This window comes from Leptolyngbya sp. CALU 1928, from assembly GCF_056784215.1.
Map to the genome: position 1 here is coordinate 1,672,475 of NZ_JBXBCE010000001.1, position 57,671 is coordinate 1,730,145.

The window sequence follows — 57,671 nt, forward strand, 5'->3', positions numbered from 1 at the left end:
GGCTTCAATAATCTGTCCATCGCTGAGGCGTAGCAAAAATTTGACGGTGCCATCGGGCGCAACGGAACGGAAGTGAATCTGCGATCGCCCAATTTCCACCGCTTGCATATCCGCCCGCCATTGTTTCGGGAAAACGGTGATATCGGCTAGCGATCGCGCCCCTTTTTCATAAATCCATTGGTGGAGTTGCTTGCCTCGGTAGCTCGGCTGCCCCTGTGCTTGCACCCAAGCAGTCAGGTCGGCTAACGATTGACCGAGTAGAGGCGCAGACACTTGAGTGGATGGAGAAAGCGTGGAAGGTGAAGACATGGAAGATGGCGATCGCATAGCGGCAATCTCCATCTTAAGGCGTTTGCTTAAATATCTGCCTCGCCTTCAAACAGGGTTTTTAACGGGAGGGCATTCAAGTGATGGACTTCTGACAGGTAGCGAGACAAGACATCACTTTGACCGTGGGTGACGTAGACGGTTTTTGCGCCCGTTTGCAGCACCGTATTCACCAACCCATTCCAGTCTGCGTGATCAGACAAGACAAAGCCGCGTTCATAGCCCCGACGACGACGGGCACCCCGCACCGCCATCCAGCCAGAGGCAAATGCGGTTTGAGGCTGCTGAAAACGCTTCATCCAGGTAGAGCGATAACCAGAGGGCGGCGCTAGAACAAGATCGCCCTTAAATTTGTAGTCACGCGGCATTTCTGATACCGGAATCGTGGGCACCATTTCCACGCCCACCTGTCGATAGATTTCAGTTAGCACATGAACGGCTCCATGCACATAGACGGGCTGATCGGTGAATTTTCGCAGTTCTGCCAAAACTCGCTGAGCTTTGCCAAAGGAGTAGCAAAACAAGAGGGTCGGGCGATCTCGATCGCCCTTCCACCACTCATAGACTTGACGACAGGTTTCTTCCCCCGTATTCCAGCGATAAATCGGTAATCCAAAGGTGGCTTCGGTGATGAAGGTATCGCAGGGAACCACTACAAACCCCGCACAGGTCGGATCAGCGCAGCGTTTGTAGTCGCCCGATATGACCCAGACTTCATCGCCACACTCTACCCGAATTTGAGCCGAGCCGAGAACATGTCCGGCAGCATGGAACGAAACCCAGACGTTGCCGAGCTTGACGCGATCGCCATACTCCACCCCTTGCAGATGGGTTTGCCCCCCTAACCGCTTCTTCAAAATGCCCTCGGAAATTTTGGTAGCAAAATATTGACCGGAACCCGAACGAGCATGATCAGAATGGGCATGGGTAATCAGCGCCGTGTCTACCGGTTTCCAGGGATCAATGAAAAAATCGCCCTGTTCGCAGTAGAGTCCTTCGGGTAAAACAGTAATCAGGGACATAGGAGAAACGGTCGGGAATCAGGGGAGCAGGGGCAGGAGGAGGGTGACGAAGTAGAAGACGAGGGGCGCGGTGAAAACATAACTATCGGCGCGATCGAGAATGCCGCCGTGTCCTGGAATCAGTTGTCCTGAGTCTTTAACTCCAGCATCTCGTTTCATCATGGATTCGGTTAGGTCGCCCAATAAGCTAGCGATGCCGATTAACAAGCCAAGGGCGGCTCCGGTGATGGGCCAGCCTGACCAGCCCAGATACCAGGAACCCACGATCGCAACTGCCACACTGCCAGCCACGCCAAAGACTGCGCCCTCCACCGTTTTTTTGGGGCTAATGTCGGATAAACGAGTGCGTCCAAAGGCTTTGCCAAAAATGTAAGCGCCAATGTCGGCTGCCCAGATGCAGATGAAGGCAAGTAAGGTGCAGGTTAACCCTTGAGGCAGGGCATGTAGGTTTGTCCAATCGTTGATCCAAAAGCCATCGAGGGGCAGATTGCTTGCCTCAATTTGTCCAAGCGATCGCAATCGTACCCAATAGCTGGGCAAATAGCCGCCATAAAACAAGCCCATGATCGAAGCGGAAATATCGGCGATCGTGGCAAACTTGGGCTGAAATAGCAGATAGAAACAAATAAAGGTGCCTGCTACTGGAAATACAGCATCGGCGTAGGCTGACGAAAGATTAGAAATAACCAGCAGCGCTTGACTGACTACCAGCGTTGTTTTCGCCGCCGGAGCAAACCCTTTCGCGCGAGCAAGCTGAAAATATTCAAGCTGCCCCAAGTAGATGATGATGCCAAACCCCAGGGTGAAGTACCAACCTCCCAGCAAAACCATTCCAAGCGCAATCACAATTGCGATCGCTCCACTCACAATACGAGACCAGGGCATAGAAATTGTTGGAGGTGAAGAAGACCCAGACACAGGTTTTAGCAAAGATTAAGTAAAAGTTAAAAAAGCCTTTGCAACACTTTAACCGATTTAGTTTTACGCGGCATACTCCTTCACTATATGTGAAGCGAGAGGTCTAGACTTCTCGCTTCATAGTCCAGCTAATACACTTGAACACGATGAAACTTGAGCAGGAATGCTGAGACTATATTAAGCAAACACGATCGCCCTAACTAACACTGGTTCTCGACAAATCCATGGTTGGTTCAACATCACCTCAAACTTCGGAACTTCACTGAGCCGCGAGATCGCCTCTTTTCTTCTATATTTCCAACCTTGGATTTGAATCCAGCACAGGTGCTACAAGCGGGCGCAAGTGAATAACTAATGCCATCGCAGTTGGAGGGTTCGTTCAATTTGTATCGCGAGAAGTGCGATCGCCCAATTTCAACGATGAAAATGAGATCGTGCCTCGATACTTCCACTGGCGTTAAGCAATTGATGACTGTGGAAAATGCTAACTACTAGCTATTCTTGTATCCTAAGAGCATGACGACTAGGGGCGGTAATGACAATCACTGTTCAGGCGGTTTATGAGCATGGCATCCTTCGATTAGCACAGCCTATTTCGCTAGCAGAAGGAACACAGGTTGAAGTCGTTGTGATGACTCACGAATCTAAGCCTGAAAACGCGACACCTGCAAAAATTCTCAGTGCGATCGCGGCTTTACCGCTAGAAGGAAACGGTAATGAGTTTTCTGGAGCTGATCACGATAGCATTCTTTATCCTCAGCAGAACGCAGAATGATTTTTGTAGATACCAGTGCGTGGTTTGCTGCTGTCGTTCCTTCAGACGCTGACCATCATGCAGCATCGTTGTGGGTTTCTCGAAATACACAAATTCTTTTGACAACAGACTATGTGATTGATGAAACACTGACCCTTGTGAGAACTCGCCGGGAAGCGCAAAGGGCAATTTCTTTAGGAGAAGCGTTCTTTTCTAACGGGCTTGCAACCATTTACTATTTGACTGAAGAAGATGTGGCGTTGCTGATTTAAGAGATGAATTTCGTAGGGACGTTTTGCGAAGCGCCCCTACAGTAAGGGGCAACATTTTCAAATCATCCCCAGATTCAGCAACACCGAAGATGTCTGGCAAACATGGCAAACGTTTCACCAGTTTGCCGATAAAAACTGGAGTTTCACAGACTGCGTCAGTTAAAGTTGTGATCGAAAAACTTAAACTCGCCCAAGCATTCTCGTTTGATCGCCATTTTCGTCAATTTGGTTCTGTTGGTGTTGGGCCATAAGTGAAATTGTTGGAAAGATAAAGCGATCGTTTTAACGATCTCTGATCGGTTTGATTATCGAAAGCGAGATCGCTACAAGGGCGATCGCCAGTTGGCTCACTTACTACTGAAACCGTCAATCTGCGACATTTAAGGTATTCCTTCCGCAATAGGAATCGATAGATAAGAACGGTTATCACAATCGCATAGGTTTTTCAATTGGAACAGCACAAACTTTTCTTAGAATGGGGATATGCTCTATTCGTATCAATGCCCACTGCACGGGCGATCGCCCAGCGGTACGCTTAACAATTGATGCAGTCTTGTGCGAATGTCGTTTTCATACATCCCTATTCGCGGTCACTCTCTCAGAGAATTTTTATGCTTGAATCCTATCGTAATCATGTCGCTGATCGCGCTGCTCTGGGTATTCCACCCTTGCCATTGAGCGCTCAACAAATGTCTGAACTGGGTGAATTATTGAAAAATCCGCCCGTGGGTGAAGAAGCCTTTTTAGTGGAACTGCTGCGCGATCGCGTGCCGCCCGGTGTGGATCAAGCGGCTTATGTGAAAGCTGGTTTTTTGACCGCGATCGCCAAAGGTGAGATCACCAGTCCGTTGGTTTCCCCCAAAGCCGCCGTGGAGCTCTTGGGCACCATGATGGGGGGCTACAACGTCCACGCCCTGATTGATTTACTCAAGTCACCGGATACAGAGCTTGCAGCGACCGCCGTTGCCGCCCTCAGCAAAACCATGCTCGTCTACGATGCCTTCTATGACATCCAAGAACTGGCTAGCAGCAACGCTAATGCTAAGCAAGTGATGAACTCTTGGGCAAATGCTGACTGGTTCACCAGTCGCCCCAAACTGCCTGAAGCAATCACTGTCACCGTCTTTAAGGTTCCCGGAGAAACCAACACCGACGATCTTTCCCCCGCGCCCCACGCCACCAGCCGCCCCGATATTCCCCTCCACGCTTTGGTGATGCTGGAAACACGGCAGCCCGGTTCCCTGGAAACCATTGCAGAACTGAAGAAAAAAGGACATCCCGTTGCCTATGTGGGCGATGTGGTCGGTACGGGTTCTTCTCGCAAATCTGCGATCAACTCTGTGCTGTGGTACATCGGCAACGACATTCCCTGCGTCCCCAACAAGCGTACCGGCGGCTATATTCTTGGCAGCAAGATCGCGCCCATTTTCTTCAACACAGCCGAAGATTCCGGTGCCCTGCCGATCGAGTGCGATGTCACCCAATTAGAAACAGGCGACGTGATCACGATCTATCCCTACGAAGGCAAAATCACTAGCGAGTCCGGCGAGGTTCTCTCCACGTTCACCCTCAAGCCCGACACGATTTTGGATGAAGTGCGCGCTGGCGGACGGATTCCCTTGTTGATTGGGCGCACCCTGACGGATAAAACCCGTGCTGTATTAGGCTTGTCGCCCAGTCCGGTGTTTGCCCGTCCCACCGTGCCTACCGATACGGGTAAAGGCTTTACCTTGGCGCAAAAAATGGTCGGTAAAGCCTGTGGTCTTTTGGGTGTGCGTCCCGGCACCTATTGTGAACCGCTAATGACCACTGTGGGTTCTCAAGACACGACTGGGCCGATGACCCGTGACGAGCTAAAAGAACTGGCGTGTCTGGGTTTTGGCGCGGATTTGGTGATGCAAAGCTTCTGTCACACGGCTGCCTATCCCAAGCCTGTAGACATCAAAACTCATCATGATTTGCCCGACTTTATGCATGAGCGCGGCGGCGTTGCCCTGCGACCGGGCGATGGCATCATTCACTCTTGGTTGAACCGGATGTTGCTGCCGGATACGGTGGGCACAGGCGGCGACTCTCATACCCGCTTTCCCTTGGGAATTTCCTTCCCAGCGGGTTCTGGATTGGTAGCGTTTGCGGCGGCGTTGGGGGTAATGCCGCTGGATATGCCGGAATCGGTGCTGGTCAGGTTTAAGGGCACTCTGCAACCAGGTGTGACATTGCGGGATGTGGTGAACGCGATTCCCTATGCGGCGATGCAACGAGGATTGCTAACGAACTCGAAGGAGAACAAGCAGAATGTGTTCTCTGGGCGAATTATGGAAATGGAAGGGCTGCCCGATCTGAAGTTGGAGCAGGCGTTTGAACTGACGGATGCGACGGCAGAGCGATCGTGTGCAGGGTCTACCATCAAGCTGAGTGTGGAAACGGTGGCAGAGTATTTGCGATCGAACGTGGCGCTACTCAAAAACATGGTGGCGCGAGGATACGGCGATGCTAGAACCATTCTGCGGCGGGTTGCTCAGATGGAACAATGGCTGGCGAATCCCAGCTTGATGGAGGCTGATCCCGATACAGAATATGCCGAAATCATTGAGGTGGATCTGGATCAAATCAAGGAGCCGATCGTCGCGGCTCCCAATGACCCGGACAACATCAAACTGATGACCGAGTGCGCGGGTGATCCGATCCATGAAGTATTCATTGGGTCTTGCATGACCAATATTGGACACTATCGCGCCGCTGCCAAGGTGCTGGAAGGAGCAGGAACCGTGAAGGTGCGCCTGTGGATTTGCCCCCCGACTCGCATGGATGAGCAGCAATTGCGAGAGGAAGGCTATTACGGTATTTTCGCGGCTTCCGGGGCGCGGACTGAAATGCCGGGATGTTCGCTTTGTATGGGCAATCAGGCACGAGTTGCTGACAATACGACGGTGTTTTCCACGTCAACGCGCAACTTTAACAACCGCATGGGTAAGGGCGCTCAGGTGTATCTCGGTTCCGCAGAACTGGCGGCGGTGTGTGCGCTGCTAGGCAAGATTCCCACGGTGGAAGAGTACCTGGAGATTGTGACGAAGAAGATCGATCCATTCGCGGCGGATCTGTATCGCTATCTCAACTTTAATGAAATCTCTGGCTTTGAGGATGAGGGGCGCGTACTCGGAAAGGAAGAGGAGGCAAAGCTGATGGCGGCGGCGGGCTAGCAGACTGTGGGGAACTATTCGTGGGGGGCGATCGCAAGCTTACTATTAACAAGCTACGATAAATTGGTTCATAGCGACCCGTTTATTCAGTTCATGAGAGCCAGGATTCAACAGCAAATTTTGTTTATTCACCACGAGGACTTGCCGCAGTTTAAGAAGGGTGGTTCCGTGGTGAGAAACAGCTATTTTTGGGCGCTGAAGGCGATCGCGGCTCACACGAAACGAAACGGCGATTGGGAGTATGATCCAGAGGTATGGCTGGCACTGCAACGGTTGTTGTTGTCCTTTGCCGAATCGGGCTACTTGGGGCTGCGCGAAACCCAGCTAGAGTTTGCGATCGATCAGGAGATTCCAGCCGTTTTGAAACTGGTGGCAACCTGGGAATAAGTGTCCCTAGCTCAATTGGCTGCGGAAGCGATTAGTGCTAATGGCAAGCAGGGCGATCGCAAAAATAGCCAGCGCTAAAGCATGGAGCCACAGATCCCCCAGACCTACCCCTTTGAGCAAGATGCCGCGAACGATCGCGATGTAGTGGCTTAAAGGGTTAACCACGGAAAGGTATTGAAAGAACTTAGGCATCGTTTCAATCGGGGCGATCGCGCCGGACAGTTGCACCATCGGCAGATTGATGAAAAATGTCGTCAGCACCACCTGCTGCTGCGACTGACAAACTGTTGCCAGCATAATTCCGATGCCAATGCCAACAAACACATACAGCCCTGACAGCGCCATAAACAGAAAAAAATCGCCTCGAAACGGCACCCCAAAAATCACGCGTCCAATGGATAGCGCCAACAGCACATCCCCCATCAACAGCACAAACAGCGGCACCACTTTTGCTAGCAAAATCTCCCACGATTTCGCCGGAGTCATCAGCAGTTGTTCCAGCGTCCCGGTATCTTTTTCGCGCACCACCGTAATCGAAGAAACAATCGTGCCAATCAGCGTGATCACCAATCCCATGACTCCCGGCACAAAGAACCAACTGCTCGTCAATCCTTGATTGTAGAGAAAAATCACCTGGGTATTGATGGGCGGATTTATTGCAGTCTGCAACTGCTGTAAGCCATACTGCCGCACAATTTGACTGATATAGCCGCTGGCAATTCCCGCTGTATTGGCATCCACCCCATCAATAAACACTTGCACCTGCGCTGGTTTCTCGCTTGCCAAATAGCGACTAAATTCAGGCGGAATCACGATGCCAGCATTCAGTTTTCCGGCTTCTACTTGCTTTGCCAAATCGGTTTCATTAAAGGAAATCGTTTTAACATCAAATATTTGATTTTCTGTAAGGGCTGAAACTAACTCTCGACTGTCCGCCGTTTGAGCATAATCCACTACGCCCAACTTGAGATGATGCACATCTGGATTCAGCGCAAACCCATAAATTAAAAGCTGAAGCGTTGGCGGAATAATCAGTAAAATAATCAACTGTTTATTGCGAAGAATTTGGCTAATTTCTTTTCGCACTAATGCCCAAAATCGACTGCCAAAAAATTGATGAAGCATTGCTATTATCCTCCAAGCTACATTCGACTCAGCGCTTTTCGTGCCACATTAAACAGCAGTAGTCCAATCGCCCCAATCATGACTAAACTGAACCATACGCCTGACCACCCCACTCCACGCACATAAGCATCGCGGGTAATTTCAATAAAATATCGAGCGGGAATGACATTAGAAACCAGCGATAGGGGAAAGGGAATATTGCTGAGTGGATAGATGAAACCCGACAGCAAGAGAGCCGTTAAAAAACCGACTAAAGCAACACCTTGAACGGCAGAATTTTGATTGTCGGTGCGCGCGCCTAACATGGTGCCAAACATGACGCTGGTGCCGACGTAGAGCGGGGTGCCCACTAACAATGGGGTGGGATCTCCAGCAAAGTGGAGTTGAAAAATAATTGCTCCTAATCCCATGATTAAAGTCGCCATGGCTAACCCGACTGTTAGATATGCCAGGGATTTCCCCAAGACTAATTCCTCAGCACTCAAATCCGAGGCGTAGACTTGTAAAATGGTGCCTTTTTCCTTTTCGCGCACCATGGCGATCGCGGCGAGTAAGGATGGAAAAATCCATAGCACCACTGCATAGACTCCAGGCACAATGTAGAGTGATTCTTTGCGCCCTGGGTTAAACCAAAGTCGTGTTACAGGTGTGACTGAAGCAGTGCTAGGCACTAAATTTTCTGATTGCAAAAACGATTGTGTGGTGGCTTTGATGCTGTTTTTAACGACACGCGCATTGTTTGCGTCGGTGCCGTCTACCAGCACTTGCACGTCACTAATTTTGTTAGCTTGAATGCGGCGGCTAAAGTCAGGTGGAATGATCACCACTGCCCTAGCGAGGCTGCGATCGAGTGCTTTTTCAGCATCGCCCTGCCAATTGACCGGAATGAACTGATTGGTTGCAAATAGACTTTCTGTATAGCGCTGACTCAAGTTGCTGCGATCAAAGTCTTGCACCACCAATGGAATATCTTTTGCTTCCAGCCGAATGGCAAACCCAAAAATCAGCAGGGTCATCAACGGCAACACAAATGCCAGCGCTAAAGTTAAGCGATCGCGCCGAAACTGCGCCAGTTCTTTAATACATTGAGAAACAATTCGCTTCATTGAAGTAGGAAAGTTCGGAGCTTTGAAGTTTAAGATGATTGGTAACGCTTATCGTTAAGTTCAACGGCGGCAGGCAACTTTTACATCAACGCCCGGATCTTGATACCGTCCGCTGCAATAGGGTTGTTCGCTTATGCCGCTTACTTCGCTATGCTGGGTTCAGCAACTAAATCTTGTGCCCAAACAACTGATTTCTCAATCTTCCCAAACTCTGCAAATCCTCTAGCTGCTTTGAGAGTAGTGCTTAAGTCAACACACGATCGTGCAGGATACATCCCTTCTTGCCCCCCAACTATAAGGGGTTCGCCGTTATCTGACTTTGATGGATCAACTAGATAATGAAAATTTTCATTGTCAAATGTGACGTAAACAAAATATCTATTGTTGCCGCCTCCAACAGCCATGTGCGTTTCATTCTCAGCTTCTAAAGTGACCAATGTTTTACGATGACCATCCAGTCCTCTAATAGCTGCTTCTATTTCTTCCCAATTCTTTGCTTCTTTCAACAATCCATTGTTGTGATTGCTTTCCCAATTTTCAATCGAAAATTTTGATATAAACATAAAAACCTTACTTCAGAGAAATAATTTGACGACCGCTGGGACTGATAATCTCTATTTCTTCTAGGTCAAGCTGTCTAGCCATTCCTTTCACACCTCCATTTTGACCACAAGCTCGACACAGATCTCGATCAACAATTAAACGCGCTCGACCTCCCTTGCATCCTAAATCAAAAGCTTGTTGAAAAGCATCTGCCTCAGCATGAGTACGGCTAATTGGGTTCACTGTAAGTGTAATCTTTCTATGGGTGGGATTGTTACTAGAGTTGACTCCAAAAAACGACTCGTCCCCAATTTCTAACTTGGCAACCGTAGCACGATCACTCTCGCTACCAGCCGAAGGAAGCTCAAGCATTTGCCTGTATTCTGCTAATTCCCGGAAAATATCTTTCAACCCGCTGTTTCCTCTACCCACTGTTACCGCCAAGGCTACCAGATTAGAGGATTGCAACCAGCTTGCATAGCAGAGCGATCGCGTATGGAACGCTCACAAGAAATTAGATTTTCGACAAGCACAAATACTCGACAAGCAAATCTAATCTTTTACCTTGAAGGTGTGATCGCGTCACACCAAGAGTTTGTACATAAATTGCTAACTCAAAACTCAAAACTCAATTTGCTGCATGGGCGGTTCCTTGCTCGGTGCGCTGTACCACACTGATAAAGGCATCTTCCAGGGAAAAGGGTACGGGACGAAACGATCGCAGATGAATGTTGGCGTTTGCCAGGATAGTTTGCACCGTGGGGATGTCGATATCGGGATGATCGAGCACGACATGGAGGCGATCGCCAAAAATTGCCACGCGCCATCCGTCTAGATGTTCTTTGAGCAGATCAGAAGCTTTTTGATTGCGATCAACCCGCAGTTCAATCAATTGTCCCGGCTGCGCCGCTTTGATTTCACTCGGCGATCCTTGCATCACCACTTCTCCCGCCACCATAAAGCCCATGCGATTACATTGCTCTGCTTCCTCCAAGTAGTGAGTCGTGACCAAAATCGCCGTTCCCTGCCGCGCAAAATCATTGATCAATCGCCAAAATTGCCGCCGCGCTAAAGGGTCAACGCCTGAAGTCGGCTCATCTAGGAACAAAATTTCTGGCTCATGCATGACGGATGCGCCAAAGGCAACGCGCTGCTTCCAGCCACCCGGAAGCCGTCCTGTCAGCATTTTTTCCTGACCGACTAAGCCACAAGTTTCCAGCACCCAATCAATCTTTTGCCTGCGGGAACGGATGGGCACCGCATAAACGCCGCAGTAAAATTCCAGGTTTTCCAACACGGTCAAATCGTCATAGAGCGTGAATTTTTGGCTCATGTAGCCGATTCGTCGTCTCAGGTCGCCGCTTCGTAAATCTTGAGTTTGCCCCGCCAGGGATATATCGCCGCTAGTCGGTGGCAACAAGCCGCATAGAATTTTAATCGTGGTGGTTTTTCCGGCTCCATTGGCACCTAACAAGCCATAAATTTCACCATAGTGAATATCTAAATTCACTCCTTTAACCGCCTGGAAATTGCCAAAGCTTTTGCGAAGATTATTCGCTCCGATCGCGATATCTGCAAAGGAGTTTTGAGTTTTGTTAGCGTCAGCGGCGCTTTGCGCTTTTGAGTTTTGAGTTGAATTACGTCTATTCTCTACTCCCTGTTCCCGGACACCTGACTTCGGCAATGGGATAAACGGCGGATCTGATCCTTGCTGCCGCAGACGGGCGACAAAGACATTCTCCAGGGTGGCCTCGGTCGTTTGAATGCTATCGAGTCGGATTTGCTGTTGGGCTAGGGTGTGCTTGACTAGAGTTTCTGCCTGTTGAGGATTGGTAACCATAACATCCAGGCGATCGCCAAAGGTCTGAACATCGACAATGCCCGTTGAAGAGTTGACCAGCGGCATAAGCGCGGTTTCAGCCGCAGCAATATCTTTCGTGCGAACTTCCAAGCGTTGGAGTCCCAAATTATTTCGCAGTTGAGTCAGGGTGCCAATTTCGTGGATCTCGCCTTCATACATCAAGGCGATCCGATTACAGCGTTCGGCTTCATCTAGGTAAGGAGTGGCGACTACAATTGTCATTCCTTCACTTGCCAAGGCTGCCAGCACATCCCAAAACTCGCGTCGCGAAACGGGATCAACGCCCGTGGTCGGTTCATCCAGCAGCAAAATTTGTGGCTGAGGAATCAAGGCACAGCACAATGCTAGTTTTTGCTTCATGCCACCGGATAGCCTTCCTGCAAGGCGATCGCCAATATTTTCCAAGCCCATCAACGCCAGATATTTGGCGCGCCGCTGCTGAAAATCAGCTTCAGCCACTTGCCGTAACCCAGCGGTATATCGCAGGTTTTCATCAATGCTGAGGTCGAGATAGAGCGAAAACTGCTGCGTCAAATAGCCAATATTTAAACGAGCGTTGCGCGGCTTTTTGCCTAACACATCGATCGCGCCGCTAGAGGCTTCCATCACTCCACCCAAAATGTGAAAAGTGGTAGTTTTCCCGGCTCCATCGGGACCAATTAAACCAAAGATTTCCCCAGCAAATACCTCAAAACTAACGTTCCGAACGGCTGCAAGTTGACCATAGTTTTTTTGCAAATTCTCAACGCGAATTAGGGGGATTTCGGCAGAGTTTTGAGTGTTGAGACTTGAGTGTTGAGTGGAACTTTGGGTATAAGCCATAGGTTTAGATGCAAGATTTGAGTGATCTCAACAGACAACACTAGGGCTTGATGTCAATTTCAGCATCCGCTGGCATTCCGGGTTTAGCGTAGCCTTGAGACTGTTCGATGGCTAGCTTGATACCAAACACTTGGCGGACTCGATCCTTTTGAAAGTAGATGTTTTCGGGAGTGAAGGAGGCTTTGGGATCGATCGCGCTTACCTTGGCTTTTAGCGGTTGCTTCAGGTTGGAATCGAGAAACACCCGTGCGGGTTTGCCGGGATAAATTTTGCCCACATCTCCCTCGGTTACATACCCACGCAAGTAGACTGCTTGGGGATTGAGAACTGTTAGCAGGGTTTTACCTGTGGCAACAACGGCTCCTGGCTCCAACGGGCGGCTTTGGACTACGCCATCAATGGGGCTTCTCACCTTAAAAGAATCAAGTCGTTTTTGAAGCTGACTTTGGGCTGCTTGGGCGTTTTTCACTTTTGCTTCAGCCGCAATTAGCTTGGCAGAGGCTTGCTGCTGCTGCTGCTGGTAGGCACTCAGTTGACTACTGCGAATAGTCGGATTGAGCGCGGTAGATTGAGACTGGGCAAGACTTCCTTGGGAGGCGGCAAGCTGTTCTTTCGCGGCTTGAACGGCGGCAACACGGGCGGTGAGAGTGGCACGGGCGGTATCAAGATTTGCTTGGGCGGTGTCTGCGTTCGTTTGCGCTTGATCAAACTGCTGGCGGTCGATCGCACCCTGGGAAACCAAATCGGCGTAGCGATCGCGATCCACCTTCGCCAATTTCAATTGAGATTCTGCCTGCTTAATCCCTGCTTGAGCTTCTGCAACTTGGGCTTGGGCTTGGGCAACTTGCGCTTTCGCAGCGGCAACGGTGGAAGCAGACTGATTGACCCGTCCGCGAGAATCATTTTGTGCCTGTGTCACTGTCGCTTGAGATTCTTGAATGCGGCTCCCTGCAACCTCTATTTCTAGCTTTGCCTGGGCGGCATCTTGCTTAGCTGAAGCAACCTGAGCGATCGCGCCCTGAAGTTGGGCGTTGACTTCTTCATCCACAATTTCGGCAACGACCTGTCCGGCTTTCACGGGGTCGCCCTCTCGTACCAGAATTGCGGTGACTCTTCCGCCCGTTTTAGCCCCAATGTCTGTTTCGTCGGCTTCAATCCGTCCGCTGACTTGCAGCACGTTGGATGGCGGAGGCGGTACTAGAAATTTCCAACCTAAAAAGCTCGCTACGGCAACTCCAGCGATCGCCAGTAATATCTTGGGATTTGGCTTTCGTTTTACGCCGACCGCTGGCACTTCAGGAACAGAAGACGTTGACGTTGCCATAGTCGCCACCTTGGGAACAAAAGTAAATTGAAGTTATCCATATCATACTAGACCGTCTAGTATGATACAAGCGGAGAGAAGATATTTACCTCTGAATTCGGATAAATGAGCAATAGGTCTAAATTAGTTTCTTCTACTGCAATGGTTCTCCCAACAACTGATCTTCCTAGTTATACGCCGAAGCAAGAAGCCATTTTGCAGGGAGCCGTGCAGGTGTTTTTGCGGTGTGGCTATGCCGGAACCAGCATGGATCGGGTTGCAGCCGAGGCGGGTGTGTCTAAGCAAACGATCTATAGCCACTTTCAGGATAAAGAAGGTCTGTTTACCGCCTTAATGGAGCGGATGACCATTCGCCGATTTCAGGCACTATTTCACGCAGAGACCCTGTGCGGGGAGCCGGAAGCGTTGCTGCGTCGGTTTGCTGAAACATATTTAACCCAAATTGCCGATGATGAATATGTGGCGCTGTTGCAACTGATCATCGGCGAATCTGCCCGGTTTCCAGAACTTGCAAAGCTCTATGGACGCACCGTGATTCAACAGGGGCGACACTTGATGAGCGACTATTTTTGCCGCCATCCGGAGCTAGGGTTTACTGATCCCGAAGCGATCGCCCATATCTTTGTCGGCTCCTTAGTTTCCTACGTTGTGGCGCAAGAAATTTTTTACGGGAATGAAACCAGTCCTCTATCCCGCGATCGCCTGATCGAAAACCTACTCGACTTAGTGTTGCGTCGTTAAACAGCTCAAAGCGAATAGTCAATCGCTACTCGCTTTGAGGTAAAAATTATCGTTCAGCCAAGAGAGTGTAGATATCCCGTTTCACCTGGTCTAGTAAATCGCGGACTCGATTCATGCGCTCTACATCGCCACTCCGCGCCACTTGAGCCACCACCGCCGCCAACTCCGTCGCCGTATTTCGCAATTCCATAAATGCCTGAGACTTGCCTGCCGCAGCCTCTCTTGCAGGATTGGAACCGACATCTTGTTGGTCGCGTTCAGCTAAAAGCTGCCGCCCGCTGTCGGTGATGGTGTAAACGCGCTTGCCACCGTCTGGCTCACTGGTCAAAAAGCCGCCTTCTTCCAGCATTTGCAGCGTGGGATAGACCGAACCTGGACTGAGGCGACGAACCCCTCCATGGCGGGTTTCCATCTCTTTGATCAAGTCATAGCCGTGGCTTGGATGATCAGATAGCAGCTCCAGCAAAATGAACTTGATATCCCCCCGGCGAACGCGGCTATCATCTGGGCGATCGCCCAAAAAATCTTCATCTCGCTGCCGCCCATGATGCCTACCAAAGGGGCGATCGCGGAATTTGCCGTGGCAAAAGCGATGACTCACTGCCACTGGCTCAAACCCAATTTCTGCCCAGATCGGCATTGCCATATAGTTCCGAAAACTTCTCATTATTTATTCATCCAAAATTAACTAAACTTAGTATAGCGATATATCGCGATATATCGCAACAGGCGAAAACTTTAGCAGAATAGTGATTCATATCAACCGGCAAGGGGATAATGAACGCGCTTCCTATCCAAAAACGGACTCAGCAAAAAATATGGCGCATGATGTTCACGCGATCGCGACTCAATACGCGAGTCAATACAAAAACGCCCTGCTTAACGATGTCATCCCCTTTTGGCAAAATCATTCGATTGATCATGAATACGGTGGCTACTTCACCTGTCTCGATCTCGCAGGCAACGTTTACGACACCGACAAATTCATCTGGCTGCAAAATCGCCAACTGTGGATTTTTTCCACCCTTTATAATCAGCTAGAAAACCGGGCAGACTGGCTCAACATTGCCACTCACGGCGCTCAATTTTTGGCTCAACACGGCAGAGATACAGAAGGAAACTGGTACTTTGCCCTCGATCGCATCGGCAATCCTCTGATCCAGCCCTACAACATATTCTCTGATTGTTTCGCGGCGATGGCATTCAGCAAATATGCGCTAGCGTCAGGCGAAGACTGGGCAAAAGAAATCGCACTTCAGGCGTATAACAACGTGTTGCGCCGAAAGGACAATCCCAAAGGCAAATACACCAAAGCTTACCCCGGTACTCGCCCTATGAAAGCGCTGGCAGTGCCGATGATTTTAGCCAATCTATCCCTGGAAATGGAGTGGCTGCTACCCAATGATCAACTGGAACCGATTTTGGCTGCCACCGTGCAAGAAGTGATGACCGATTTTTTGGATCAAGAGAGTGGCTTGATGATGGAAAATGTTGCCCCCGATGGTTCCCTGGTAGATTGCTTTGAGGGACGGTTACTCAACCCTGGGCATGGCATTGAGGCGATGTGGTTCATCATGGATATCGCCCAACGCCGTAATGATAGGTCAACCATTCAGCAAGCCGTCGATGTCATCTTAAATATTCTCAACGTTGCTTGGGATGACGAGTACGGCGGACTCTATTACTTTATGGATTCTCAAGGGCATCCACCCCAACAGTTGGAATGGGATCAAAAACTTTGGTGGGTGCATTTAGAGGCACTGGTGGCGCTAGCGATGGGATATCGACTTACCCAAAACGAAGCCTGCTGGACGTGGTATCAAACCCTGCATGACTACACTTGGTCACACTTTGCTGACCTAGAGTACGGCGAGTGGTTTGGCTATCTCAATCGACGGGGAGAAGTGCTGCTGAATTTGAAAGGTGGTAAATGGAAGGGTTGCTTTCACGTCCCACGAGCGTTGTATTTGTGTTGGCAGCAATTTGAAACACTAAAAACAACTACTTGAATCAGCAATTATCAATCCAGAAATTACTTGTTTCTATGGCTTTGGAGTTGGGTTTCGACTACGCTCAACCCGCAGCCTTTAGTCAGACCTCAAGATATTTCCTATAAACACTACGCAAACACAACTCAAAACTCTGAACTCCGAACTCCATTAAAACGGGCTGATTTTGATGCCAAGAAAGCGATCGAGGAGTTGATTTCGCCAAATAAACCGCACAACCAGCGCCCAAATTAAAGCAACTAATCCAATTCCCAAATAGTGTATTAGTTCAAGCGGATAAAGTTCAAAAAAGTTACGCAGAAATGGGACTGAAAGAATCACTAAGTAAACCAATAAAACCAGACCTGCAAGAATCAGATAACGGCGATCGCGACTCAATGGCTCACCTCCAACCCAAGCAGAGCTAGGCGGCTTCAGGAATGGTAGCAGAAATAATCCGCCAAACACTTGCATAGTGATCATGGCGGTTTCTGCCACTTGTTGCGCTCTGGCGATCGCCTCAAAAGTGATCCGGCGACCGAGTTCCTCAAATGGAATTTGACCGCTAAGCCACTCTAGAACAGGGGTAATATTTTGCGCCAGAAAGTAGAGATAAACCAGAATACTCGCGAGAGAAAGAGTGAGCGTTGCAGGTATGAAAAAATGCAGAAACGAGTTGCCCTGGATGCCTCTGGGTTTATCTGGCTTTGCCCATAAGGTGACAAAGAATGGGGGAATTCCCACCGTGAGAAACGTGACGATCGTGCCTGTTTTAATTCCAAACGGAAACGATAGGGTAATCATGCCAATGGCAACGATCGCCAGAATGAACGAAAAAATCCGCACCATAAACAGCTTGCTGATATCGGCAACCCCGTTGCGAATTCGTTGTCCTTCTAAAAAGATTTTGGGCAGCGCACTAAACTTATCTTTAAGCAACACGATATCGGCAACCCCGCGAGTTGCCTGACTGCCGCTTTCCATGGCAATGCCCACATTCGCCTGCTTCAGCGACAGCACATCATTTACGCCATCGCCCATCATAGCGACGTAGTGATTGCGCGACTGAAGGCTCTTGACAAGATGAGCTTTTTGTTCCGGCGTAATCCGTCCAAAAATCGTGCCTTCGTCCGCCGTTTGAGTGAATAGAGCCTCATCCATGGCAGCCAACTCTTGACCCGATACGGCAATAATGTCATCGCTCAATCCAGCCTGCTTTGCCAATGCCGCCACGGTCGCCGGATTGTCACCCGAAATTACTTTGATCTGAATGCCTGCCTGCCGAAAGTCTGCCAGGGTTTGACGGGCATCCGGGCGCAATTCATCCCCAAAATAAAGAATACCCAAGGCTTGGAGATCGGGGGGCAACAGGGGATTTCCGATCGCATCTTGCTGAGTCGCCACGGTAGGACTATGGGCAAATAACAGCACACGCAATCCCTGATCCGCACCTTCTCGAATAGTGGCTTGCAGATCTGTTGAGAGCGAAATGACCGTGCTGAGAATCTCTGGGGCACCGAGGATATACAGACCCGGTTCGTCAGCAAAAGCGATCGCGCTCCATTTGTGGGCTGAGCCAAAGGGCACTTCAGTTTTCAGCGATCGCTTTTCTCTGGGAAGTGCAATGGCGATCGCCTCATTGGTTTTGTTACTGGCGGAGGCACTGGCAGCAAAATGACCCAAAAGGGTTTCCAGCTTAGGGCGATCAATATCAATCGGATAAACCGTTTGCAATTCAATCCGATTGGCAGTCAGGGTCCCCGTTTTATCCAGACACATCACATCCACATTGCTGATGGATTCCACCGCATTTGCCTGCTGCACCAAGGCGCTCTGTTGAGCAATTCGCACGGCTCCAAACGTATAGGCAAGGGTAATCATCAAATACAACCCGCTGGGCACCAGACCCACAATCACCGCAATATTTTGGATGCCGACGGTAATGGAAGTCACCCCCAAGGCAATTCGGAGGGCAGTGATCAAGCCCAAGACGATCGCCACGCCCAACAGCAGGCGAATAATCATATTGATGCGATGTTGCAGGGGAGTCAGCACTCGGCGAAACTTGCGGGCTTCTGCCGTCATTTTGCTCGCCAAACTATCGGCACCCACTTTTTCGGCTTCATAGCAAGCGGTGCCACTGACGCAAAAGCTGCCAGAAAAAACCGGATCACCTGCCTGCTTGGTAATCAAATCGGATTCGCCCGTCAGCAGCGATTCATCCACTTTGATTTCACCTTCACCAACCACAGAGCCATCGACAACAATTTGATCTCCCGGACGCACCACCAACACATCGCCCAGCACAATCTCAGCCGGATCAATCCCCCGTTCTTGTCCTTCACGAATCACACTGGCTTTGGGGCGAGTCAGCAGGGCAATTTTGTCGAGTTTTTGCTTAGCGCGGATCTCTTGAATCACGTTCACCACAACATTGAGCAAGATGACAAAGGCAAGCACCAGCACATCGCTGACCAGACCCAGAGCAATCAGAACCAAGCTGAGGAAAAAGTACACCCCATTAATGAAGGTAAACAAGTTGTCGCGAAAAATATCCCAGTAGGTGCGACTGGTTTGAACTGGAATGTCATTGCCTTTTCCAGCAGATCGCCGACTTGCCACTTCGCGATCGCTCAATCCTTGAAGCTGACTGGAGGTAGATTGCATGATTTCAAATCAAACGGGTGAACAACGCGCACTTGTTTTGAGATGCTAGAGCCAAACCTATGACCTTGGCAATGCTTGACCGATTCTCTCGCACTGTGCAATTGTTCTAGTCTCTGATGAGCGCAGGCAATGTAGGGTTAACTGCTGTAGTAGGACTACTGTAGAGCGATCGCCCGCTCATCTACGGTAGGGCGCTTGTCCCTGAAGGTAATTGACAACTGCGATTCCTAACCAACCCAGCAAGCTATAAACAAACATAGCAATCAATACATTGATATCAAAAATGAAATTGCCCCCGCCCTTTACAGGACTAATAAACAGGGTTGAAAAGGGTGCAATAAATGGATCAGATAAGTTGTAGATAAATTGAGCAAATTGATTGTCGGTGTTCGCGCCAGCCAGCCGCAGAAAAAATCGCATTCCCAACAAGATTTGTAAGGCTCCTACCAACAGCAAAATCGTATTGCGAACCCAGCCAAACTTGGCTTGCCGTTTGGCTGCTTTCAAGCGGCGTTCTTCCTGCTGGAGAAGGAAGGCTTCTTGATCTGGCATCGGGTCTTGCCGATGCTCAACGTTACGGTCGTAATCGTTTGGGTTGTTATTCATCGCCACTGCCTTAGATTGCTGTCAACTCGCTCAAGAATCATATTTCTTCTTTCCGACGATAGAAACACGAGTTGTTCTTGCTAGGGTAAAGCACGAAAATATGAAATCGATAGGAATAGAAAACTGACAGTTAGTGTGATTCCTCAAACTCTGGCAGGGTTCCAAGTTTACGAATTGCGACGCTGACATCCATGCCCAGATAGTCTTGAGCATCGCCAAACCAAGACCCTAACAGCGGGATAATCTGTCCTGGATGACGGGCGATCGCTACCCGAATTAGATCAAAACCTGCGGTAATCCGATTAGTCGGATCGTAGGTGCGCCAGCCAGCACCCGGCAGATACACTTGCAGCCACGCATGGGTTGCCCCAGAACCCGTCATGCCAACCTCTCCGCCATCCAATGCCGCATCGTAGAGGTAGCCGCTGACAAAACGACAGGCAAACCCTAGCCGGCGTAGCGCTTCAATCATTAACCAGGCATAATCTCGACAGGTGCCCGACTGTAGCCGCAGGGTTTCGCTAGGAGATTGGGTGCCCTCAGCCTCTCGTGCTTGATAGGATAAGGTGTTCCAAATGGTATCCATCATCCGTTGCAGCACATCAAGCGTGTTGTCTTGGTCACCCGCCACAAAGCTTTTTGTCCACGCGGCAAGGCGACCATCGGGATCTTCGGCATGGGGGCGCATAAACACCGCTAGATCGATCCACTCATCCGGCGTGTATTGCACGGGAACTTCGATCGCCCGGTCATCTAGAGAAAAGTCCGCGATCGTCTGAATGCCAAAATGCTCTCCCCGAACTCGACAGGTAACACTCAGTTCCTTCGCAGAATCGCTCAGTTTAATCACCGCCACATTGTTAGAGAGCGTATCCATCACCCAGTGGACTTTAGACGGGATATTAGTCTTCAAAGAATAGCCCAAAATCCGCCCACCAAAGCCTGCACTGGGTAAGAAGATGGCACGATGTTCACCAAATCTCACCGGATTACGATATCGATAAGTGGTGACATGCTCAAGGTCATAAATGACTGTCATTTTTGGATCACTTTATTCCTACGTGACTCAGTTTTTCTGCCTCCCGAAAAATCACGGGCGCATTCTGCAATCGCTTATAGTTTTTGTAACGATCATAGAGTTCACGGTTCGTGAAGAAGAATAGCGAAACCGCTTCCCAAAGAAAAACCCATCCGCTGATCGCCAATCCTTCCAGCAAAATAGATGGCAAATCTGCTTCCGAAACCCGACCCGAAAGAACTTTTGCAACCCATAAACATAAAAGACCCACTAGGACGAACCAAACCATTCGAGTGTTCGTTTTCCTTATGTCCTTGCTGAGGAAATAGCGTTTGGAGATAAAGCTGTTTTTGATGCCATTCCGAGATTCCTCTTCCATGGCTTCATTCCGCGTTCCTGCTGGCAGAGCGATACTAAGCTCGACATCATACTTAACAGGAATTTCGTTAGAACTCGTTTCCAAATAAAGTTGTAGATCGGGATCGAGATCTCGACGTTTAAAGGGAGCCGGGTCCCATTCATTGAAGATGTCGCTGTACTGATCGATCGCAACCTCAATCATATGAAGATTGGTCGCCTCATCAATTTTGTAAGTTTCGTTAAAGATGCGCTCTTTTTTGTTCATGGTTTTGCCTAGGAGCTTTCTAGTGAAGACACGCTAAGTTAGGGCAGTAAGCTGATAATCTTCTCGCTGAGCCTGCCCTTAAAAAGAGGTGGAGCCTAAGCAGCCATTACCTTCCGAATCGCCAGAGCAGAGACTAACAAAGAGATGCCGCTCATCAATAGGCTGATGCCGACGTATAAACCAATCAGCCAAATTGCACTGAAGGGAAACCGATTCAGCACCATAATGCCCAAGATTAGGGTAATGATTCCGTTGAGCGCCACCAACCACGACATGCTGTGACCCGCCTTGTTCGTAAACGCCATGATGATGGTGTAAATCCCTTCAACGACAAACAAAATGCCAAATGCAAAGGTCAATGCTAGTATTGCGGCTCCCAGGTTAAACAGAATATAAACCCCGGCAATGGCGTAAAAAATCCCCACAATTAAATTCAGCCAAAATCCTCGAACTGGTTTTGACATAAAAGACTGGACAATCATCACAATGCCGCTAACCAGAGCAATCCAGCCCATAAAAGAGGTAAAAAATGCTGAGGCAAATGCCGGAACGATGATGGATATCATGCCCAGAACAATCAAAGCAATGCTGAGGGCAATGACCCAACTCGTGGATTTCTTGATATCGATATCCGATTGAAAATCAGCAGTCATCGTTTGTACCTCGCTGGGTGAATGAAATTGTTGATATGAATCTACTACCTGAAAACAAAAAACTGGTTGAGATCAATGAAGGGGCTGCGAGGCGAATAGGTTTAGCCCCAGTTGTTCAGACAAAAACCGAGTCACAAGCTGACCTTTAACGCTGTTTCCGGCATCGTCTAGCGGGGGCGCAAAGGTTCCCAGCCCTCCTTTTCCAGGAGAAACCGTGACCATACCGCCACTGACTCCACTTTTGCCGGGAAGCCCCGTTTCATAGAGCCAGTCACCAGAATTTTCGTAGAGTCCGGCGGTAACCATGACCGCTAAAACATGCTGGCAGTGGATGGGATCAATAATCCGCTCTTGGGTCAGTGGGTTTACGCCGCCGTTTGCCAACGTTGCCGCCATGACTGCTAGATCCTGTGCAGTCACGTTGAGCGAACATTGTTTGGTGTAGATGTCGGTGGCTTCAACCGAGTCGAAAAAGATGCGATCGTAAGCCTGAAGTAACTTGGCAATGCCTTTGTTGTGTTGGTTGGTCGCGGCTTCAGATTGATAGACGGCTTCATTTAAGCTGAGGGTTCTACCCGCAAATCGAGACAGTTCAGTTTGAATGAACTGCCATTTATCCGCTGCGGTTTTGCCCGGTGCCAAACTGGTAGCCGCGATCGCCCCCGCATTCACCATCGGGTTACTGGTTCCCTCATCAACGCGCTCTAGGGCAATCACCGAATTAAACGGTAGCCCAGTGCTATTCACCCCCAGTTTGGCGCGTGCCTCGTCTTCGCCAATGACCTGACAAATCAAAGCAAATACAAAGGGCTTAGAGACACTCTGGATCGAGAACTCATAATCGATATCTCCCGCCCCATGAATCGAGCCATCCACCCCAACGACACACACACCAAATAACTCAGGGGGCATCTGAGCCAGCGCCGGAATGTAGTCTGCCACCTTGCCGTCATCCACCGACTTGAAGCGATCGTGTGCCTCAGTGATCCATGTTGTCACACGATCAACTGGCGGTAAGTGTCCCGTTGATATAGGCGAGGATGGGGCTGTTTGATCGAGCATGGGCTTACAAGTCCGCTTAATAACGCAGCGTTAAGGCAATGTGTCGATGATCGGCTAATGAACCATCATCCACGATCGCAATCTTTCCTCCCATTGCCAACACAGCTTCGATAATTTCATCTACGGCATCATCCATCACGTCTGAGCCACCCACTGCTTCCACCAACTCAAATTTGCCGCTTTCATTCAAGACTGCTGGCACATGATAATTTTTTTCAACCAACAGCAGCTTCCCGCGTCCTTCCTGCGCCATTTGCCATGCTTCTTCGATCGTCGAAACGACCAGTTGGGCGCTAATTGCCTCATCCAATGCTTGGAGTGCATCTGCCTGTTGGGACTGTCTCACAGTCTGCACAATTTCCCATGTCTGAGGAGCTATTTCAGCAAGAGTTGCTTTATCAAAATTGCTGCTGATGGTACCGGCGATCGCGGCGGCGTGTTGCGAAACTTCTTGAAAGAAAGACACTTGGCGAACGACCCCGCCCACAATGAGCGGCAGCCCCTCATCCTCGGTGTAGTAGTTTTCAGTAAACGCACTATCGACCTGCTGAAAAAATCGGCGATGGCGATCGTCTAGATAGCTAGAATCCGAGTCAAATGGCAGCGCCGTTGTGCCTCCAGGTCCGGTCATTTCCATCGGAAAATTCTTATCTTCAATTTCCTCCAGCGTCTCTCCCGTTCCAGCCAAGAGGCGAGTGGATGCTTGACTTAACAGAAAGACCCAGTAGCGCTGCGCCCGATGCATTCCATAAACCAAATCGCGGGTGGCAAAAGTTTGATCAATCACCACGCGTGCAGGAACCGAAAAGGGCAAGTAGTAGAGTTGGGCAAAGTCATGACTCACATAGAGCGCTAATCCATCCAGCGTGTGGGGATAGTCAATTTCGCTCACCAGCGCATCAAGCCGATCAATTAACGGCTCCAATTCACGGGCAGAAAATTCCTCGCCAAGCCGAACCTTTGCCTCATCGACCAAGTTTTTAACCTGAATTGGATCTTGCTTATTATCGGGAAAGGTTCGATGAGTTGGCAACAGAATAGATAGTGCGGGAACTGAGGTCAAAGACTGTAATTGTTTCAGATCTTGACGGGTAATCATAAGGGTTTCCTATCGAGTTTTAAGTGGCTGTAACTGTTCTTACCACAATAGTTCTCATCACAATGAGGTTCATTCACCTGCTAGCGATAACGCTTTTCAGTTTGGTTTCTGAACCTCATTTTATGGTGCTGACTAAGGGCAACTCAAGCCCGCTTTCATGGTGGCTTCCGCCGCTTGAACTGCTTTCACTTGGGGCGTTACTGACGTAACCGCTTGATTGAGTGTTGCCGTATTCGGAACGCCTGTAATCGCTTTATCCAAGTCCTGTTGCGCTCTGTCTAAATCCTCAACTTTTGAGTCTTTGACACTTGCAGCCGTGGTTTTAACGGTGGCAAACGAGGTTTTAACTTGGTCGCGCGCTGCTTTGAAATCACCGACTGTAGAGCTAGGACTCATGCTTGCGAGGGTGGCAACTGAGGTATTAAATCTTGCCAAATCGGTGCAGAGTTGAGCTTTTTGGTCTTGGGTTGTAGCGGCGGGTGGAGTGGATTGACCGCCGCAGCTTACGACCAAAAACAAGGGTAGTGCAGCCAGAAGAATTTTAGGCACAGGGTTAGAAATCATCGGAAACCTCACTTCAAAACAAAATGAATAAACAGTAAATCTTTTATAGAAGATAACGGTGTGAATCATAGTCAATGGTTATATGAAACTAATAGGAAGTTGATGGATGTCATGAAACGTAGGCTGGTTAGCAACCAAAAGCAGCCGCAGCGATCGCCGCCGTTGCCGGGTTAGTTTGCTGTGATCTCTCCTGAAAGCAGTGCTATTCCTATCACTTTCATATATTTCTTCTATAGGTTAATATTTTCGGATTGTAGTTGAAGCAGCATCAGGCATTGTAATGATTAAGCAACAGTATTTTTCAGACAGCGAGTGGGCAATGTTGTTGCAAACTCCGAAGCAAGCCATTTTGACGATTATCCTTGCAGATAAAACCGATGTAGTTTCCCTTTTAAAAGAAGTGCAGGCAGCCGCTCAAATTTTGGCAGTTGAACTACAACGGACGGATATTTCTAGCGATCTTGTCAAGTCGGTGATTGCTTCTATCAATGAGATCGTTGCTCAAGAGCCACTCCAAGGAGATCAGTTGTTATTGAAGCAACAGTTTGAGCTTCTAGGAACCATTCAAGCTTTTAGTAGTGCCTCTGATGGGCAAAAACAGGCGATCGCTCACTTCAACCAAGTGAGTTCCCTTCTGGTGTCTAAAGTTCCGATCGTGCAGGCGGAAGAATTTAAGCAATGGATTTTGGGACTTGCCACTCAGGTTGCCCAAGCGGTTAAAGAAGAGGGTGGGATATTTGGTATTGGGGGTGAGCGAGTCAGCCGCCCGGAATCTGGAGCACTCTCATCCATTGAGAAGGCATTACACTTTAAGATTTAGTGCTGTTAAGAACTGTTTGACGCATTAAAGACCCTTGAAAAACAACCGCTTAACTTTTTATTGAATTAAAGAAGGGGAGCAACGAATGCTAGGTTTTCTGATTGTTGTCGTTGTGACCGCAATAAGCTTGTTGACTATCTCTAAGCTGCCCTTTGGCGTTGAGATTGATAGCCCCATTAAAGCGCTGATTGCCGGCGCAATTATTGGCGCATTCGATTGGCTATATCATTTGATTCCTACTTGGGTTAGGGCGGTTCCGGCAGTGCTGAGTTTGGGGCTGATTCCGCTGATCGGAAACATTATTATTTTTGGGTTCGCGGCTTGGTTAGTGGAAGGGTTTCGGTTGAAGTGGGGAGTTGGCAGTGCAATTCTGGGGGCGATCGCCCTAACACTCGTTAACTACACCCTATTCTTCGTTTTAAACCAGACTGGCTTAGTCGCCATTTGAGGACTGCTCAGAAAAATACTCAGCAGCGTCGAGGTTAACAGAACCACTTTCCACCATAATTTGCTGGGGAATGCCAATTTGAATGTGGTGGAGATCAAACGCAATTTTGAGCCGCCGCCGCAATTCTCTCGCGATCGCCCATTGCATTGATGGAGCGGTTTTAATCCAGACGCGAATTACAATGCCAGCATGGGAAATTTGATCCACTCCAAACAGTTCGTGGGTGTCGAGGATGGCAGATTGCCACTGGGGATCGTGTGCCATGCGATCGACGGTTTCTCGAACCACTGCCAGGGCATGATCCACATTGGTGCTGTAGGCGACCTCAATCCGAAAATCAGCCCGTGCCCAAGTGCGAGTTCTGTTCTCCACCTTGGCAATTAAGCTGTTGGGCAGTGTGATCAAATTACCGTTATCGCTACGAATCTGGGTAACGCGCAAATTCAAATTTTCTACGGTGCCCAGAACGTCGCCCACGACGATATTATCGTCAATCCGAAACTGGTCTTCCAGCAAAATCAGGAAGCCATTGACCAAATCTTTGACCAGGTTTTGTGCCGCAAATGAAATCGCTAAGGCAACTAACGCCCCCAGGGTTAGGATCGATCCTGGAATCAGATTCAGCCATTGAAGCACCCCAAGAATCGCGATCGCATACAGCAGAACCATTTTCAGCCCTTTGATCACGTTGGCGATCGTGGCAATCCGTTGGAGATTCGCCGCAGTTAAAGATTGCTCTCGTTCACGACTTTCAATGAACCGATCAACAATTAGATCTGTGAGTCGATTGGTCAACCCGGTCAGAAACCAAGTCAACAGCAACACAATCGGGATAGCGACAACTTTTTTGGCAAACTGGCGCGTTTGAGGAAAAGTATTGAGGCTATAGGCAATCCCCAGTATCCAGGTAAACGCGATCGCCCAAAACAATAACCATCGCAAAAAACGAACGATTTGTAGTCGTCGTTCTAACCCGAAATGATGGCGCACTCCCTGAAATAGCGGTGATTCTGATGTTTCCAGTGGCTCCGCCGCGTCAAGATTTTGAGTGCGAAGTTCTTGATTATGAAGTTCTTGATCGTAAACTTCTTGGGTGCGAATCAACGCCGTCTCTGCTGCCTGTCGTTGTTCAAGTTGCCGTTTGCGCCGTCCTAAAAATATCCAAATTGCCCCCAATATCAACGTCAACAGCACGATAGCACTTACAACTTTAACCACTGTAGAGAACTGTTGCTGTAGTGCTTCGGGCTGGCGCAGTGCGATCGCTTCACGCAGTTCACTTTTTAAAATCTCTTGCCATTGAATGGCTAATCGATCTTTGGTGGTTGAGGCATATTGGGCATCGGCATCCGTCACCGTGAGCAAGACTTTTGTTTCTACAAGGCTCGTATCCTTGACAAACAAAACAGGCTGTCCATTGATACTCTCAACAATGACCTCCAGCGTTTTGGGATTAAGTAAGGTTGTATCTGATAATCCAGTCCCGGTAATCAGCGCTAGATTGGCTTCTATTTGGGTAGCACGAACTTCAACTGGGATCTGATCGCCCGGTTCATTCCGATTTAGCACTGCTGGAGATGCAATTCTAAACAGTTCTTGTCCATCAAGGCGCACTCCGGTCGATTCCAACTTGCCTCGCCGCTCAACCCGACTGGGTAGTGGCTGTACGGCATTGGGAGCGGTTAGAGAGGGCAATTGTCCGAGGGCGATCGAGGGGGCGATCGCATCATTCAGCACCACCGCTATCAACACCATTAGCACGGCGAGACTGCACGCAACGAATGGGCGTAACCGATTGGCTCTCGTTTGAGAGTTCCGTAAAGTTCGCGTGATTGCCATAGCCATTTTGAGGAGAGATTCCATCCCGTTAAACGGTTCGGTTGCGTTACAAAAACTTTTTAGGAGATTTCTGATAAATAAAGATACCCCAAGGGCTGGGGCAGGCTTAACAGAAAGCTTTCTACACCGACCGATCAATTGTAAAAACTTGCCCTTACAGTGAGATTCTTTTCTGGAAACTGCCTTAAGAATAGACGATCGCAGAACTGAAACTGAAAACGCGGCGAAGTCATGCTTCCAGAAAGTGAGCAAGCGAAACATTTTGCTGTTTCATATTGCGTTCATATAACTTCCCGGTTTAATCTTAGGCTGACACTTCCCTATAAGATGGCGATCATGAAAGGATTAGCTGGAAAAACTGCCCTAATCACAGGAGCCAGTTCAGGCATCGGGCAGGCGATCGCCATTCGGCTTGCCCAAGAGGGCTGCAACATTGTGATTAACTATCGCAAAGGGGCTGAAGAAGCCAAAGAAACCGAGCGATTGGCAATGCAGCAAGCTCCTAAACAGGAAGATGGCAGCGGCGTAAAATCACTGGTAATTCAGGGGGATGTTTCTAAGGAAGAAGACATTCTCAATATGGTGAATAAGACCATTGAGATGTTTGGTAGCCTCGATATTTTGGTGAATAATGCGGGGATTCAAAAAGAATGCCCATCCCATGAAGTGACTGCTCAAGATTTTGATCAGGTCTTATCGGTGAATCTGCGGGGAGCCTTTCTATGCGCTAGAGAACTGATCAAGCATTGCCTCAGTCAAAATCGCCCTGGCATTATTATCAATGTTTCTAGTGTTCACGAGGTCATTCCGCGCCCGTTGTATGCCAGCTATACCATTAGCAAAGGCGGCATGGAAAATCTGACGAAGACTTTAGCGTTGGAATATGCGGCACGGGGGATTCGGGTGAACGCGATCGCCCCTGGTGCCACCATTACGCCGATTAATCAAGATTGGGTTGAGAATCCAGAAAAGAAAGCGATCGTTGAAAGCCATATTCCTATGGCGCGAGCCGGCAGTGTTGAAGAAGTGGCGGCTGCCGCCGCATTCCTCGCTTCGGATGAAGCCGCTTATATTACCGGACAAACCTTATTTATTGATGGTGGACTGACCCTCTATGCCGACTTTCGAGAAGCTTGGTCGGCTTAAGACAAGTCAAAGTAGCAACAAAATCTATTGGAGAAGCGGTGATGAAGACTGAAGTGATTCGCGAAATCAGAAAAAACTCAGGTTGGTTCATAGCGCTAGGAATTGTGATGGTGATCTTGGGCATTGCCGCAATCGTTGAACCCCTCATGGCAACCGTTGCCGTCGCCCGTGTCTTTTCCTGGATCTTCTTAATTGCCGGGATCATCCGTATTATCTATGCCGTTCAATCTCGACAAGACCCAGGCTTTTGGTTAAAGCTACTGATTGGCATTCTCTATGTAATCGCCGGGATTTCGTTGTTAAGCAACGTTTTTGGGGCTGCACTAACGCTCACTCTTGCCTTTGGGGTGACCATTTTAGGTCAGGGAATCCTGGAGGTGATTGCAGCATTTAAGGCGCGTCCCGATCCAAACTGGGCTTGGATGTTGGTCAGCGGTTTGTTAGCGATCGTGTTGGGAATTTTGATTTTTTATCAGTGGCCTTTCAGTGCCGCTTGGATACTGGGAATATTTGTGGGAATAAATTTGATGTTTACGGGCATTTGGATGATTGTGATCCCTTGGACGATTCGGCGCAATTATAAAGCAACCATGTGATATGACATTATGCAGAGGAATTTTTTAGCGTCAACCGTTCAGTATTCAGGAGATTTGCCCCATGACTGCAGAAGAGCAACGACTTAAACAAACTCGCATGGGTGAAGTCGATTGGTATAAGTGGGGACCTTATCTGAGCGAGCGTCAGTGGGGCACGGTTCGCGAAGACTATAGTAACGATGGCAATGCTTGGGATTATTTTCCCCACGACCATGCGCGATCGCGTGCCTATCGGTGGGGCGAAGATGGGCTGGGCGGCATCACCGACAACCATAACCTGCTCTGTTTTGCGCTAGCGCTGTGGAACGGCAACGATCCCATTCTGAAAGAGCGGTTGTTTGGGTTGACTAACAGTCAAGGCAACCACGGCGAAGATGTGAAAGAGTACTACTTCTACCTCGACAGTACGCCGACGCATTCGTACATGAAGTATCTCTACAAATATCCTCAGGCAGCGTTTCCTTACACCGATCTAGTGGACACCAATCGCCACCGCGATCGCTATCAACTGGAATATGAGCTATTGGATACAGGCATCTTCGACGGCGATCGCTACTTTGATGTGTTCGTGGAGTACGCCAAAGGGGATGCCGAAGATATTTTGATTCAAATCAGCATTGCCAATCGAGGACCCGAAGCGGCTCCCATTCATGTGCTGCCGACCTTGTGGTTTCGGAATACTTGGTCTTGGGCAGTCGGGGGGGCAAAGCCTGTGTTCACCAAGATCGAGGGCACGGGGAACAGTGTGGTTCATGCCCAGATTACGGATACCTTGCTGGATAAATACGTTAAAGATTATTACTTCTACTGTGATGGCGTAGCGCCTCTGCTGTTCACGGAGAATGAAACGAACAATCAACGACTGTTTAATACTGCCAATGCCAGCCCCTATGTGAAAGATGGCATCAACAACGCGATCGTCCATGGGCAAGAGAATGCCGTGAATCCCAGCCATGTGGGTACTAAAGTTGCACCCCATTATGAAATCACGGTGGGCGCAGGCGAAACCAAGGTGCTGCGCTTCCGCCTGACAAACCAATCTCCGGCTCAGGTTGGGAAGCCATTTGACACGTTTGATCAACAGTTTGCGGCTCGGCTGAAGGAAGCGGACGAGTTCTATGCCACGGTGATCCCGCCAGCGGTTCAGGCAGATGGCGATCGCGCCAACGTCATGCGGCAAGCCTTGGCGGGGATGATGTGGACGAAACAATATTTCTACTACGACGTGGATCAATGGCTGCGGGAGCGGAATGTCACGCCTTGGACTCCCGCCGCCCAAAAGAAGCATGTGCGGAACAATGATTGGTTTCACATGTATAACGACGATATTGTTTCTATGCCGGATAAATGGGAATATCCCTGGTATGCAGCTTGGGATCTCGCCTTCCATGTCATCCCCATTAGCTTGATTGATCCCGACTTTGCCAAAGATCAATTGATGTTGATGTTGCGGGAAGATTATCTGCATCCCAATGGTCAAATTCCCGCTTATGAATGGAACTTTGGGGATGTAAATCCGCCCGTTCATGCCTTCGCCACCTGGGAAATCTATACCCGCGATCGCGAACGTAACGATGGCGTGGGTGACCTGGAATTCCTTAAATACGCCTTTTCCAAATTGCTGATCAACTTTACTTGGTGGGTCAACCGCAAAGATGAGGGCGGCAACAATTTGTTTCAAGGTGGCTTTTTGGGGCTAGACAACATTAGTGTCTTCGATCGCAGTTCGCCCTTGCCCACAGGGGGTCATCTGGAGCAAGCCGACGGCACATCCTGGATGGTGTTCTTTAGTCAACGCATGTTTCAGATTGCGATCGAGTTAGCACTCCATGATTCAATCTATGAAGACCTTGCCATCAAGTTTTTTGAACATACGATGTGGATTTCGGGGGCAATGGATCGGATCGGCGAACATTGCGATGAACTGTGGGATGAAGAGGATGGCTTTTTCTACGATGTGCTGCGCTTACCCGATGGCAATTCCACTCGCTTAAAGGTGCGATCGCTCGTAGGTTTATTACCGCTGATGGCAGTTGCCGTCTTCCCCAGTGAAGCCTTTGAAAAGCTGCCCCGCTTCAAAGCACGGGCGCAAGAGTTCATCATGCGTCATCCTGAGCTAACTCAAAATGTGCATCTTCCCTCCAAGCCTGGAGAACGAAATCGGCTGATGCTATCGATCCTCAACGAAGACAAACTGCGGCGGGTTCTCTCTAGAATGCTGGATGAATCCGAGTTCCTCAGCGATTGCGGCATCCGCTCTCTATCTCGATATCACCTGGATAATCCCTATTACTTCTATCACGAAGGGCAGGAGTTTAAAGTCGGCTATGTTGCCGGTGATTCCACCTCTGGCATGTTTGGCGGCAATTCCAACTGGCGGGGTCCCGTTTGGATGCCGGTGAATCTGTTGTTGGTGCGATCGCTGCTGCAACTCTACAGCTACTACGGTGAGGCGTTCACGATTGAATATCCAACCGGGTCGGGCAATCACGTCTCGTTGTTTACCGTCGCCCAGTGCATCAGTGAACGGCTTGCTAGCATTTTCCTCAAGGATGAATCGGGTCGTCGTCCTGTCTATGGCACCGCTTCGGAGAAGTTCCAAACCGATCCTCACTGGCGTGATTTGATTCTGTTCTACGAATATTTCAATGGAGATAGCGGGTCGGGAATTGGTGCGAGTCACCAAACCGGATGGACAGGCTGCATTGCCCGAATCATTCAAGCGTTGGGTTACTTTACGCCGGAAACCGTTTTAGGCACGGTCACCCCCGGAGAACTGGCAAGGTATCCAGTTGAAAGCGTGAGTGAGTGAGTTACTAACACGATCGCAAGGGTCAGATCATGCCAACTCATCCCACGCTCTATCAAGTCAACACCCGTGTTTGGATACAGTGGCTCTCCACTCAATTGAACCGTCCGGCAACCCTAGATGATATTCCCGACTCAGCCCTAGACGAAATCGCCAGTCTAGGGTTTGATTGGGTCTATTGTTTGGGCGTGTGGCAAACGGGGGCAGCGGGGCGCACCGTTTCTCTATCGAACCGAGAGGACTATCGGCGATCGCTGCCTGACTTAACCGATGAGGATATCTGCGGCTCTTGTTTTGCCATCCAGGATTACAGGGTCAGCGATCGCATGGGTGGCAATGGGGCGATGGAACGCTTGGGCGATCGCTTGCATCAGCGCGGACTCAAACTGATGCTAGATTTTGTGCCCAATCACATGGCTCCTGACCATGGCTGGGTTCACACTCACCCTGATTTCTTTATTCAGGGAACGGAAGCATTGCTGGCAAAAGAACCCCATAACTATTGCCGAGTCTCTCTTTCCACAGGCGAAGCCATCTTTGCCTACGGACGCGATCCTTACTTTCCGGGTTGGTCTGATACCCTACAACTTAACTATGGAAATCCCGCGCTGCAAGCGGCGATGCTGGGCGAGTTGCTCACCATTGCTGAATTATGCGACGGCGTGCGCTGCGATATGGCAATGCTTTTACTGCCAGAGATCTTTCAGGCTGTTTGGGGCATTGCCACTGAACCCTTCTGGCAACCTGCTGTTCAAGCAGTACGACATCAACATCCCGATTTTGTATTCATGGCAGAAGTCTACTGGGATATGGAAGAGGCTCTGCAACACTGCGGATTTGACTATACCTATGACAAGACCCTCTGCGATCGCCTACTCCAACAACACGCCACACCTGTGCGCGAACACTTTTATGCAGACTTAGACTATCAAGCTAAATCCGTTCGCTTCCTGGAAAACCACGACGAATCTCGCGCCGCCGCCGCCTTCCCATTCGATGTGCATTGCGCCGCTGCCATCCTCACCTTTCTCAGCCCCGGTCTGCGCTTTTTCTACCAAGGACAACTCGACGGCTTCAAACATAAAATTTCGGTGCATCTCCAGCGAGGAGCTATCGAATCCATTGATCAACACCTTCACACCTTCTATCGCCAACTACTTGCCTGCTTGCGGCTACCAGCTTTGCGGACAGGCGCTTGGCAATTGCTCAACTGCACCCCCGTTTCGGATAACAACGACACATCGAATAACTTCATTGGCTTCACCTGGGAAGGTGCTGAAAAACAACGGTTGTTGATCATCGTCAACTATGCACCGCATCTGAGCCAGTGTTACATCACCTTGCCCTACAGCGATTTGGCAGACAAAACTTACTTTCTCAAGGATTTAATGAGTTTCACTGTGTACGATCGCCCCGGCGACAGTCTAATTTCAGGTCTGTATTTCGATATGGCGGCATGGGGCTATCACGTATTTGATATCCAGCCATGTGTTTAGCAATCTTTGGAAAATGGGGTAATCGTGTTATGAATCCATCGGTTCAAAATGTACTCGCAGCCCGTGCCCGTTTAGGTGAAGGACCTGTTTGGAATGCGGATATTCAGCAGCTTTTCTGGGTCGATATCCACAACCATCGCGTTCATCAATTTGACCCTACCACCGGGCACGATCGCTACTTCGATGTCGGTGATTTAGTGGGTGCGATCGCCCTCGCTGGCAACGATCGCTTGCTGTTGGCACTGCGCGATCGGCTGGCGTTTCTCAGTACTCAATCCGGCGAAGTAACCACGCTACACCAGATAGAGTTTCCCTACCCAAACACTCGCTTGAATGACGGCAAATGCGATGCTCAAGGACGCTTTTGGATCGGCTCCATCAGTGAAGCATCAGGACAAGCAGAACTCTATCGCTATGACCCAGATGGTTCCCTGCATACCATGGAAACCGGGCTAACTATCTCCAATGGTTTAGGCTGGAGTCCCGATGGCGCAACGTTTTACTTAACCGATTCTGCCCAACGCAAAATCTACGCCTATGACTTTGAAGCAGCCACAGGAAGCATTCGCGATCGCCGAATTTTGATTGACCTGAGCGCTGAAAGTGTCGAACCCGATGGACTGGCGATCGACCAGCAGGGCAATATCTGGTCTGCACTGTGGAATGGCTGGGGGATTACGTGCTTCAACGCCGCCGGACAAGAAATTTCGCGAATCAAACTATCGGTTCAACGCCCAACCTGTGTCACCTTTGGAGGCGCTCATCTGACAGATTTATACATCACCTCGGCATCCGTGGGGCTGAGCCAAAAAGAAATTCAACAGGGCTTCTTTGCCGGAGATTTATTTTGCTTACCCACCCAAGCGATCGGGTTGCCAACCCACCCGTTTTTAGTTAGTGACTAGGCTGTAACCCTTGCTCAGATGGTGCGGAGTTTTGAATTTTGAGTTCTAGGAGCTTAGCATCGGTAGTTTCTAAAACCTCTTCTCTCTTTCCTCTTCCCTGACACCCGACACCCGACACCGACACCGGCACCTGAGAATATGTTTCTACACACAGACCATTCGCCCGTTTCGCTTCGATAGATTGTGAACATAAAGCGTTATCTAATTTCTGGGTTGATCAAACAAAGCGATCGCCCTCAATCGCGTTTAAAAAGATGGCAAGGCATCGCAGTCGCAGCACTCATCCTGCTGTTGTTACTAATTGTACCCCCCGGTCAAACCCAGTCTCCGCCGCCTTCCCCCACCGTCAGCACCGCTCCAGCACTACGAATTGCAACCCGATTAATTAGACCCGATGTTTTTAAAGAAAATGGACAACTCGTTGGGTTTAGCGTGGATATGGGACGCAATGTTTTGGAGCAATTACAGCGAGAAGCAGACCTAAAAATCTACCCAGATGTGCCTGGAATTCTAAATGCGATTCGACTAGGGCAGGCAGATGTAGGCATCGCCGCGATCGCCATCACCAAACGGCGAGAACAGGAGTTTGATTTCTCCTATCCAGTTCTCTCCAGCGAGTTGCAAATTATGGTGCTGCCTAATGATGAACAATCTAGAAACGCTGAACGAGAAGTTTTGCAGAGACTACTTGATCCCAGTCTCGTCCGGTTATTTGGCATTATTGCCCTGTTGATGCTGATTCCGGTGCATATCCTCTGGTATTTTGAACGCAACAATCCGGAATTGATCGATAATCCAGCCTACATCCCCGGCATCTTCCAAGCGCTTTGGTGGACTCTCTTAGCCCTTGTCGGACAAGCAGAAGACATGCCCAAAAAACCGCTGGCACGGGTTGTAGCATTATTTTGGGTCTTTGTTGGCATTATCTTTATCGCCTATTTCACGGCGATCGTTACTGCCGAACTAACAGTTCAAGAATTTAAAAGCAATATTCAAGGATTAAACGATTTACAAGACCGTCCCGTTGCCGTGATTGCAGACTCCGAAGCCATTGATTATTTACAGCGCCAAAACCTTCAACAGGTGATTGAGTTCTCCCAGCCGGAATCCGCTTATGAAGCACTGCTGACTAAAAAAGTGGATGCCGTCATTGCGCCAGGTCCACTCTTGTTTTACTACACGTCCCACCAAGGGCAAGGCAAAGCTCAGATTGTGGGAACACCCTTTCGAGAGCAGTTTTATTCAATCGTCATGCCGAAAAATAGCTCCTACCGTAAACCCATCAATCAGGCAATCTTGACTCTCAAAGAGAACGGTATCTATGGGAAGATTTATCGGAAGTGGTTTGGCGTTAGACCGTAGGTTAATCGAACGGCATCAGTCCTATAAGTTTCTTACTTTTATGAAGTAGCTTGATTGAGGATCTGTCAATTCGGTGTGGGGTATGAACGAGAAACCTTTGTTTCGTCAACAATCAATTCATTATGTAGCAACTTTGATCATTGGATTCGTTGGGGCTGCTGCAACGCCTGTTATGGCACAGTACACCGAACAACCGCTGTCTTTTCAAGTGGCTCAATCGTCTGCCGCGATCGCGGGCAGTTGGCGACTGGCAAGTGTCTCAGAGTCCAGTGCCCCAACCCCAATGGTTCCCCCACAAACCCCCGAACTGACCGCCGACTTTGCTGGAGGACGCATCACTGGATTAGGCGGATGCAACCGCTTCATGGGAAGCTATAAAACTAAGGCAAATCAATTGAGCGTCGATCCCCTTGCCTCTACCCGAAAAGCTTGCGAACAGGCTGTCATGACCCAAGAGTTTAAATACCTAAAGGCGCTACAAGGGGCACAGCGGTATGAGGTGAATAATCAGGAGTTGCAGATCTTTTATAAAACCGCTCAAGAATCGGGAGTTTTACGCTTCACCTCTCAAACCGTCAGAGGCTTGTGGTAAGAGGCATTAGAAACATTTCACTTCTCAAACCGTCAGGAGTTTGTGGTAAGAAACGTTAGAAACATCAATCAGTTTGACCCAAAAAGTAGTAATTTCGGCACATAAAATGAACCCTAAAATTTCGTTCAATCCACTCACTGGCTGCCTAGTCACTCTCATGGTTGGCTCAGTGGGAGTCGCGATCGCCAATCCAGTGACCGCCCAGAACTTCTCTGTAAAAAACTCAATCCTCATCGCCCAATCGAGTGCTGCAATCCAAGGCAATTGGCGCTTGGCAAATATGACCCAACCTGGCTCTCCTATGCCGATGTTGCCCATAACCGAACAAACCGTCGAATTTTCAGCAGGTCGTATTTCGGGTTCAGGCGGATGTAATCGCTTTAATGGAACTTACAGAACCCCTCCGACTCAGGCGAATCAATTGAGCATCGGCACTCTGGCCACCACCTTTATGGCTTGTGAAGAGGCGATTACGACTCAGGAAACTAGATTTCTAACCGCCTTACAAGGGGCACAACGGTATGAAGTCAATCGCGACGGATTGCAAATTACCTATAGAACGCCTCAAGGCACTGCCGTCCTTCGCTTTGTTTCCCAGGCGGCTCCCACGCCAACCCCGACTCCCCCAACCCGACCCAACCCCGGCGCAAGAACGTATCAAAACAGAGGCATTGCATCAGGCTCCATCTTTACCCAAGGGCGGCAGACGAATGCAACCTTGACCAGGACGGGAAATAACTTTACGTTTAGACTGGAAACGCCCAACGCTCTTGCATTAGCAATGGAATATAGGGGCACTACCACTCGAACGCAAAATCTCCGGAATGGTTTTATCTTTACGGGTAGGGTACGGAGCCTTGTCTCTTCCGCTACTCTCAATAATGCATTGCCCGCGATTGGCAGTTGCCGGGTTGAAGTCCTCAACTCGCGGGTCGTCTCAAGCTACTGCGATATGGCTCCTAAGGCAAATACGACTAGATTTCAGGGCGTAAATTAGGTTTAATGCAGCGGTTGTCGTGGATGCGCGATCGCGTCGCTTTTTAGACATTTGATTTGGGTGTGTAGAATCCATACAAAAAGTGATTCTACACACCCAATCAACAGAACCATCAATCAGTTTGACCTAGACAATAGGAATCTCGTTATATCAAATGAACCAGTTCCGGTGTTTTGCGCTTTGTCTCTCAAAATGTTAGAGGATGATGGCAGAAAGCACTGTTGAAATATATAAAGGTTGAACTATATGTCTACTCGTTTCTCCATCGTGGGACTTCTCACCTCACTCATAAGTTTGAATGTCTTAGTTCAAGCTCAACCCGCCGCAACACAGACCAAAACGCCGATTCAAGCTGAAGAGAAAGATGCACCCTTACCATCCTTGCCAGCCAACTGTAGACCCCTACCGCTCGTGGGTGGTGATGGAAGTGCCGTCACAAAAACTGCCTCTGTACCGGGAATGAGAGTGCCGATACCCGGTCCACTCCCTAGTATTGGGCAGGGCTGATTCATTGGCAGAAGGAAAATAGGCGAGGGATATCATGAGCAACCTGTCGAATCGCCTGAGTCAAAGAGTCAAACCCATGCTGCCGGAAGAGATTAAGGGCAAAGGTTCGCACAATTGCCATATTAATCAAAGCGTGACCCTCACACAGTGGAGTCGTATCTTCTTGAAAGACCACATCTTTACACCAGTGGAGGCGATTCTCAATGTGCCAATGCTGCCGGATACGACGGGCAAACTCGGCGGCATCGGTTGCCAGCGAACTGATATAAAACACCGTCTGTGAAACGGGTATGCCTGCTCTTAGTCCGGTGCGTTCGACCCGAATCACTCGTTTAAGAGCGACCCAACTTGGGTCAATGGTGGCACTTGGCTCCAATACACACACACGGCGTTGGGTTGAGCGATTGCGCGTCCGCTCTGAGTCCACGTGACAACTGAGGGGAGACGAGTGTTCAAACTGCTGCTGGATTTGGGCTAATAATTTGGGTTGATTCCCTTTGATGGCAATTAAGTAGTGGTTCTGACTGGCTATAATTTGCTGAACTGTTTTTTTTTTGGCGTGCAGGGCATCAAAACTAAAACACACCCCTTGCAACTGAAGGTGCTCCAACAAGGTTTGTACCGTTACAATTTCACTACTCGTTTTGTTGTGCATGGATTGCACCCCAACGACCAGTCCCAGTCGAGTGCTGACCACCGACACCACACTGACAAAATCTTGATACGCCTGGTCGTAATCTCTCAGACTGACTCGGATGCTCTTGCCGTCAACGGCACAAGCGGCTTGCTCTTCCAGCTCAACCGTTTCCTGTGCCCATTGATTGAAAACCTCGGTTAACGCCTCAAAGTCCACTCGCACCAAAGCGCGGCGAATCGTCGAGTAGCAGGGTAACCGCTCATAGGGCACTTCGAGTACCCCTAACAATTGGGTTTGATGGCGCTCCACAAAGCACGCGATCGCTCGATACCCCACACACCCGCTCATCGTTGCCATCAGTACCAGCAACAAAATCACCCACAATGGATACTGGGGTTGGGTTCGATAGTCTCGTACTTGTTTGAGAGCATCAATCAGGCTCATGGCTAGCTAGGGGTGAAAGAGCATCACCCATTATCATTTTTCTACCACTGATGAACTAGCCCTGCTAGTATTGGGGTACGAAATAATTGGAACACGGATTGGTTTGTTCCGAGCGGTCAAGCTTTCAAAACCTATCGGGTCGTTTTCATGCCTCATAGTGATGCAGAGTACAGTGTCAATATGACATTGAAATATCCGGATGAATCGATTGATCAGTTTTACAGAGAGCGGGGTCGGCGATTTGCTGCGAACAAAGTTGTGGTAGTTAATACTTCTCCTCGAACCGATCTACAACCCTTTCAGGTGAACACCAATATTGGCGGACTTCAATCAGTGGGTGCTAGATATACGGTGGCAGTGGCGGGTTGTCTCTAACGCATAGCCCTTCACCGTTCGACTGAGCGCGACTCGACTGAGCGCTCGTCGAACGTCTCACGTCGAAGCCCTAAAGTCTTCTCTCAGAGCGGGAGAGGGCTTCAATCCGAATGTACTTTTGTTTTGAGGAGACATCTCGTGAACCAATCAATTTCGGCTGAATCCGCTACGGTCTATACGGGCGACACGATTCAGGGTACGTCGGTCATTAGCTATCTCAATATTGATGATCTTGAACCGGGCAAAAAGCACCGCTTTTTCTTCCAGGGTGTGCAGATGGGCAGTGGGCAGCATTGGTATGTGCCGATTGTGGTCGCAAAGGGCGATCGCGAGGGTAAGCGCATTTCATTAACCGCTGGTGTGCATGGTGATGAATTGAGTCCAGTGAACGCCGTGCAGCGAATCATGGCAAATCTCGATCCAACGCAGATGTCGGGGACTGCGATCGCGGTTTACGATCTCTCCCGCCCCGCAAAGGAGTACACCCAGCGCATGTGGCCCACGGCTCAAAGTGGCGGCAGCTTGGTTGACTTAAATCGCGTCTGGCCTGGTGACGAAATGGGCATCAATGCCCCAACTCGTCATGCGGGTATCCTTTGGAATCGATTGTTTAAGCACAATATCGATGTGGCACTCGACTATCACACAGGCGCAACAGGTGGCGATTTCACTATGTTTATCTTTGCCGACCTCCGCAAACCAGAGATTCGGCAGATTGCCGAGTTGTTTCCGATCGAGCAAATCAAAGATGATCCTGGTGAGGACGGTACGCTGGAAATGGCGTTTGTCAAAGCAGATATTCCAGTGATGACGATCGAGATCGGAGGACCACGCAGTTTCGATGCCCGAAAGATTGCGATGACTGTTGAAGGTAGCATGAATGTGTTTAAGCACTATCAAGTGATTGATGGGGCGATCGCTCGCACATCTAAAGAAGCGGGAACCTTTTTTGGTGATACCTTTGAAACCATTCGTTCATCAGCGGGTGGGTATATCGAGTTGTTGGTTGACCTGAAAGACAAAGTAACATCGGGTCAAAAGGTGGCGCTCCAACGAAACTCGTTTGGCGATATCGTGGCTGAGTATAGGACAACCGTAGCGGGTGAAGTGGCGACAATCGCGCGAGATGCCCTCAGCGAACCGGGTTCACGGGTAATGCAGATCTTGTACGACAGCACAGACTCAAAGCAGGTCGCTGGCAGTCACCATGAGCTTGGAGACGACTATTGATATCTCTTTCTGGATATCAGTTTATTAATAGCTTATCGATATCAGTTTGAGATTCGCTATTTGGAGCCTTGTTTTTAGATGAAACGTTTTGTAAGATGTGGGAGATTACGGCGATTGGCTCAAGTAGATTCACTTCAAGAACATACAGAATACTAGAGGTCAGAGTTCAATGACTACTACTACCGAGTTTTTTACAGAGTCTCAAGCACAACTGAATGAATCGCAGAAGAAGTTTACAGACCTCTGGAAGGAGGCTCAAAAAGAGTTAAAAGAGTCGCAGAAAGAGTTGACTGACACTTGGACTGACAGCCTCCCCAAAAAGATAGAGCAGCCCAGCCCTACAGAAACGTTTGAGAAAACTCTCAATTTTCAACGAAAACTGATCGACTCTACCCTGAAAGCCCAACAGGTAACAGCCCGCTTACTAATAGACACCCAGAAACAATTTTGGGATGACTATTTCAAAACGACAGAGAAGATGAAGCCAAAATCATAAAGGCAGCTAGTTGAAGAAATAACTATCTGTTTCACTGCTTTGTGATTTTTCATAACCTATGCCACCCTTGCCTTTAGCCAGTCAGCGATCGCGGGTGGCAAACTTTTTTGGATCTTGCTGCTCACATACATACCGACATGCCCGACTGGAAATGATCGCACCGTATAGTCCTCCGTCCCGACATATTTCTCCAACGCTAAAGTAGAGGCAGGCGTAACTAAGTGATCCTTTTCGGCATACAGATTCAGGACAGGCATAGAGATATTCCCTAAGATGACTGGCTTGTCTCCAATCATCACTTCCCCTTTGATCAGCTTATTTCCCTGATAGAAATCTTTAAGAAACTGTCGATAGGTCTCCCCTGCTTGATCGGGGCTATCAAAGATCCACTTTTCCATCCGTAGAAAGTTCAGTAGCTTGTCTTCGCTATCCATGATTTCTGGAAAATCTAGATATTTTTGAATCCCTAACTGCCAGGGTTTCAGCATCAAAAACTCAATGTTGAGATAATCGCCAGGGATATTGCCCGAAGCATCCACCATCTGATCAATATCTACAGCTTCTGCTCCTAACGTGCAGCCTCCCTGCATATTCAAAAGCGCGTTTGGCAGTTGAAAATCGACCGGGGTAACCATCACAATCAGGTTCTTCACCTTGCCTGGATAAATGGCGCTGTAGCAAAGGCTCGATGTTCCACCCTGACAAATTCCTAGCAGGTTGATTTTATCTAAACCGTGCTTAGTGCAGATGAAATCCACACAGTTATTGATATAGCCATTGATATAATCATCAAGGGTCAGCCAACGGTCTGCACGGGTTGGATAGCCCCAATCAATCAGATAAACATCTAACCCTAACTTGAGTAAATTCGCCACCAGCGATCGCTCTGCCTGAAGATCAACCATGAAGGGACGATTGATCAAAGCATAGACAATCAGGACAGGAATATTTAGTGGCTGCTCCACCATGGGCTGAAAGCGGTATAGAACGATTTTATCCTCGCGATAGACCACTTCTTTCGGGGTCACCCCAATTTCAATGTCTTTCTCCCGCAGCCTGCTCAAATTTTTCATCCCTTTAACCGCTTTTTGAGCGATCGCAGTATACTTTTCAATGGCATCCTCAAACCGCATCGGCATCCTTAGAAACGGCAGCATAGCTTTCTATTTCCTTTTGATCAGTGTTGAATGCAGTTGTCCGACGCTCTTCATGCGTTGAAGCGTCTTCGGTCGCTGGCAGGACTGCTTGCGCTTGGGCACCGTTGGCTAAGGTTTTTTTCAAGCCCTTCATCTCTTTTCGCAGATCATAGATACTTTTGTGAACCTCATCGACTTCGCTGCGAGTCGGCAGATTGAGGCTTTTCATCCATAGTTCCATCAGTTCTTGCTGACGAAGTTTGTAGTGATTGGTAGCATTCAAAAGCCTGCCTCTCACCTTGAGGTTGTCTTCCGAGCAAAATGCCTGCTCAAACACTTTATCGGCAATCTGACTCCACAATTGTTGAAACTGCTGCCAGTCTTCAACTTTCTCGCCCTTTACCGCCAGCACATTCAACTCGCGGATCAGTTCTGCAAAAGATTTCATTTGGATCTCAACCATCACCAACTGATAGTCAGTGTTAGTTGGGTAGAGTTTTGCCCAGGCATCAAATGCCTGGATCAACGTGTAATTAAACTCACGACTGGGACCTAACAGGGGAATCTGCGTCAAATGACCCAAAGTTTTTTCATACATCAAGTCCCAGTAGTGATTGTTGAGCGCAATCCAGGGTTTGCTCGTGCTAATTGCTACCTTACTCAGCGGCTCGATCGCTGCCTCTAACGTTTTACCCCATATCTGATTGACCGTTTGATTCAAGGATTTTTGCCAATCCTCGCTAGGTGCAAATTTCGGAAAAAAATTCTGCCAATCACTTGCCATTTTTTGATCCTCTGCTGAAAATTTTTGAGCGTACTTTAGTCAAAGATATTTGGCTAGAGTCTTGATGGCAGGTCTTTAGTTCCTAAGCCAATCAGTATTCAGTATTACTATAGTCACACTAAATGTTTATAGAAAAGTCGTAAATCATACTGGAGCAGTCAAGGAGAAAATGCATCAAGGTTAACAATAAGGCAATTGATTCAAAGATGGAAAGAAATAAGCAAGAGGCTTTTTAGAAGTTGAATTAAAGTATGGAGAATTGACGCTTAGACTTATGAATTAAAAGAATTGAAAGTCTGTCATGATAGACCTTTAATGTATCGCGAATCACATTAGAAATTCTTTTTTACCACTTGGACTAACAATTTTTATATTATTCGATCTACTTTTTGGTAACGCAGAATACCATTAAGACCCAACTAACAGGCACACTGAACTTTATCCGCAGTAAAAATAGACAATTTGTTTAAAACTTGTTTAGACTTCATATAAGTTTCCTATCTTTATGATTTAGATTGACGTGTAGGTTGTTGGGACAACTTTATAATTTTCTCCCAATCATCATTGCTGCATATTCTGTCAGATCGGATTCAGCAATGAAAATAAAATGCAATTTTTAATGCTTTTGAATTAACTCGGATTCACGTATATTCAGCACTGATTCTGCCAAGGAATTTTCATGAAAACTAAGATTGCGATCGCCTGTCAGGGAGGCGGTAGTCATGCTGCTTTCACCGCTGGGGCACTTCAAGCTCTGTTTGAAAACAACATTCAAGATCAGTATGAGATTGTTAGCCTAAGCGGAACTTCGGGAGGTGCCCTTGGTGCGGCTCTAGTCTGGTATGCCATGAAAAAAGGCGAGAATCCAGTGCGACGATTGCTTGAATTTTGGCAGGACAATACCGCCCAGACCACCCAAGAGCGTTTGTTTAATGATTTCACCATTAAAACCCTGGAATATACCAGCAAAGGCATCTTGCCTCAGTTCAATACCAGCCCTGCATCCCCAAAGCTGAAGCAATGGATGTCTTTTGCAACCAAGGGTTTGCGGAGTCGATTTACTGATTTTCAGGAGTTGCTAGAAACTCATATTGATTTCCAAGAAACCGCTTCTTGGGGAGCGCAACCAGAGTCTCCTGTGCTGATTATGGGTGCGGTTAACATTCTCACCGGCAAACTGTGGATGTTTGACTCCGCTCGTGAACCGATTAAGGTTGAGCATATCCTGGCATCCTGTGCGATCCCCAATGTTTTTCCAGCAGTTGAAATTGGAGACGATGCCTATTGGGATGGGATATTTTCAGATAATCCACCCATCACTGAATTGATCGATGCTGAGTACGTGACTGCTGCAAATATCCCCCAAGAAATCTGGGTGATTAAGCTGAATCCGACTGGCAGAGATGGTATTCCAGTGGCACCGGATGATATCTTGGATCGCCGCAATGAATTGGAAGGAAATGTCTCTTTATTCCAAAGTCTCCAAAGTATTGAGAGGCTCAACGATCTGCTTTTGAGAGGCGCTTATAAAGAGGAGTTTCTTCAGGAAATAGGGGTTCACGAGCCGATCAAAATTCCGAGATCCTTTGTTGATAAACCCGATAAACCTTATTATATCCCCTTCATCGAAATGTCTCCTCACTTACAGAATAACCTCAGCTATGAGAGCAAACTCGATCGCAGCCCGGATACGGTGAATGAGTTGATTGAGGATGGGCAAAAACAGGCAAAGGCGTTTTTAGAAGCAAGGTTGAACTCGTAGCCAGTCGTTCTATCCAATTTGCATCATTAACTTGTACAAACATCACGTATCACGAGGAGTGAGTGTATGCAGGAAGTCTACATCGTCTCAACAGTCCGCACACCCCTCGGTCGTTTTGGAGGAGTCCTTGCCGATATTTCTCCTGTAGATCTAGGCGCGATCGCCATGGGTGCCGCCTTAGAACGAGCCGGAATTTCTGGAGAATTGATCGATCAGTACATTTTTGGCAATGTCTTACGGGCAGGTCATGGACAACTGCTACCCCGTCAAGCGGCACTCAAGGCAGGGATTCCAGAAACCGCCAATGGCTATGCTGTGGATATGGTGTGTTCATCTGGGATGATGAGCGTGATCAATGGGGCAACGGCGATCGCGGCGGGGGAAGTCGATATCGTAATGGCTGGCGGCATGGAGTCGATGTCTCAAGCCGGAATGCTGTTATCTCATCGGATGAGGTGGGGTTGCAAATTACTGATGAATTCATCTGAGCAAATCCTGGATCTGTTGGTGACAGACGGGCTTTCCGATCCTACGACTGCTGAAAAGATGGGGGATCAAGCAGAGCGCTTGGCAGAAGCCTATGGCGTAACCCGCAGTGACTTAGATGAGGTCGCCCTCTATTCTCAAGAGCGGGCAAGCGATGCCACGCAGCAAGGCTTCTTGAATAAGGAAATTGTGCCGATTGAGATCAAGGGCAAGAAGGGCATACAACTGATCGAGAAGGATGAAGGCATTCGGTTTGATACAACAATCGAGAGGTTGGCTGCACTCAAGCCTGCATTCAAACCCGATGGAATATTCACCGCTGGCAATAGCAGTCAGATATCTGATGGAGCCGCTGCTCTAGTGTTGGCAAGTCCTAAAGCCGTGGCGGAACATGGCTTGAAGCCACTGGCTCGGATTATCAAAGGAACTTGGGCAGGTGGAGAAACTTGGCGTTATCCAGAAGTGCCGATCTATGCTGTGAAAAAGCTGCTAGATAAGTTGAACATGCAAATCACTGATTTTGACTTGGTCGAGAACAATGAGGCGTTTGCGCTCAGCAGTGTTTTGTTTAACCGCCTTCTCGGTATTCCTTACGAAAAGCTCAATGTCTATGGTGGGGCGATCGCCTTGGGGCATCCAATTGGGGCATCTGGAGCGCGAATTATAGTCACTCTGCTGAATGCGTTGCAGGAACGGGATGGGCACATGGGATTGGCATCAGTGTGTCACGGCACGGGAGGCGGGACGGCGATCGCGATCGAGCGGCTGTAGTCAAACAGGCATTGATTTTGTTACATACATCTATTACTCTATGAACCTTTTGGGATTGGAAAACAAGGTCGTGTTCGTGACGGGCGGCAATCGAGGAATTGGAGCCGCGATCGTCAATCTATTAAAAGAATTGGGCACTCAAGTCGCCTATACCTATCGCAGCGATCTCACGGTTCATGATGAGACGCTGGCGATTCAAGCCGATGTCACTGATCCAATGGCAATGGCAACAGCCGTAGACATGGTGGAACAGAAGCTAGGAGCGATTTATGGCGTGGTCGCAAATGCTGGAATTACCCGCGATAACTTTTTTCCAAAACTCGCGATCGAGGATTGGGATGCAGTGATCGACACAAATTTGAAAGGCATCTACAACACGCTGAAACCCGTGATTCCTGGGATGTATGAACGGAAATCAGGTGCGATCGTCTGTGTCAGTTCGATTTCGGGTGAGCGGGGCAACATCGGACAAACCAACTATGCTGCATCGAAAGCCGGGGCGATCGGCTTGACTAAATCTCTCGCACTAGAAGGAGCACGGTATGGAGTCCGCGCCAATGCAGTGGCACCGGGGTTTATTGAAACTGAGATGACGGGGGCAATTCCCGATAAAGTCAAGGAAAAAATCATTGCCGAAATTCCCTTCCGCCGCTTCGGTAAGCCGGAAGAAGTGGCTTGGGCAGTGGCGTTTTTGCTATCCCCGATCGCCAGTAGTTTTGTCACTGGCACGGTTCTCTCGGTCAACGGTGGGCATAACACTTAGACATCTTGCAAAAAAGAGCAACCTGCAAATTTCTTGTTGATTTGCAGACATCCGTAGGGGCGCGGCATTCAGGCAACAGGTTGATATCTTCATCAAAGACTGAATGCCGAATGCCACGCCCTTACTTACGCAAGAGACAAATTGATTACGCCGCGCTGACCATGAGTACAGGTTGTGCAACAGATTGCCCGATCAGTTGATCATAAGCATCCTCGACATCATGTAGTTGGGTCAGAACATCGTTGTCCAACAAGTTAAGGCGACGCTCCTCAGACTGTTGGTTGATTTCATAGTCTTCCTTTTGCTGAAGCAGCTCATCCAGTTCCGTCTTGCGAGATTGAATATCTTCATTCATCCGCTTGACCACTTCTTGTTGATAAGTGTCGAAGCACTCCTTAACCGCTTGATAGACCTGGAAAGACTGCTCCTGAGCAATTTGAGGCAGTAACTTGATCAGTTCTTCCCGCATGGTTAGCACCACTTTCCGACGCGCCATTTCAGCCGAATAGCTGCCCAACCCCAGACCCGCCAATGCCATACCAATAGGACCTAAGAAAATCCCTGTGACGGTGTAAACCAGGGAGGTAGCCAGCACTGCGCCACCAAAGTTCAGCAGAATCTGCTTCCAGTTAAATACGCCCGTCCCCGCCATAGCGATCGTGCCCACATCGCCCGTAGTCAGCGCATACAGACCCACCGCCCATTTTGCCCAGCGAGGAGATTTATCTTCCGCACTCAGGTTAGCATTGGGCATCACCTTCTGCCCCGTCAGTTTTTCGGTCATGCGATCGGTGACTTGAGTATAGGTTTCCCCATACTGGGTGGCGCTCTTGGCTAAACCGAGAAAGGCGACATCCATATCTTTTTGGGCAGTCAGGCTCCAAGCCGCGATTTTGTCGAGTAGATATTTCTCAAATGCGACTCGCAGGGATGCTTCAAACTCCTGACGCTTGCCCTTTTGCAGAAAATCAAAGAACTTTAGCTCTGGCTGATAGCGAACAAAATCAGCTTCAAAGGTCGATGCCAACCCTGGCAAATAGGAACGAAATGAGTTGGAACTGGCGCTTGCCTGCCGTTCTCCCACAATCCGAATTTCATCCTTGAACTGATCGCGAATCGTCACGAGTTGATCAAATTCGGGTTGAACCGAGCGAATCTTTTGGCGCAGTTCTTGAATGTTTTCACTCAATAGAGGAATCCGGCGATCGCACGCTTCATGCACCGTCCGGTAAGCTTGACGAGCGATCAATTTAGCCTGACGTAGTTCAGACACTGCCCGCTCTTTCGTCAAAAAATGATTCAATGCTTTGATGAATTCTGAGAAACCTGTCCCTTCTAGGGAACCGTTCCTCAATCGTTGACGTAGGGCATTTAGAGAAGAGATTTCAAAAACGCGATCGTCATAGCGATCTTCGCCTTCCACTTGGCAATAGGGGGTTAGGTTGGTTCTAAACACCTGCCGCACCCGATCTTCTGCCTCATGCAAAGCTGTTGTATCTTCCGGATCAATCAGTCGATTTTGAATTTCATCCCAATGATTGATCAGGAAGAACACAGACAAGCCTCGGTCTTTGATGTAGTTTTCCAGATAGCGCTGTTCGCCCAAGGTAAACGGCTGCGTGGCGCTGAGGACAAACAGAATTGCATGACAGTTGTTGATGTAGCCCAAGGTCAACTGGTTGCGTTGCTCGGTGTCGTTCAATCCTGGGCTGTCGATAATCTGCACACCCTTTTCTAGCAAGGTCAGTGGATATTGAACCTCGGCATACGCCACATTGGGAAAGGCAGAAGTTCCTTCCTCTTGCAGTTTCTTTGCTTCTTCGGGTGGAATCGTATAGCGCTGTTTAAAGGTGTCAAAATCTAGCGGTTCTGGCTCTTGACCCTCTTTAAAATGAACTGTGACGCGCTTGTCCTGCCCATAGCCAAGCACCGTCAGCACCGCAGTACAGGGGTTAACATCCGTAGGCAAGACGTTTTCTCCGATCAGCGCATTCAGAAAGGTGCTTTTGCCTCGTTTCATGTCGCCCAACACCAGTAGGCGAAACACGCCCTCGCCCAAATTACGGCTAACCAACTCCAAATCATCTACGGTACTTTCTAGACCTAACTTGCCGGAGGCGATTTCCCCAGCCTGTTCAGCTTGGGTTAAGGTGTCTGCGATCGCGCTCAAATATCCCGAAAACTCCTGACGCGCTTTGGCAACTTTATCGAGGTCATGAATAAAACTTTCAGCTTTGTAAGCCATTGAAACTCCTTAAAGGGGAAATACGACATGCCAAAACAGGTGTCATGGAGTCCAAAAACTCACACGATACCAGGGCAACTACCAGCCATTTCCAGGTGAATACTTTCGCAGTTCTTTAAGATCAACCCTTTAAGTCGAAATGACTAGAACAATTGTCATTCCTTGCTTTCAACAGTTTGACCTCTACGCCATGCTTATTTCTGATTATACAAAGCAAATTTGCGATCGCCATCATCCACTTACCTCATCCATCCATGCGACCTGCCATCCTCCACTGGGATGAAATTAAAAAAATATCCGAAAACCTCCAGAGTTTTAGTGAAGCCGATCAGTTAACCCGATTGCCAAACGGATTGATAATCCTCAACAAACTGTCGTAGAGAAATCGGCGATCGCCCCAATAATTGCTCGACATCGGGTGTGATAGTTTCTGCCCAACCGAGGCGAGTGGTGGTGTATATTCCTGCCATTACCAGCACAAAATCCAAAGGCAATCCCCGGTTTCGCATCGTCCAAATGAATTTGAGTAAGCCAGGACGACTGTAGTGAATCGGGCGATCAAGGACTTCGGTGAAAATCTTAGCCACTTCAAAATAGTCCGGCGCTTCACTGCCCGTTAGCGAATAGGCTTTGGAGGTATGACCGGGTTGCGTTAGTGCCAGAACCGCAACCGCCGCAATATCTCGCGCATCGATGAAGCTCGTTTTGCCGTTTCCAGCCGGAATAAATAGGTCGTCGTGTAGTCGGATATCATCGCGATGAGTGGTGCTGAGATTTTGCATGAAAAAGCCCGCCCGCAGAAAAGTAAACGGGAACTCTAGTTCCTGAATACAGCGCTCGATCGCCGCATGGGGCACTACTCGATTACGCTCCACTCCCATCAGCGACAAAAATACAACCTGCTGAACCCCTGCTGCTTTTGCGGCGGTCAATGCTGGGGCAATTTGTTCTATTTTGCTCAAGGCAGGAGGGCGCACCAAAAACAGGTGAGTAATGTTAGCAAATGCGGATGAAAAGGTCGCAGGATCGAGGAAATCAAACTTGACCGCTTCAACGCGATTGCCAAACAAGGCTGGAGCGCGATCGGGTTGGCGTACTGCAACTCGACAGCTAATTTGCTGGCGCTGTAATTGCTGTACTACCCCTTCTCCCACGGTTCCAGTTGCCCCGGTGATTAATATAGTAGACACCATGGCACTTTAAAAACTATTTGCGATTTGACACATTGGCTACAAACATTTGCGATGAACAATGGAGCTGCTCCGGTAAGAATCGTTTGTAGATCGCCTTAGTATCCACTCAATCATAGATATGAAATCACATTTAACATCGCGTTAATATAAGTTTCCTATTTTTATGGTGTAGGTTAAAGCAAGATTATCATTCCGGCGTAGTATTAGGATAATCCGCGAGCCTCCATTCAATCAAACTATGAAATGAGGATGCCTCCATGTCCAGTCAGCCACTGCTTTCGCGCCCTATTAGAGAACCGTCTTATTTAGATGCGATCATTCCGCTTATCGTGCTCATTTTTCTCATCGCTGGCTCTGTTTATTTGTTTGGTCTGAATGCGATCGCTGGTCCAACGCAAGTTGGGTTGATCCTCAGTACGATGGTTGCTGCTTTGATCATTCTCAAGAATGGGCACCCCTGGAGTGCGATCGCGGCATCGGGTGGCAGGGGGATTGCATCGATTGTCAGCGCAATTTTTATTTTACTTGCCGTGGGAGCGCTGATTGGTACCTGGAACATGGCTGGCACGATTCCAACCTTGGTGCATTACGGTATCCAACTGCTGCAACCAAACTGGTTTTATCCCGCATCCGCTCTGATCTGTGCCGTGGTTTCCGTAGGCATTGGTAGTTCTTGGACAACGGTTGGAACCATTGGAGTCGGGCTGGTTGGCATTGCGTCATTGGCGGGTGTTTCCCCCATCATCACTGCGGGTGCGGTGATTTCAGGCGCTTATTTCGGCGATAAGACCTCTCCCCTTTCTGAAACAACGCTCTTGAGCGCCCAATTGGCAGGGGCAGATATTTACACCCACATCCGCGCCCAGCTTTGGACATCGACTCCAGCGTTTATCATTGCTCTGGTTGTCTTTACGATTCTGGGCTTGCAAGTGGAGATCATTGATAATGTCGAAACAGCGACCGATCTCGACAAGCTGGATCAGCTTTTTTGGATTACGCCCCTAGCATTAATCCCCATGGCGTTTCTCGTCTTCCTATCCATCCGCAAAGTGCCGGCATCCTTAGCCATTATGAGTGCGGCACTGGTGGGGGGCGTGATGGCTGTGATTTTGCAGCCCCAAGCGGTTGTCCGCTTTGTCAACGATCCGACGCTTGCGACTCCGCTGGTTTTTATCAAAGGCGTTTGGGCGGCAATGGCAACGGGTTATCAAGAAAACTCTGGCATTGGCGATATCGATCGTCTGCTTTCACGAGGCGGCATGGATAGCATGTTGCTGACGATGTGGATTATCCTCGGTGCGGTCACTTTTGGCACCCTAATGGAAGAGTTTGGGATGCTTGGCAAGCTGATCAATCCGTTGCTGTTACGGGCGAAAACGACGGGGCTTTTGTTTGCAACGATCGTGGGAACCGCGATCGGGTTGAACATCGTTGCCGGAGATCAATATATTGCGCTGGTGTTACCTGCCCGGATGTTTCGCCTTGAGTTTCAGAAGCGTGGATTGCAGCCCCAAAACCTGTCACGGGTCGCTGCCGATGCTGGAACCGTAACATCAGCCCTAGTGCCATGGAACTCCTGCGGTGCGTTTATGTCTGCAACACTGGGCATCTCGACCTTCTTGTATCTGCCCTATGCCATCTTCAATATTGCCAGCCCAATTCTGTCGCTGATTTACGGCATCACTGGTTTCAAAATCGCGCGGATGCCGCCTATGGAGCAAATAGAAGAGCAAACAGAAGCATCGACCAACGCATGATGAGATATTTATAGTAGGTGTCAGGGGTCGGGTATCAGGCTTCGACGGGAGCGCTCCGCCGAACGGTTCTAGGGATAAGAGGGTTGTATGCCTGGGTTTAGTCGAGCTTTTCGATTGCTTTACCCCGACGAGTGCCAAAAAGATGGGCATACACGTAGGATAAGACGCAGCCGAAGAGAAAGATTTGGCACGCTAAATAAATCCACGTCATCAAAATCATGACGCTCCCAATCACGCCATAGGAGAGGAAACGGCTGCCGATCGCAATCACGCTATTACTAACCAAGTATTGTAATACTGTCAGCACTAGCGCTATTAGCAGTGCGCTTAACCAGACATCCCCCCAACCCACATAAGCCAATGGCAAAACCTTAAACAGAATACAGCCAGCCACCGCCAAGATCAAAAAAGATGAGCCGAACTGAAGCTGTTGGGTCAGGTAGAGTTCGTCAGCCCGAATGAAGGGGATGCCTCGAAGGGCGGCAATCAATTGCAGGATGGAGTGGATGAAAATGTTGGAGAACAGTGAAGCCAACAGTAATAGGGCATTGCCTAACACCAATAGAAACGAAAAGATTTGGTTGGCGATCGCAAACAGTAATCGCTGCCCAATTGAGCCAGTTTCGCTGGTTCGCCTGGGCGATCGCCAAATGAGATTGACGGCATTTCTGAGATTGGTAAAGAAAACACTAGCAGTCGCTAAGAGTAAGCCAAATCCAATGATTCCGGCTCCTGTGCTGCTGTCGCTGAGAGTAGTCAGAGTTCCTTCAACGAGATCATGCACCTCTGGAGGCAAATACCGCTCGATCGCCACCAAGATAGATTGATAAAATTCTGTACTCGGTTCAACCAAGAATCCGATAATGCTTAAGAGGACTAATAACAGCGGAAACAGTGAGAATAGAGCGTAGTACGCAAGCGCAGCGGCAATTTCAGAGCAATGATCTCCACTCCACTTTGATCCGCTTTGAATCAACAGTTGCGCTGGCTTTGAGGGCAGAATCGTAGACCGAATATATTGAATCATAAAAAACTGATTTCCTATGCAGAACAGTGTTAAGCGACGATACTCGGCAAGGCGATCGCCAATACATCTAGCTAATCCCTCTAAACTAATCAGCAAAGTGCTTAGACGATTGGAGGTTCCCCAAAATTGCCTGAGCCGCTGCTTCACCGGTCAACACTGCCCCCTCAAAAAAACCGGGCCAGCGTTGGGCGATTTCTGTGCCTGCCCAGTGAATTCGCCCAACGGGAGCAGCGATCGCGTCGCCGTACCCTGTCCACACACCGGGGGGCATAAAGGCAGAGTAGGCACCGCCCGTCCAGGGTTCGGCTGTCCAGTCGATCTCGTCATAGGTAAGCGGAGATAGCGCCGCTTCGCCAAAATAGGTGGCTAGGTCAGAAAGGATTGCTGAACGGCGATCGCACTTACTGAGAAGGCTCCACCGCTTGTAGCGATCGCCTACAACAAAGGTGGCGATTACCCCTTTGCCACTCTCTGGATCAGAACTATCGGCGCACAGTTCAATCCAGGGAGTATTGCCAATTCCAACGCCAGCTAACCCCTGCTTTCTCCAGAATGGGGTGTCGTAGGAAATCATCAGCTTCGCGCAGCAGCCCATGGGCATTCGCTGAGTCAGTTGTTGCCGCAACGGTGGCAGGGGCGGATCATAGCGAATTTTACCGGAAAGATGGGGCGGCATTGCGACGATCGCAAATTGGGCAGCAAAGCGGTTTTGGGCGGTTTCTACTTCAACCCCTGTCTCATGCTGGTGGATACATAGGACGGGTTCGTTTAGCCGAACGCGATCGCCCAACTCAGCCGCAATCTTTTCTGGAATTTGACCCGCTCCACCGTGGATCAATTCTGCCTCTGGATGTTCAGATTGAGGCGCGCAGTTCTGACCCCAAAGGACATGGAGCAGCGAGACTTGATTTGGCTCCGCTGGTCCCAGGAAGCCAACGACACGTGCCATATAAGCAAAGTACCAACGCCCGAATTCAGTCTGGGTATTGTCCTCAATCCACCGAGCAAAGGTATCACTATCTAATCGTTGGTTTTGCTCACTGGTTGCTGGATGCCCCACAGGCATGGTGCTAGAAAGGGCTTGAAACCGATCCCACGCTTCAGTGACATCCCGCCATTCTGCTTCAGACACACCGGGTTTCTCCCCTTCATAGAAGCCTTGGAAAAAACCGTTGAACTCGTAGCGATCGCCATTAAACATCAACACCGTTCGCCCCTGAGCCGGGGAGGCAAACCGCCGTACCGCATATTCGTCAAGCAGTGCCCGAAAGCGATGATGGGTTAATCCGATCCACTGCCCGCCCCAATCAATCCACTGCCCGGATGCGAGTCGTTCACCGTACATCCGCCCCCCAAGGCGATCGCGTGCCTCAACCAGCAAAACACTTCGACCTGAGCGATGTAAATCACGGGCAGCAATTAGCCCAGAAAGCCCAGCACCAATCACAATGCAATCATAAACATTCGGATCTAACAACGACATTACCTTATTCCAAAAATTACTTTAGACTCTCTTCAGCAGGCTACTAAGCTCAGCGTGGTATTTCATTAGAAATCATAATCATTGCATCAGAAAACAGGATTGAAATACGAAATTTTGGGTTAAACCCCTTAAGATAATGAAAATCGGTATCCAGAAGAAAATTTGATTTATGTTTGCACAACTGCCTGAGCGACGGATGCACTGGGTTCGCTGGATATTAACGATCGGCTGGCTGCTGGTGATCACCTCTCTGTTCTACGATCCTTGGACAGCAGCCCTGACTGAGCCTGATCATCCCTGGAGTCCCTTTCGGCTCACGGGCGAGTGTGTGCAGGTTCAGGGAAACTGTGTAGCGGAAACACCGCAGCCATTGGGCGCTACCCTGTTTTGGGGTGCGATCGTTCCTTCAGGTATCTTGATTTTGCTGGTGTTTGGGCATGAACTTTGGCGACGAATTTGCCCGTTATCGTTTCTCTCCCAAATTCCTCGCGCTCTGGGTTGGCAACGACAATTCAAACGAGAAAATCAAAAAACTGGAAAAGTTCGCTACGAGTTGGCAAAAGTCAAATCTGATTCGTGGCTGGGTAGAAATTATTCCTATGTGCAGTTTGGCTATCTGTTTGTCGGCTTATGTGGACGAATTTTATTTTTCAATGCCGATCGCTGGGTGCTAGGAAGTTGGTTGGTGTTCACGATCACCGCTGCGATCGCCGTGGGCTATTTTTATGGCGGTAAGTCTTGGTGTCAATATTTCTGTCCCATGGCACCCGTTCAAACCATTTTTAGTGAGCCGCGAGGATTATTGGGCAGCAAAGCACACATGAGCGATCAACGGATTACGCAATCCATGTGCCGCACCGTCGAGTCGGATGGCACCGAAAAAAGCGCCTGTGTCGCCTGTCAAAGCCCTTGTTTTGATATTGACTCGGAGAGAACCTACTGGAATGAATTAAACCGACCCGAAGAGTCACTGATTCGCTATGGGTATGTGGGCTTAGTGATTGGCTATTTTGTTTATTACTATTTATATGCGGGCAACTGGAATTATTACTTTTCCGGGGTTTGGAATCGCGACCCGAATCAACTGGCAGCCTTAATGAATCCAGGACTGTATCTGTTTGGGCAAGTCATCAACATTCCTAAACTATTTGCCGTCCCGTTGGTGTTGGGCGGATGTACCGCGATCGCCTATGTCGCTGGGCAATTCATTGAAAAACGGGCAAAAGCCCATGCTCGTCGGCAACATTCTAGGCTGACTTCCGACATCATCCGGCATCGAATTTTTGCCATTTGCACCTTTGGAATTTTCAACTTTTTCTTCTTCTTTGCTGGTCGTCCGCTCCTGCGATTAACGCCTCTGTGGGTGCAGTTTGGCTTTGATGTTGGCATTGTGTTTCTAAGTACCCTCTGGCTGCAACAAACCTGGCGACGCAATCCCGATCTGTATTCCCGTGAGAATTTAGCAAGTCGATTCCGCAAACAGTTAGAGGCATTACAGCTAGATATTCCTCAGTTTTTAGACGGTCGTTCTTTAAATGATCTCCATGCCAACGAAGTCTATGTGTTGGCAAAAGTGCTTCCCGGTTTTACTCGTGAGAAACGACACGAAGTCTACAAAGGAGTAGTGCGAGAAGCGTTAGAAGAAGGCTATGTCAATTATTCCAGCAGCTTGGAAGTGTTGCAGCAAATGCGTCAGGAGTTAGGCATTCCCGACGATGAACACCGAGAAGTATTGGAAGAATTGGGCGTTGAAGATCCAGAATTACTCGATCCAAGTCGCCAACGAAGTTTAGAAAATCAGGTACGGCTGAGTGGATATCAAAAGTCTTTAGAGCGGTTAATGGTGTTGCAAGATCAACACTCTAGCAACGGCGCATTCAACCATCTCGTTGAGCAAAATCCAAGTCAAATACGATCGCTGCGCCAGCAATATTCCATTACCTCGGCGGAGGAAGAATGGATTTTAAGTGGATTGTCTCCCGAAGTGGGAACGGCACGACGAATTGAGTTTTTATTAGCGCAGTTACCCAGTCTGATTACGGCTCATCGTGCTTTTAGTCAACCCATATTGCGACCCTATCAGCCAGTGTTAAGCTTGTTGCAAGCAAGCATTTATCACAAAAAAGAACTGATTGTGCGATCGCTGCTAGAGAAATTAATCACGCTGCAAGACGACGCGATCGCGATCAAAACAGCCCAGTCTTTAGGGAATCTTTCGTCGTTGATTCTAGTGGAATTATTGGAAGTTGGGCAGGTTGGCGATCCCAATTCGCTCAGAGATCGCCTCCATCCAACTGTTTTATCCTATCTGACTCAACCCGGAGAACAGCCGACTGAATGTTCGCTGGAGTTATCGTCGGAAGAAATTCTGCCTTATTTAGAAATGCTGCTAGAGGATCAAAATCCGCTGATTCAAACCGCTAGCCTCTACATCATTGCCCAACTTGATCCAGAGCGCGGCAAGATGTTTGCACGCGATCGCGGGAGTAAGGCAAACTCCCCACTCCTGCAAGAAACCGCCGCCCTACTTTTATCCTTACCCGCGCCCTATCCGTCCTTAGCAGCATTTCCAATGCTAGAAAAAGTTGCCTATCTGTTCAACAGCGATTTCTTTCATCGAGTCAAGTCTGAAACCTTGATTGCTTTAGCGGATCGCGCAGAGGTGAAAACGTATGCCGCGAATGAGGCTATTACCGAAGCAGGCGATACCTGTCGGGAATTGTTGCTGTTGATTGAAGGGTCTGCCAACGTTTACTATCAGCGTGTGGATGAGCTGCAAGTTGAACGGCTTCATCCTGGGCAAATATTAGATGAGCTAGAGGTCTTGGCGCACAGCAATTCGGAAAACCGGATTGTTGCAGACGACCAGACTCGGATTCTA

Annotated in this window: 52 protein-coding genes (2 of these 52 running past the window's edge); 26 read left to right on the plus strand and 26 right to left on the minus strand. The window is 48.9% G+C overall.

What is annotated here, in order from left to right; translation table 11 throughout:
• The 3 genes in view from rlmN to AC1S5B_RS07795 are tightly spaced (at most 18 nt apart) and all read right to left on the minus strand, a layout consistent with a single transcriptional unit that may run on beyond the window.
• A protein-coding gene (rlmN, locus tag AC1S5B_RS07785) for a dual-specificity RNA methyltransferase RlmN (RefSeq protein ID WP_482035106.1) crosses the window boundary here: on the minus strand, positions 1–342 show its start. Its footprint begins 783 nt before the window's first position; the window shows 342 of its 1,125 coding nt (coding positions 1–342); its start codon is at positions 340–342; the stop codon falls past the left edge of the window.
• A gap of 14 nt (positions 343–356) precedes the next feature.
• Positions 357–1,349 (minus strand): ligase-associated DNA damage response exonuclease, encoded by a 993-nt coding sequence (locus AC1S5B_RS07790; RefSeq protein WP_482035107.1) that lies wholly within the window; start codon positions 1,347–1,349, stop codon positions 357–359.
• 18 nt (positions 1,350–1,367) lie between these two features.
• Positions 1,368–2,234, minus strand: coding sequence for a phosphatidate cytidylyltransferase (locus AC1S5B_RS07795; protein WP_482035108.1), 867 nt, complete (start codon positions 2,232–2,234; stop codon positions 1,368–1,370).
• Positions 2,235–2,802: 568 nt separating this feature from the next.
• Between AC1S5B_RS07795 and AC1S5B_RS07800 the strand changes: the two genes are divergently transcribed.
• The 4 genes from AC1S5B_RS07800 (at position 2,803) to AC1S5B_RS07815 (ending at position 6,880) form a co-directional block, all read left to right on the plus strand.
• Entirely contained in the window at positions 2,803–3,042 is a 240-nt protein-coding gene (locus tag AC1S5B_RS07800; RefSeq protein WP_482035109.1) for an antitoxin family protein, read from the plus strand.
• Positions 3,039–3,293 carry a type II toxin-antitoxin system VapC family toxin gene (locus AC1S5B_RS07805; protein WP_482035110.1) on the plus strand — a complete coding sequence of 85 codons (255 nt, stop codon included), beginning with the start codon at positions 3,039–3,041 and terminating at the stop codon, positions 3,291–3,293. The genes AC1S5B_RS07800 and AC1S5B_RS07805 overlap by 4 nt, the downstream gene beginning before the upstream one ends.
• A gap of 611 nt (positions 3,294–3,904) precedes the next feature.
• Positions 3,905–6,493, plus strand: a complete 2,589-nt coding sequence (gene acnB, locus AC1S5B_RS07810; protein ID WP_482035111.1) for a bifunctional aconitate hydratase 2/2-methylisocitrate dehydratase — start codon at positions 3,905–3,907, stop codon at positions 6,491–6,493.
• Positions 6,494–6,499: 6 nt separating this feature from the next.
• Complete coding sequence (locus AC1S5B_RS07815) at positions 6,500–6,880, plus strand: hypothetical protein (RefSeq protein ID WP_482035112.1); 381 nt, start codon at positions 6,500–6,502, stop codon at positions 6,878–6,880.
• A 6-nt stretch (positions 6,881–6,886) separates the two neighbouring features.
• On the opposite strand, the gene AC1S5B_RS07820 is transcribed toward AC1S5B_RS07815, so the two are convergent.
• The 6 genes from AC1S5B_RS07820 to AC1S5B_RS07845 form a co-directional block, all read right to left on the minus strand.
• Positions 6,887–8,005 carry an ABC transporter permease gene (locus AC1S5B_RS07820; RefSeq protein WP_482035113.1) on the minus strand — a complete coding sequence of 373 codons (1,119 nt, stop codon included), beginning with the start codon at positions 8,003–8,005 and terminating at the stop codon, positions 6,887–6,889.
• A 17-nt stretch (positions 8,006–8,022) separates the two neighbouring features.
• On the minus strand, positions 8,023–9,111 hold the full coding sequence (locus tag AC1S5B_RS07825; protein WP_482035114.1) for an ABC transporter permease: 1,089 nt from the start codon (positions 9,109–9,111) through the stop codon (positions 8,023–8,025).
• Between the two features lie 140 nt (positions 9,112–9,251).
• A complete protein-coding gene (locus AC1S5B_RS07830) occupies positions 9,252–9,674 on the minus strand; it encodes an Imm1 family immunity protein (RefSeq protein ID WP_482035115.1) in 423 nt (140 codons plus the stop codon).
• A gap of 7 nt (positions 9,675–9,681) precedes the next feature.
• The gene (locus AC1S5B_RS07835) at positions 9,682–10,086 is read right to left on the minus strand and encodes a deaminase (RefSeq protein WP_482036607.1); all 405 of its coding nucleotides are present in this window, start codon (positions 10,084–10,086) and stop codon (positions 9,682–9,684) included.
• A 196-nt stretch (positions 10,087–10,282) separates the two neighbouring features.
• On the minus strand, positions 10,283–12,337 hold the full coding sequence (locus tag AC1S5B_RS07840; protein WP_482035116.1) for an ATP-binding cassette domain-containing protein: 2,055 nt from the start codon (positions 12,335–12,337) through the stop codon (positions 10,283–10,285).
• Between the two features lie 40 nt (positions 12,338–12,377).
• Positions 12,378–13,661 carry an HlyD family secretion protein gene (locus tag AC1S5B_RS07845; protein WP_482035117.1) on the minus strand — a complete coding sequence of 428 codons (1,284 nt, stop codon included), beginning with the start codon at positions 13,659–13,661 and terminating at the stop codon, positions 12,378–12,380.
• Between the two features lie 141 nt (positions 13,662–13,802).
• Here AC1S5B_RS07845 and AC1S5B_RS07850 point away from each other — a divergent pair, with 141 nt between their 5' ends.
• A complete protein-coding gene (locus AC1S5B_RS07850) occupies positions 13,803–14,402 on the plus strand; it encodes a TetR/AcrR family transcriptional regulator (RefSeq protein ID WP_482035118.1) in 600 nt (199 codons plus the stop codon).
• A gap of 46 nt (positions 14,403–14,448) precedes the next feature.
• Here the strand turns inward: AC1S5B_RS07850 and AC1S5B_RS07855 are convergent, their stop codons facing one another.
• Positions 14,449–15,069 carry a PadR family transcriptional regulator gene (locus AC1S5B_RS07855; RefSeq protein ID WP_482035119.1) on the minus strand — a complete coding sequence of 207 codons (621 nt, stop codon included), beginning with the start codon at positions 15,067–15,069 and terminating at the stop codon, positions 14,449–14,451.
• 151 nt (positions 15,070–15,220) lie between these two features.
• On the opposite strand from AC1S5B_RS07855, the gene AC1S5B_RS07860 reads away from it, so the two are divergent.
• Positions 15,221–16,411, plus strand: coding sequence for a n-acyl-d-glucosamine 2-epimerase (locus tag AC1S5B_RS07860; protein ID WP_482035120.1), 1,191 nt, complete (start codon positions 15,221–15,223; stop codon positions 16,409–16,411).
• Between the two features lie 150 nt (positions 16,412–16,561).
• Here the strand turns inward: AC1S5B_RS07860 and AC1S5B_RS07865 are convergent, their stop codons facing one another.
• The 8 genes from AC1S5B_RS07865 to AC1S5B_RS07900 all read right to left on the minus strand — a co-directional run bounded on the left by AC1S5B_RS07865 (position 16,562) and on the right by AC1S5B_RS07900 (position 24,684).
• Entirely contained in the window at positions 16,562–19,057 is a 2,496-nt protein-coding gene (locus tag AC1S5B_RS07865; RefSeq protein WP_482035121.1) for an HAD-IC family P-type ATPase, read from the minus strand.
• A gap of 177 nt (positions 19,058–19,234) precedes the next feature.
• Positions 19,235–19,663: a YggT family protein gene (locus tag AC1S5B_RS07870; RefSeq protein ID WP_482035122.1), complete on the minus strand. Its 429-nt coding sequence runs from the start codon at positions 19,661–19,663 to the stop codon at positions 19,235–19,237.
• 130 nt (positions 19,664–19,793) lie between these two features.
• A complete protein-coding gene (locus tag AC1S5B_RS07875) occupies positions 19,794–20,702 on the minus strand; it encodes a transglutaminase family protein (RefSeq protein WP_482035123.1) in 909 nt (302 codons plus the stop codon).
• 7 nt (positions 20,703–20,709) lie between these two features.
• Positions 20,710–21,306: a hypothetical protein gene (locus AC1S5B_RS07880; protein ID WP_482035124.1), complete on the minus strand. Its 597-nt coding sequence runs from the start codon at positions 21,304–21,306 to the stop codon at positions 20,710–20,712.
• 95 nt (positions 21,307–21,401) lie between these two features.
• Positions 21,402–21,959, minus strand: coding sequence for an HdeD family acid-resistance protein (locus tag AC1S5B_RS07885; RefSeq protein ID WP_482035125.1), 558 nt, complete (start codon positions 21,957–21,959; stop codon positions 21,402–21,404).
• A gap of 72 nt (positions 21,960–22,031) precedes the next feature.
• The gene (glsA, locus tag AC1S5B_RS07890; RefSeq protein WP_482035126.1) at positions 22,032–23,021 is read right to left on the minus strand and encodes a glutaminase A; all 990 of its coding nucleotides are present in this window, start codon (positions 23,019–23,021) and stop codon (positions 22,032–22,034) included.
• A gap of 16 nt (positions 23,022–23,037) precedes the next feature.
• Positions 23,038–24,120 (minus strand): AOC03_06830 family ribosome hibernation factor, encoded by a 1,083-nt coding sequence (locus tag AC1S5B_RS07895; RefSeq protein ID WP_482035127.1) that lies wholly within the window; start codon positions 24,118–24,120, stop codon positions 23,038–23,040.
• A 132-nt stretch (positions 24,121–24,252) separates the two neighbouring features.
• Positions 24,253–24,684 carry a hypothetical protein gene (locus AC1S5B_RS07900; RefSeq protein ID WP_482035128.1) on the minus strand — a complete coding sequence of 144 codons (432 nt, stop codon included), beginning with the start codon at positions 24,682–24,684 and terminating at the stop codon, positions 24,253–24,255.
• Positions 24,685–24,964: 280 nt separating this feature from the next.
• Here AC1S5B_RS07900 and AC1S5B_RS07905 point away from each other — a divergent pair, with 280 nt between their 5' ends.
• Together AC1S5B_RS07905 and AC1S5B_RS07910 are read left to right on the plus strand one after the other, a co-directional pair.
• Positions 24,965–25,504, plus strand: a complete 540-nt coding sequence (locus tag AC1S5B_RS07905) for a hypothetical protein (protein WP_482035129.1) — start codon at positions 24,965–24,967, stop codon at positions 25,502–25,504.
• Between the two features lie 85 nt (positions 25,505–25,589).
• Entirely contained in the window at positions 25,590–25,952 is a 363-nt protein-coding gene (locus AC1S5B_RS07910; protein ID WP_482035130.1) for a phage holin family protein, read from the plus strand.
• Here the strand turns inward: AC1S5B_RS07910 and AC1S5B_RS07915 are convergent.
• Positions 25,938–27,797, minus strand: a complete 1,860-nt coding sequence (locus AC1S5B_RS07915) for a mechanosensitive ion channel family protein (protein WP_482035131.1) — start codon at positions 27,795–27,797, stop codon at positions 25,938–25,940. The two genes, AC1S5B_RS07910 and AC1S5B_RS07915, sit on opposite strands and share 15 nt — an antisense overlap.
• Before the next feature lie 321 nt (positions 27,798–28,118).
• On the opposite strand from AC1S5B_RS07915, the gene AC1S5B_RS07920 reads away from it, so the two are divergent.
• The 9 genes from AC1S5B_RS07920 (at position 28,119) to AC1S5B_RS07960 (ending at position 38,201) form a co-directional block, all read left to right on the plus strand.
• Positions 28,119–28,937, plus strand: a complete 819-nt coding sequence (locus tag AC1S5B_RS07920; RefSeq protein WP_482035132.1) for a glucose 1-dehydrogenase — start codon at positions 28,119–28,121, stop codon at positions 28,935–28,937.
• A gap of 41 nt (positions 28,938–28,978) precedes the next feature.
• Positions 28,979–29,533, plus strand: a complete 555-nt coding sequence (locus tag AC1S5B_RS07925; protein WP_482035133.1) for an HdeD family acid-resistance protein — start codon at positions 28,979–28,981, stop codon at positions 29,531–29,533.
• 61 nt (positions 29,534–29,594) lie between these two features.
• Positions 29,595–32,345, plus strand: a complete 2,751-nt coding sequence (locus AC1S5B_RS07930) for an MGH1-like glycoside hydrolase domain-containing protein (protein WP_482035134.1) — start codon at positions 29,595–29,597, stop codon at positions 32,343–32,345.
• 29 nt (positions 32,346–32,374) lie between these two features.
• Positions 32,375–33,838 (plus strand): alpha-amylase family glycosyl hydrolase, encoded by a 1,464-nt coding sequence (locus AC1S5B_RS07935; protein ID WP_482035135.1) that lies wholly within the window; start codon positions 32,375–32,377, stop codon positions 33,836–33,838.
• A gap of 29 nt (positions 33,839–33,867) precedes the next feature.
• A complete protein-coding gene (locus AC1S5B_RS07940; protein WP_482035136.1) occupies positions 33,868–34,743 on the plus strand; it encodes an SMP-30/gluconolactonase/LRE family protein in 876 nt (291 codons plus the stop codon).
• Positions 34,744–34,926: 183 nt separating this feature from the next.
• Positions 34,927–36,105 carry a transporter substrate-binding domain-containing protein gene (locus AC1S5B_RS07945; protein WP_482035137.1) on the plus strand — a complete coding sequence of 393 codons (1,179 nt, stop codon included), beginning with the start codon at positions 34,927–34,929 and terminating at the stop codon, positions 36,103–36,105.
• An 82-nt stretch (positions 36,106–36,187) separates the two neighbouring features.
• The gene (locus AC1S5B_RS07950) at positions 36,188–36,697 is read left to right on the plus strand and encodes an META domain-containing protein (RefSeq protein ID WP_482035138.1); all 510 of its coding nucleotides are present in this window, start codon (positions 36,188–36,190) and stop codon (positions 36,695–36,697) included.
• Between the two features lie 106 nt (positions 36,698–36,803).
• Positions 36,804–37,694: an META domain-containing protein gene (locus tag AC1S5B_RS07955; protein ID WP_482035139.1), complete on the plus strand. Its 891-nt coding sequence runs from the start codon at positions 36,804–36,806 to the stop codon at positions 37,692–37,694.
• 246 nt (positions 37,695–37,940) lie between these two features.
• On the plus strand, positions 37,941–38,201 hold the full coding sequence (locus AC1S5B_RS07960; protein WP_482035140.1) for a hypothetical protein: 261 nt from the start codon (positions 37,941–37,943) through the stop codon (positions 38,199–38,201).
• A gap of 1 nt (position 38,202) precedes the next feature.
• Here the strand turns inward: AC1S5B_RS07960 and AC1S5B_RS07965 are convergent, their stop codons facing one another.
• Positions 38,203–39,282 (minus strand): ISAs1 family transposase, encoded by a 1,080-nt coding sequence (locus AC1S5B_RS07965; protein ID WP_482033858.1) that lies wholly within the window; start codon positions 39,280–39,282, stop codon positions 38,203–38,205.
• A gap of 147 nt (positions 39,283–39,429) precedes the next feature.
• Here AC1S5B_RS07965 and AC1S5B_RS07970 point away from each other — a divergent pair, with 147 nt between their 5' ends.
• The 3 genes from AC1S5B_RS07970 to AC1S5B_RS07980 all read left to right on the plus strand — a co-directional run bounded on the left by AC1S5B_RS07970 (position 39,430) and on the right by AC1S5B_RS07980 (position 41,383).
• Positions 39,430–39,657: a hypothetical protein gene (locus AC1S5B_RS07970; protein ID WP_482035141.1), complete on the plus strand. Its 228-nt coding sequence runs from the start codon at positions 39,430–39,432 to the stop codon at positions 39,655–39,657.
• A gap of 138 nt (positions 39,658–39,795) precedes the next feature.
• Positions 39,796–40,887 (plus strand): M14 family metallopeptidase, encoded by a 1,092-nt coding sequence (locus AC1S5B_RS07975; protein ID WP_482035142.1) that lies wholly within the window; start codon positions 39,796–39,798, stop codon positions 40,885–40,887.
• Positions 40,888–41,056: 169 nt separating this feature from the next.
• The gene (locus AC1S5B_RS07980; RefSeq protein WP_482035143.1) at positions 41,057–41,383 is read left to right on the plus strand and encodes a thylakoid-associated protein; all 327 of its coding nucleotides are present in this window, start codon (positions 41,057–41,059) and stop codon (positions 41,381–41,383) included.
• 56 nt (positions 41,384–41,439) lie between these two features.
• On the opposite strand, the gene phaC is transcribed toward AC1S5B_RS07980, so the two are convergent.
• On the minus strand, positions 41,440–42,540 hold the full coding sequence (phaC, locus tag AC1S5B_RS07985) for a class III poly(R)-hydroxyalkanoic acid synthase subunit PhaC (RefSeq protein WP_482035144.1): 1,101 nt from the start codon (positions 42,538–42,540) through the stop codon (positions 41,440–41,442).
• Positions 42,506–43,303 (minus strand): class III poly(R)-hydroxyalkanoic acid synthase subunit PhaE, encoded by a 798-nt coding sequence (gene phaE, locus AC1S5B_RS07990; RefSeq protein WP_482035145.1) that lies wholly within the window; start codon positions 43,301–43,303, stop codon positions 42,506–42,508. Before phaE ends, phaC begins: the two co-directional genes overlap by 35 nt.
• A gap of 679 nt (positions 43,304–43,982) precedes the next feature.
• On the opposite strand from phaE, the gene AC1S5B_RS07995 reads away from it, so the two are divergent.
• The 3 genes from AC1S5B_RS07995 (at position 43,983) to AC1S5B_RS08005 (ending at position 47,085) form a co-directional block, all read left to right on the plus strand.
• Complete coding sequence (locus AC1S5B_RS07995) at positions 43,983–45,065, plus strand: patatin-like phospholipase family protein (protein WP_482035146.1); 1,083 nt, start codon at positions 43,983–43,985, stop codon at positions 45,063–45,065.
• A gap of 66 nt (positions 45,066–45,131) precedes the next feature.
• On the plus strand, positions 45,132–46,322 hold the full coding sequence (locus tag AC1S5B_RS08000) for a thiolase family protein (protein WP_482035147.1): 1,191 nt from the start codon (positions 45,132–45,134) through the stop codon (positions 46,320–46,322).
• Complete coding sequence (locus tag AC1S5B_RS08005) at positions 46,249–47,085, plus strand: beta-ketoacyl-ACP reductase (RefSeq protein WP_482035148.1); 837 nt, start codon at positions 46,249–46,251, stop codon at positions 47,083–47,085. The genes AC1S5B_RS08000 and AC1S5B_RS08005 overlap by 74 nt, the downstream gene beginning before the upstream one ends.
• A gap of 145 nt (positions 47,086–47,230) precedes the next feature.
• Here the strand turns inward: AC1S5B_RS08005 and AC1S5B_RS08010 are convergent, their stop codons facing one another.
• A complete protein-coding gene (locus AC1S5B_RS08010; RefSeq protein WP_482035149.1) occupies positions 47,231–49,330 on the minus strand; it encodes a dynamin family protein in 2,100 nt (699 codons plus the stop codon).
• A 139-nt stretch (positions 49,331–49,469) separates the two neighbouring features.
• On the opposite strand from AC1S5B_RS08010, the gene AC1S5B_RS08015 reads away from it, so the two are divergent.
• A complete protein-coding gene (locus AC1S5B_RS08015; RefSeq protein WP_482035150.1) occupies positions 49,470–49,613 on the plus strand; it encodes a hypothetical protein in 144 nt (47 codons plus the stop codon).
• Between the two features lie 49 nt (positions 49,614–49,662).
• Here the strand turns inward: AC1S5B_RS08015 and AC1S5B_RS08020 are convergent, their stop codons facing one another.
• A complete protein-coding gene (locus AC1S5B_RS08020) occupies positions 49,663–50,523 on the minus strand; it encodes an SDR family oxidoreductase (RefSeq protein WP_482035151.1) in 861 nt (286 codons plus the stop codon).
• Between the two features lie 257 nt (positions 50,524–50,780).
• On the opposite strand from AC1S5B_RS08020, the gene nhaC reads away from it, so the two are divergent.
• Positions 50,781–52,280 carry a Na+/H+ antiporter NhaC gene (gene nhaC, locus AC1S5B_RS08025; protein WP_482035152.1) on the plus strand — a complete coding sequence of 500 codons (1,500 nt, stop codon included), beginning with the start codon at positions 50,781–50,783 and terminating at the stop codon, positions 52,278–52,280.
• A 97-nt stretch (positions 52,281–52,377) separates the two neighbouring features.
• Here nhaC and AC1S5B_RS08030 read toward each other — a convergent pair whose 3' ends face one another.
• Both AC1S5B_RS08030 and AC1S5B_RS08035 read right to left on the minus strand, forming a co-directional pair.
• On the minus strand, positions 52,378–53,403 hold the full coding sequence (locus AC1S5B_RS08030; RefSeq protein ID WP_482035153.1) for a YihY/virulence factor BrkB family protein: 1,026 nt from the start codon (positions 53,401–53,403) through the stop codon (positions 52,378–52,380).
• Positions 53,393–54,790, minus strand: coding sequence for a flavin monoamine oxidase family protein (locus AC1S5B_RS08035; protein WP_482035154.1), 1,398 nt, complete (start codon positions 54,788–54,790; stop codon positions 53,393–53,395). Before AC1S5B_RS08035 ends, AC1S5B_RS08030 begins: the two co-directional genes overlap by 11 nt.
• A 169-nt stretch (positions 54,791–54,959) precedes the next feature.
• Between AC1S5B_RS08035 and AC1S5B_RS08040 the strand changes: the two genes are divergently transcribed.
• A protein-coding gene (locus AC1S5B_RS08040) for a cyclic nucleotide-binding domain-containing protein (protein ID WP_482035155.1) crosses the window boundary here: on the plus strand, positions 54,960–57,671 show its 5' portion. Its footprint extends 126 nt past the window's final position; 2,712 of the gene's 2,838 nt are visible here — the first part of the coding sequence; it begins with the start codon at positions 54,960–54,962; its stop codon lies off the right edge, out of view.

What these genes read in the sequence shown, in the direction of transcription:
- AC1S5B_RS07790 (WP_482035107.1), bottom strand. Translation starts at nt 1,349, where the DNA reads ATGTCCCTGATTACTGTTTTACCCGAAGGACTCTACTGCGAACAGGGC.
- AC1S5B_RS07795 (WP_482035108.1), bottom strand. Translation starts at nt 2,234, where the DNA reads ATGCCCTGGTCTCGTATTGTGAGTGGAGCGATCGCAATTGTGATTGCG.
- AC1S5B_RS07800 (WP_482035109.1), top strand. Translation starts at nt 2,803, where the DNA reads ATGACAATCACTGTTCAGGCGGTTTATGAGCATGGCATCCTTCGATTA.
- AC1S5B_RS07805 (WP_482035110.1), top strand. Translation starts at nt 3,039, where the DNA reads ATGATTTTTGTAGATACCAGTGCGTGGTTTGCTGCTGTCGTTCCTTCA.
- acnB (WP_482035111.1), top strand. Translation starts at nt 3,905, where the DNA reads ATGCTTGAATCCTATCGTAATCATGTCGCTGATCGCGCTGCTCTGGGT.
- AC1S5B_RS07820 (WP_482035113.1), bottom strand. Translation starts at nt 8,005, where the DNA reads ATGCTTCATCAATTTTTTGGCAGTCGATTTTGGGCATTAGTGCGAAAA.
- AC1S5B_RS07825 (WP_482035114.1), bottom strand. Translation starts at nt 9,111, where the DNA reads ATGAAGCGAATTGTTTCTCAATGTATTAAAGAACTGGCGCAGTTTCGG.
- AC1S5B_RS07830 (WP_482035115.1), bottom strand. Translation starts at nt 9,674, where the DNA reads ATGTTTATATCAAAATTTTCGATTGAAAATTGGGAAAGCAATCACAAC.
- AC1S5B_RS07840 (WP_482035116.1), bottom strand. Translation starts at nt 12,337, where the DNA reads ATGGCTTATACCCAAAGTTCCACTCAACACTCAAGTCTCAACACTCAA.
- AC1S5B_RS07845 (WP_482035117.1), bottom strand. Translation starts at nt 13,661, where the DNA reads ATGGCAACGTCAACGTCTTCTGTTCCTGAAGTGCCAGCGGTCGGCGTA.
- AC1S5B_RS07850 (WP_482035118.1), top strand. Translation starts at nt 13,803, where the DNA reads ATGGTTCTCCCAACAACTGATCTTCCTAGTTATACGCCGAAGCAAGAA.
- AC1S5B_RS07855 (WP_482035119.1), bottom strand. Translation starts at nt 15,069, where the DNA reads ATGAGAAGTTTTCGGAACTATATGGCAATGCCGATCTGGGCAGAAATT.
- AC1S5B_RS07860 (WP_482035120.1), top strand. Translation starts at nt 15,221, where the DNA reads ATGGCGCATGATGTTCACGCGATCGCGACTCAATACGCGAGTCAATAC.
- AC1S5B_RS07865 (WP_482035121.1), bottom strand. Translation starts at nt 19,057, where the DNA reads ATGCAATCTACCTCCAGTCAGCTTCAAGGATTGAGCGATCGCGAAGTG.
- AC1S5B_RS07870 (WP_482035122.1), bottom strand. Translation starts at nt 19,663, where the DNA reads ATGAATAACAACCCAAACGATTACGACCGTAACGTTGAGCATCGGCAA.
- AC1S5B_RS07875 (WP_482035123.1), bottom strand. Translation starts at nt 20,702, where the DNA reads ATGACAGTCATTTATGACCTTGAGCATGTCACCACTTATCGATATCGT.
- AC1S5B_RS07880 (WP_482035124.1), bottom strand. Translation starts at nt 21,306, where the DNA reads ATGAACAAAAAAGAGCGCATCTTTAACGAAACTTACAAAATTGATGAG.
- AC1S5B_RS07885 (WP_482035125.1), bottom strand. Translation starts at nt 21,959, where the DNA reads ATGACTGCTGATTTTCAATCGGATATCGATATCAAGAAATCCACGAGT.
- glsA (WP_482035126.1), bottom strand. Translation starts at nt 23,021, where the DNA reads ATGCTCGATCAAACAGCCCCATCCTCGCCTATATCAACGGGACACTTA.
- AC1S5B_RS07895 (WP_482035127.1), bottom strand. Translation starts at nt 24,120, where the DNA reads ATGATTACCCGTCAAGATCTGAAACAATTACAGTCTTTGACCTCAGTT.
- AC1S5B_RS07900 (WP_482035128.1), bottom strand. Translation starts at nt 24,684, where the DNA reads ATGATTTCTAACCCTGTGCCTAAAATTCTTCTGGCTGCACTACCCTTG.
- AC1S5B_RS07905 (WP_482035129.1), top strand. Translation starts at nt 24,965, where the DNA reads ATGATTAAGCAACAGTATTTTTCAGACAGCGAGTGGGCAATGTTGTTG.
- AC1S5B_RS07910 (WP_482035130.1), top strand. Translation starts at nt 25,590, where the DNA reads ATGCTAGGTTTTCTGATTGTTGTCGTTGTGACCGCAATAAGCTTGTTG.
- AC1S5B_RS07915 (WP_482035131.1), bottom strand. Translation starts at nt 27,797, where the DNA reads ATGGCTATGGCAATCACGCGAACTTTACGGAACTCTCAAACGAGAGCC.
- AC1S5B_RS07920 (WP_482035132.1), top strand. Translation starts at nt 28,119, where the DNA reads ATGGCGATCATGAAAGGATTAGCTGGAAAAACTGCCCTAATCACAGGA.
- AC1S5B_RS07925 (WP_482035133.1), top strand. Translation starts at nt 28,979, where the DNA reads ATGAAGACTGAAGTGATTCGCGAAATCAGAAAAAACTCAGGTTGGTTC.
- AC1S5B_RS07930 (WP_482035134.1), top strand. Translation starts at nt 29,595, where the DNA reads ATGACTGCAGAAGAGCAACGACTTAAACAAACTCGCATGGGTGAAGTC.
- AC1S5B_RS07935 (WP_482035135.1), top strand. Translation starts at nt 32,375, where the DNA reads ATGCCAACTCATCCCACGCTCTATCAAGTCAACACCCGTGTTTGGATA.
- AC1S5B_RS07940 (WP_482035136.1), top strand. Translation starts at nt 33,868, where the DNA reads ATGAATCCATCGGTTCAAAATGTACTCGCAGCCCGTGCCCGTTTAGGT.
- AC1S5B_RS07950 (WP_482035138.1), top strand. Translation starts at nt 36,188, where the DNA reads ATGAACGAGAAACCTTTGTTTCGTCAACAATCAATTCATTATGTAGCA.
- AC1S5B_RS07955 (WP_482035139.1), top strand. Translation starts at nt 36,804, where the DNA reads ATGAACCCTAAAATTTCGTTCAATCCACTCACTGGCTGCCTAGTCACT.
- AC1S5B_RS07960 (WP_482035140.1), top strand. Translation starts at nt 37,941, where the DNA reads ATGTCTACTCGTTTCTCCATCGTGGGACTTCTCACCTCACTCATAAGT.
- AC1S5B_RS07965 (WP_482033858.1), bottom strand. Translation starts at nt 39,282, where the DNA reads ATGAGCCTGATTGATGCTCTCAAACAAGTACGAGACTATCGAACCCAA.
- AC1S5B_RS07970 (WP_482035141.1), top strand. Translation starts at nt 39,430, where the DNA reads ATGCCTCATAGTGATGCAGAGTACAGTGTCAATATGACATTGAAATAT.
- AC1S5B_RS07980 (WP_482035143.1), top strand. Translation starts at nt 41,057, where the DNA reads ATGACTACTACTACCGAGTTTTTTACAGAGTCTCAAGCACAACTGAAT.
- phaC (WP_482035144.1), bottom strand. Translation starts at nt 42,540, where the DNA reads ATGCTGCCGTTTCTAAGGATGCCGATGCGGTTTGAGGATGCCATTGAA.
- phaE (WP_482035145.1), bottom strand. Translation starts at nt 43,303, where the DNA reads ATGGCAAGTGATTGGCAGAATTTTTTTCCGAAATTTGCACCTAGCGAG.
- AC1S5B_RS07995 (WP_482035146.1), top strand. Translation starts at nt 43,983, where the DNA reads ATGAAAACTAAGATTGCGATCGCCTGTCAGGGAGGCGGTAGTCATGCT.
- AC1S5B_RS08000 (WP_482035147.1), top strand. Translation starts at nt 45,132, where the DNA reads ATGCAGGAAGTCTACATCGTCTCAACAGTCCGCACACCCCTCGGTCGT.
- AC1S5B_RS08005 (WP_482035148.1), top strand. Translation starts at nt 46,249, where the DNA reads ATGGGCACATGGGATTGGCATCAGTGTGTCACGGCACGGGAGGCGGGA.
- AC1S5B_RS08010 (WP_482035149.1), bottom strand. Translation starts at nt 49,330, where the DNA reads ATGGCTTACAAAGCTGAAAGTTTTATTCATGACCTCGATAAAGTTGCC.
- AC1S5B_RS08015 (WP_482035150.1), top strand. Translation starts at nt 49,470, where the DNA reads ATGACTAGAACAATTGTCATTCCTTGCTTTCAACAGTTTGACCTCTAC.
- AC1S5B_RS08020 (WP_482035151.1), bottom strand. Translation starts at nt 50,523, where the DNA reads ATGGTGTCTACTATATTAATCACCGGGGCAACTGGAACCGTGGGAGAA.
- nhaC (WP_482035152.1), top strand. Translation starts at nt 50,781, where the DNA reads ATGTCCAGTCAGCCACTGCTTTCGCGCCCTATTAGAGAACCGTCTTAT.
- AC1S5B_RS08035 (WP_482035154.1), bottom strand. Translation starts at nt 54,790, where the DNA reads ATGTCGTTGTTAGATCCGAATGTTTATGATTGCATTGTGATTGGTGCT.